This is a genomic window from Sporolactobacillus sp. KGMB 08714 (assembly GCF_036598985.1).
Classification (GTDB): Bacteria; Bacillota; Bacilli; order Bacillales; family Sporolactobacillaceae; genus Sporolactobacillus.
Map to the genome: position 1 here is coordinate 1 of NZ_JAUUBW010000010.1, position 56,695 is coordinate 56,695.

A 56,695-nucleotide genomic window follows, 5' to 3' on the forward strand; every position below is an offset into this window, starting at 1 on the left:
CAGCTTGAACTAATTTACTTGTGGAAAACGTAGAACCGGCAAGGTGTTAGGGCACTTTTTTAACTTTCAAGTTTTAGCTATTAAGTATAAAATCTTTTAAGATGATAGTATATATAAAAATGGCCGGGCCTCGGCATAATCGGTGTAAAGCCGTCCCGGCTGAGGTTTAGTCTGAGCAAAGGTCTGGCGCAGCCGATTTTTATCAGTTTAATTCTACCATATCCGTTCGCGTTTTTTGATTTTCAGCCGTCCCGTCCGCTTATTGACGGCAACCCGAAGAGGGCATACACTGACTTTATATTATGAAAAATCAGCCGGGATCGTACCATCCGCTGCATTACCGTTTTAGATATCGAACGAAATGGACGATCCCGATCGTTAAAAAAGAGGCATGAAAGTATGGACAATGCACGGCAGGCAGCACATTTACGAAGATATCCGCAGCTCATCAAGCCGCTGGCTGTTTCACGGGCGTTCCGTGCTTTGTGGATCGGCAATTCGCTGTCTGTCTTCGGTTCATCGATTACGAGCGTGATCGTGCCCGTCATTGTTTACTCACTGACTCATTCAACGCTGACAATGGGGCTGGTTATGACGGCTTATATGCTTCCCAATGTCGTCATTCTGCCTTTTGCCGGCCTGATCGTCGATCGGATCAATCGGGCCTCATTAATGAGAACGGCCGACCTGATCCGCTGCCTGATCGCCTTTGCCGTCATGTTCTGCGGATTTGCCGGCCTGCTCGATGTGCACATATTGCTGGTTGTCGCCGCTTTTCTCGGACTTATGGACGGTTTATTCCAGCCGGCTTTCTCGGCCATCCGCGCAACGGTTTTTGTCCCTGAAATACGTACCTCGGCCAACGCGCTCACCCAGCTCACCGTGCAGGGCATGCGCCTTTTCGGGCCGGCAGCCGGCGGATTGATCATCAGTATTTCGTCGGCCCCCGTCGGTTTCGGCGTCGACGGACTGACTTTTCTCATCTCATTTATTTGTCTCCGCTTTTTGGGCAAAGAAGGACAGGTCCAAAGAAACGGGGCAGCAGCTGAAAGGCCTTCTTTCTTTCGGGAATGTTTCGCGGGAATTTACGTTATCAAGAAAAATACCTGGCTCTGGGTAACCATCCTTGCCTTCAGTTTTATTAATATATGTACGACGGGAATCGTTGTCATACTGGTTCCCTGGCTGATCAATGTCCATCTGCATCTTCCGTCATATGTATACGGACTGGTTATGTCCGGAGAGGCAGCCGGAGCCGCTTTGACCGCTTTGCTCTTCGGAATGCGGAAAACATGGCATTATCGCGGACCGATCGCCTACGGCTGTGTCGGTGCCGGCGGACTGGCCCTGTTTTTCATGCCGCTGACGCATGCTGCCTATCTGCTGACGGGGTTTATGATATTGGAAGGTGCCGGCATGATGATGTTCGGGCTGATCTGGGAAACAAGCCTTCAGGAGCTGGTCTCTCCGGCAGCATTCGGCCGTGTCGCCAGCCTGGACATGCTCGGATCCTTTGCCCTTCTCCCGGCCGGCTACTTATTTACCGGATGGTTCGCCGGCAGCATCGGCGGCTCTGCCGCCATGATCATCCTCGGCGCTGCTGTCGTTTTTTTAACGGCTCTCGTCCTTTTTATTCCCGGCATCCGCCGATTCGATTAAATTCATTTGAAGACGGGATTCATCCGTGCCCGATTTCTTCTAAAATCTGCCGGTAGCAGAAACACCCGGTTTCATGATCATTGACCATTCCGACCGCCTGCATAAAAGCATAACAGATTGTTTCTCCGACAAACTTAAATCCGCGTTTTTTAAGATCCTTGCTCATTAGCCGTGATTCCTCACTTGCGGCGGGAATTGTGTCATGAGCCGAATAATGATGGACAATCGGACGGCCGCCGACAAAATGCCAGAGATACTGACTGAAAGGCTGTTCTTTTTCGATTTCCAGGCAGCTCTTCGCGTTGGCAATAATAGCCTCTATTTTTCTGCGGTTGCGAATAATGCCGGGATCCTCCATTAATTGCGCCACGTTCTCTTCTGAATAGTCTGCGATGATCCGCGGATCAAATCCTGCAAAAACTGCCCTGTAATGATCGCGGCGTTTCAGAATCGTGATCCAGCTCAGCCCCGCCTGCATTCCTTCTAGGCAGAGCATTTCAAACAGCAGGCGCGAATCGTACCGGGGCCTTCCCCACTCCCGGTCATGATAAGCCAGATAAACCGGATCCGACGTATTCCAGCTGCACCTCTTAATCGGTTCACTCTTCATTCGTCCGTCCCCCTTTTTTATTATAATAGCACATATGTTCCCTTTTATGCAATTAAAAAACCCGGTTGCCCGGGAAAGTCATTGCATCACTTGAGCGATCAGTTCAAACGAGCGCAGCTTTGCTTCAAAGTCATGAATATTTGTGATGATCATGACTTCGTCAGTCTGATAGGCCGCCGCAAGGTTTTCCAGTTCACGTTTCACTTTTTGCGGGCTGCCGACAATCATCCGGCCGCGATTTTCTTCTATTATCTTCCGTTCCTGTTCCGACGGATCAAACTGTTCGGCGTGTTTGATCGTCGGGATGGGTGCCGACCGGCCCTGAGCGGTTTCAATCATCCAGTAGCGGAGTGTCGAAGCCTGTCTTTCCGCTTCCCCGTCGGTCTCTGCACAGACCGCAAAGATGCAGACGGCCGGCTTTGGCACTTTATACAGGGCCGAGCTTTGAAAATGGCTTCGATAAGAACGGACGACTTCAATGCCGCCGTACGGGTTTATAAAATGGGCAAACATGAACGGCGTTCCCAGTTGCGCCGCAATGCCCGCACTTCCGTCCGACGATCCGAGCAGGAAAATTTCGGGTATCTTATCGGATTGCGGCGTCGCCCTGACCGTTCGGAGCGGATGATCCGGAGGCAGATGATCCGTCAGGAAACCGATCAGATCGCGTACTTTTCGCGGAAAATCGCTCAGATCACGCCGCCCTCTGTCATTTAAAGCCCACGTGGCCCCCGGCATGCCGCCCGGAGCACGTCCGATGCCTAGGTCAATCCTGCCGGGGTGCAGATTCTCAAGCAGATGAAAGTTCTCGGCAACCTTATAAGGGCTGTAATGCGGAAGGAGCACGCCGCCTGATCCGACGTGAATCCGCGACGTCTGTGCGGCAACGTGGGCGATCATGATTTCAGGCGAAACGCTTGCCAGTCCTTTAGAATCGTGATGCTCCGCGAACCAGATGCGCCGATAGCCCCATCCTTCGGCAGCCTTAGCAAGCCGTGTACTGTTTTCCAGTGCCTGCCGCGGTGTCGATCCCTCGGAAATCGGCGACTGTTCCAATATACTCAGTTTTAGCATACTCTCATTCATCTCCCGATCACTGATATTGAGCGCCTCAGGCCATCGCCTGCGGCACTCTGAATGGAACCGGCATTTTCTGCCGATCAAAATTTCTTGAAATTTCTATGACAGACGGCGCATTCTCTCCCGGCCGCGAACCGGCGCCCGCCTGATGCGGCGGTCCGCCGAACGGAAGTTTCATTTTCCTTCTGTCCTTTTAATTTATCATGTACGGCAATGAAGGCAAAGAAATAGATCCCGGCCGTGCACGTGCAAAAAAGTTGGCACGGATCATCCGATTTGATAGAATAATGACAATCTGGAAAACTGAATTCGGAAGAGGGAGTCTCGTAAATGAAAGCTATTGAATCAGCAGAGGAATTTAAAGAAGTAATCGGCGGGCCGAAAACGGTGATCGTCAAATTTGAGACAACCTGGTGCCCGGATTGTAAAAGACTGAATATGTATGTTGATGACATTGTGAAAGATTTTGACTTTGAGTGGTTCTCCGCCGATCGTGATAAATTCCCGGATCTTGGCGAGAAATACCAGGTGCTCGGCATTCCGAGTCTGCTGGCTTTCAGAAACGGTAAAAAAACAGCGCATTTGCGGGCAGATGACAAATCGCCGGATGAAATAAAAAACTATTTAAAAACGATTGAGGCATGAAAATTTATCCGGCCGGCTTAGTTTAATATATCTTTTTTGAACCAGAAACTCTTAAAGATTCCGCCTGCCGATCATTTTACTGAGAGACCAGACTAAAAAACATCCGCACGGATGTTTTTTTCCTATGCATGCGTCTGCTGCTTCCCGCCGGCGCAGTCTGTATGACAGTCTGAAAAATCCGTTCCTTCGATCTGGATCGTCGAATGGCCCAGGTTGTACGATTCCAGGACCCGCTCGACTTTTCTGAGCATTTCATCCCGATCCGCTCGTTTATCGACTGTCAGATGGCAGCTCAGCGACAAAAAACCGGAAGTAATCGTCCAGACGTGCAGATCGTGAATCCCGCGTATTCCGTCGACTTCCATGATCCGGCTGCGGATTTCTTCGACGTTCAGGTTATCCGGCCTGCTCTCCATCAGTATGTTGATTGAAGCCCGGGTTACCTGCCAGCCGCTCCTGACAATAATCAGCGACACGACGACACTTGCGATCGGATCGGCAATTTCCCAGCCGAAAAAGCCGATCAGCAGCGCCGCCGCGATGGCGCCGACCGATCCGAATAAATCGCCGAGCACATGCACAAACGCGCTTTTTACATTCAGATTTTCTTCCGTTTCCCCATGCATCAGTATCCGAGCAACGGCAAGATTGACGACCAGTCCGGCAAAAGCAACAATCAGCATGCCGGAGCCGGCCACTTCCACCGGATGCCTCAGTCGCAAAATAGCTTCATAAATGATCCACACCGATATAATCAGCAGCAGGATCCCGTTAAAAAGAGCGGTGAGAATCTCAAATCTCCGATAACCGAACGTTTTATTATTGTCGGCCGGCACTTGCGATCCGACAATGAGAGCGATCAGACTGAGGCCGAGTGAGATGGAATCGCTCAGCATATGGCCTGCATCCGATAATAGGGCAAGGCTGTGGCTGAGCAGGCCGCCGATTATTTCAATAACCATAAACCCGGTAATCAACAGAAAACCAGCCAAAAGCGCCTTTTTATTTGCCGAATGGTCATGAGCATGCAAAATTTCATGATTATGCGCAACCGAATCCTCAGTATGAGCGGTTTTCACCAGGGTCCCCCTCCAAGCTTAAAAATCGGCTTCACCCGTTGCCGACGGTGCCGCCGTGATTGACACATATGAATGAGTATTCATATGTTTAATATGACCGATTCTCTCTTAAATGTCAACAGATCGGTTGAAATTCGTAAGAACGTTTCTATTTTCTCAATCAATTATCCGTTTCTGATATACTATTCTTAAGTTTTTCATTTTGACTGGGGGATTATTCATGCAAAGTCTGGGGATTCATCACTGTGCTATTATCTGTTCCGATTATCGGAAATCGAAACATTTTTACGTGGATCTGCTTGGTTTTAGAATTATCCATGAGGCTTATCGCGCCGACCGGCACTCCTATAAGCTTGATCTGCAGATCGGCGACGATTCATGCGGACAGATCGAATTGTTCTCCTTCCCGGAACCGCCGGAAAGGCCGACACGTCCCGAAGCACGGGGGCTGCGGCACCTCGCATTCAGCGTCGGCGATGTCGGGAAAGCTGTGCGTGAACTGGAGGAACAGGGAATCGAAACTGAACCGGTCCGAATGGACGAATTTACGGGAAAGCCGTTTACATTTTTCAGGGATCCCGATAATCTGCCGCTTGAGCTCTATCAAAAATAACGGATAAAGCCCCGTTCATGTTCCGGTATGGTAGACTGAAAGAGATCGGGCCATCATCACAATCCGAGGAGGAATAAAATGAGTATCCATATCGAAGCAAAACCGGGAGAAATCGCCGACACCGTCCTGCTCCCCGGCGATCCGCTCAGGGCAAAATATATCGCGGAAACCTATCTTGAAGACACGCTCTGCTATAACAACGTACGCGGCATGCTCGGATATACCGGCACCTACCGGGGGAAACGCCTATCCGTCCAGGGGACAGGCATGGGTATTCCTTCGATTTCCATTTATGTCAATGAACTGATTCGCGATTACGGTGTCGGAACGCTGATCCGTGTCGGCACATGCGGAGGCATCCAGACGGATATACACGTCCGCGACGTCGTTCTGGCCATGTCCGCCGCAACAGATTCGGCAGTGAATCACGCTGTTTTCCCCGGCATCGACTATGCGCCAACGGCAAACTTCGAATTGCTGAAGAAAGCATTTGATATCGGGACGGAGCTGGGCGCCTCTCTCCGTGTCGGGAGCGTCCTTTCCGCCGACGTGTTTTACAGAGACAGTATGGACATTATGAAAAAACTGGCCGATTACGGCGTCCTGGCCGTCGAGATGGAAACAAGCGCGCTTTATACACTCGCGGCCAAGTACGGTGCGCGCGCATTAACCGTTCTTACGGTCAGCGACCATGTTTTCAGCGGAGAAGAAACGACGGCTCAGGAACGGCAGACAACATTTAACGATATGATAAAAATAGCTCTGGGCGCCTCGATCGGCTGACCCGCCGTTAAACGGCCGTAAAAAAGGACCCGTTGTGATAAAACCGGGTCCTTTTTTCTATGCAGACTTTCACCATGACGGTATTTTCAGGCAAACAAGACTCAAATCGTCGCCCGGCGCCTCATTCATTTATGAAAGTAGTCATCCAGAATATATCGATGGCTTTTTAATATCCTGTTCGGAAGATCTTCCGGTGCCCGAAATTCAAATTTGATCGATTCATCAGCATCTACAACTAAATCTCCTCGAAAAATGCCGGCCGAATAGGCAACCGTAACAGCATAAAATTGATCGCCGTTTTTAGCGGTCACATAATTCTGCGGGCCGGAATAGACATTGATCAGCCGAAGCCGGTCAACGGACAATCCGGCCTCTTCGAATACTTCCCGTTTGACGGTTTCTTCGGCTGATTCTCCAAGTTCCATCAGTCCTCCCGGAATTCCCCACATGCCGACTGGAAATTTGCGTTTCTGCATCAGGATCCGGCCGCTTTGATCAGCAATAACGGCCACCGCGCCGACAAGAATCAAAGGCTTGTGCCCGACCAGCGGCCTTAACTCTTCAATATAACCCACATCTTTCTCTCCCTTCACCCATCAAAGTATAGCATAAAACAGCGTACCGGCCTGGCAATTTGATTGCCGGGCCGCCTGATCTGTGAAGGAGCGTATCGCCGCCTTCTCTTTTGCAAAGAAAAAGCCCGTCCGAGACGGAAGGGTCTGAAAGAATAAAAAGGAAAGAAACAAGCCGCCCGTATCCTGCAACGGTTAGTCTCTTCCTTAAATCTCCATGAATCAAAACGGCTGCGGATTCCCCGTATAGATCTGTTCCGGGCCTCATCAGGCCGCAGCCGTCCAAGCTCTGAGGCTGACTGCTTACTTAATTAACATTGATCCGGCCTCTTCTGACGGGCCTGTTCTGGCGGCGGCGCGCCTGCAATGCTTTCCATGCATTAGCGGTCAGCAGTCCGACAAGCAGGTAGGACAGCTTGCTTAAATATAAAAATGCCGCTCCGCTGACAACGGCGGCCAAGAATCCGAAAAACACCTGCTCCGAGTATTTCGCAGGGGAAGTCGGAGGATCCGTCAGCATAAAGAAGGCAAGGAACAAAGCGGAATTAATATAAGGCATCCGCAGCGCGTCGCCCGCACCCGTTACCCCGAGAATGCCGAGCACGAGGAAAAAAAGTATATAAACGGCCAGAAATGAAAAGACAAGCGGAAATTTATTGATCCGGTCGGCTATGATGAAGCCGGCAACGATTAAAAGGACCGTGGTCCATGGCGAAAGCATGGACAACCCGCTCCACCAGCTGTCGCCGGCTGCAAAGACGGTCGCACTGAAAAGCAGTCCGATGGCTGCGGGGTTAAAAATCGGTTTTCGTTTATCCTTGAAGATATGTTTGAACCCCAGCGCAACAACCGTTGTCAGCATGACAAGATACCAGGACGTCGCCGGGCTGAGTATGCCGCCGATGATCAGCCCGGTGACCAGCGCTCCGTCCGAAAACCGCACCGGCCTCTCCATCAGATAGGCCACGACATAATCCATAAACAAGCCGGTGACGACGGCCAGAATGATATTCCTGATGCCGCCCGAGCTGTTCGGATAATCAAGCCCGATCAGTGAGAGGATCGTTAAGAGTGAGAAAACGATCCCTTTAGGCGATTTGATGAATTTTTTGAATGAGAAACCGGCGCGCTTTTTACTTTTTACCGGATGCATTCGTTCCATTCTCGAATCGCGGACCTTTCGCAGGCCGCGCTGCATGTCCGTTTCTATTCGTTCCATGACCACTTCTCCTTAAATTTATTTGTCGCACGCACGTCTTGCGATCGCGTCACCATCACACAATCCAGGTGCATTTCTTCCATTTTTTTCAGGCCTCTGTTGCTGCCCATGATGAACGAAGCGGTAGAAAAGGCATCCGCCAGCATGGCGAATGGGGCGATAACGGAACAGCTGGCTATGTTTCCCGGAGAACGGTCCTTGTGCGGATCGAGCAGATGATTCTGACCGGGCAGTACCTTGCTGGGCCGCTCATAGTCTCCCGACGTACAGATTGCCGCATCGGACAAGCGAATCGATCCGATCTGTTCCGATCGTCTGACAGGATTCCTGATCCCGATTTTCCACGGCCTTTCCTGTTCATCCAGTCCCGCTGCATAAACGTCGCCGCCGGCATTAATGATAAAATGAACAAAACCTTTATTACGGACGGCTTTTGCCGCTACATCGACGGCCATCCCTTTCACTACGGCGTTCAGATCGATGACCATCGGTTTTTTTAATAAAATTTTTCTGCGCTTTCCATCCAATAAAAGATCCTTATAACTCGTTTTTTCGCTGTCGGCAAAAGTCGACCGGACTGTTTTTCCCGATAGATAATTTCGATCAAACCCGCGCTGTTCCATAGATCTTCCTATAGAGGGATCGAACGCGCCGTCTGTCTCGCGCGCCGTTTCCACGGCAAATTTAACGGCCTGATATAAAAGCGGCGACACGCTCACGCTCTCGCCTGTACGGCGCGACAGCCGCATCAATTCACTATCCGGATCAAAGCGGCTGCACGTCCGTTCAATTTTGTAAAAAAAACGCGCCGCCTCGTCTATCGCCTGATCGACTTTATCTGTTTTTTGCTGTGAAAGAATTTTAATCAATACCGTCGTGTCCATACAGATAAACTTCTTTTCGTCAGAAAACATCCGAAAAAAGGACCGCCTCCCCAGTTAGATTACGCCTGCGCCTGAGAAAGCGCCTGCTGAACCGCCGTTATAAAATCGTCTGTGCTCTCGGTCGCACCCGATACGTTGTCGACATTCGAATTTTGACGGGAAACCACCTGAGCCGGCAGCGGATCAATGGCGCTTTGAGGGAAGGATGTCGTGCAGTCTGTAATCTGAACATTCGCAATTTTCCCTTGCTTTATCGTCACACTCACGGCGACCGATCCGATCCGGTTCTGCCCCTGACCGGTATAAGTTCCGTCTTTATAGCCTGATTGAGATTGCGCCGTACTGCTCCCCTGGCTGCTTTGATTGTTTTGATTGCTTTGACCGCTTGACGCATCCGAAGCGGCTGAACTGCTGCTGCCTCCCTGACTGCCCTGTACACCTTGACTCTGCGAGCCGCCCGTTCCCGTCTGTACATTCTGTTGCGGTACGGAAACCGCAACGGCTTTCGGTTCAGTGACTACATAACCGGCTGTGTAGGCCAGACCAATGGCTGCCGTGCACAAAGTAATCCATTTTGGACTAAGCTTGCTCATCCAGCAAACCTCCTAGAGTATAAATGTTTCATCAACTGCCTGTTTCTTGTTTCAATTTTGAATTCTAACAGGCAAGTCTGAAAAATTACTGAAAAAGATTTTTGATTAGAGGCATTCAGGAGGAAAAAACGCCTTTCAGATTATTTTTTTCGGAGCTGCAAGAGTTGATAAGTGCGCGTGACAATGACTTTGCAAACCGCATAGACGGGGATAGCCAGGAGCATGCCGATGATTCCGGCCAGATTGCCGGCAGCAAGCAAAAGACAGATGATCGTCAGAGGGTGGACATCCAGTTTTCTTCCCATGACCATAGGAGAAATCACATTTCCTTCAATCTGCTGAACAACGACAACTCCGATAATCACGTAAACCGCCAGGATAGGATTTTGAATAAAAGCGACAATAACTGCCGGTACGGTGGCAATGAAGGAGCCTATAAAGGGAATTACATTGGTAAAAATGATGACTAATGCCAGTATCAGGGAATAGTTTAAGCCGATAATCGAGTACCAGATAAATATGAATACAAAATCAAACAGGAGAACGATCATCTGGCCCTGTATGTAGCCGCTCAGTGCCTGATCCATATCGGCAAGAATTTCCACGGCCTTCTCGCGATGTTCTTCGGGAATTAATTTAATGATCCCCTGCGGCATTTTTTCCCCGTCTTTTAAGAGGTAGAACAGGATGAAAGGAACGGTGACGATAATGAGGAGCGTTCCCGTGACCGACTGGATGATCGACAGGACATTGTTTCCTACGGATGTCGTTAAAGACGACAGATATTTTGAAATTTTGCTCGTGTTGACCAGGGAAATATCATTTAGATGAAGCTTAATAAAAAACTTGTTGTGCTGCAGCGTGTCCAGCTGATAGCCGAGCTGCTGGACAAGATGCGGCATGCCGGTAACGAGAGAAAGAAATTGCGCGTAAAGCAGCGGACCGATCCATAAAATCAGAAGCGTAATCGCTCCGGCGGCCAGCAGATAAATCATCAGTATGGCGACAACCTTCGGAATTTTCAATGCCATCAGCCCCTGAACGAGCGGACGCAAAATATAGTATAAAAGTCCGGAAATAATCAGCGGAGCTGCAAGTGAGGTAATCAAAGTGCCGATCGGCTGAAGAATAAAGGTCAGTTGCGAACCTACCAATAAAATTAGTAGAATCAAAAGCAACCAGACAGCGAAACGAAAATATTTTGACTGTGGCATAATGGCTCCCCTATCCGTCGAATTTGCCCGTGTTGACGATTTAATACGGCGTTATCTGTTCGGAATCATTTGAACAAAGGACCGGCTTTTTAGATATACGTGACACGGTTCTTTGACTGCCGGCAATTGCGATAAGCGAATGGACGGTAAAAATTTATTCCGTTTATTGCCCGGCTTTGCATGTTCTCTTACAATATTGTAACCTATTTTTGTCTAAAATAATCCATTGAATTCAATCGCTTCTTTTCACTAGAACAGGGCGGCTCCAAATCGGTACAATTGGAACCGCCCTGTTTCTCTGAATGATCGTTTCATTGTTCAAGGATTTATGTTTGCCGCCATCGCCATTGTTATAAGTCTTTCTCTCCGCAAAACATGATTGATAGCTAGAGGACAAGCTTAAGCGGAGCTTCAAGATTCGCCTTGACGGCCGCAAGGAACTCCGCGGCGGGTGCACCGTCAATTGCCCGGTGATCGAAAGTCAGGCTGAGCGGCAAAAAGTTTCTTTTTTCAATATCGGCTCCCCTATACGCCGGCTGTTCGCTGATCGTTCCGACACCGAGTATGCCTATCTCCGGCGGATTAAGCACGGGAGTAAAAAAGCCGATTCCGTAAGTCCCCAAAGAAGTGATCGAAAATGTCGAGCCTGTTAATTGCAACGCCTCCAGGCGGCCTTCCTTGGCGGCCCTAGCCGCCTGGCGGATCTCCCTGGAAAGAGTGCTCAGCGATTTCTTTTCCGCATCCCGGATGACGGGGACAACCAGCCCTTCTTTCAATGCCACGGCAACGCCGAGGCTGACTTCATCATAAGTTGTGATCGTATCATCCGCGCAGGTGCTGTTCATCTCCTGATGCACCAGCAGGGCATTGATCACGGCCTTTGCTACAAAATCCGTGACCGTCAGCCGCACTTCATCGTCAACCGGATAAGCTTGCCTGGCTGTTTTTTGAAAAGCAAGCAGGTCGGTGACATCGGCAGTTGCCTGCAGTGTGAGCTGTGCGGTCTGCTGAAGGCTGTCGTACATACGCTGAGCGATCACTTTCCTCATGCCGGCGACTTTTCTGACCTGCCCTTTTCCCTGCACAGCCTGTTTTTCCTTTAGTGGAGACGCGGTCCGTGCGGGCAGTCGGTTGTTTTGCCGGGCGGCCGCCGCCGCCGCGACATCACTCTTGGTTATTCGTCCCAGCGGGCCGGTCCCTTTAACCGTGCTCAGATCGATTTTCTCAGTTTTGGCAAGCTTTCTGGCGGCCGGAGAGACGCGCAGCCTGGGCTGCACTTCGCCTTTATCCGTCCCGGCCGTATCGCCGTCCCGTTCCCCGTCTGTCTCCGCGATCCGGACAGACGGCGTCTTGCTTTCTTTGAAAATGACATCCTTCTGCACGAATGCTTCCCCTTCTCTGCCGATATAGCCGAGCGGCCGTCCGATCGGTACGACTGCATCCGCTTCAGCTTCAATGCCGATCAGCACGCCGTCTTCGGGTGCTTCAATATCTTTTTCAATTTTATCCGAGCTGATCGATACAACCGATTCCCCCTTTTTCACCGGGTCTCCTTTATGCTTCAGCCATTCAACAACAGTTCCTTCTTCCATCCCCATACCCATTTTAGGCATAATGATTTCCGTCGCCATTTTGTCCACCCCTTTTTGATCGAAAAATGAGAGAGGAACACCAGCGGGCATTCAGGAAACGGCCCATGCCGTCTCACCCCGCGAAACTGCCGCCTTTCTTTACACGCCTGTGAAAACGCGGTCGCCGACCATCGCAGCGAAAGCATCAATGACCTTTTCAGGGGAAGGCAGATACAGTTTTTCAAGCGGCGGAGAGAAAGGAACCGGACTGTGCGGCGCCGTCACCCTCTTAATAGGCGCATCCAGATAGTCAAAAGCTTTATCTCCTACGATAGCAGCTATATCCGTAGCGGCGCTGCAGCGAGGATAGGCCTCATCGACAATGATCAGCCGGCCGGTTTTTTGCACCGAGCGGATGATTGTTGCTTCATCCAGCGGCGAAAGCGTGCGCGGGTCAATGACTTCCGCTTCAAAGCCCTTTTGTGCCAGTTGATCGGCCGCTTTCAACGCGGTATGCACCTGCTTGCCGATCCCGACAATCGTCAGATCTTTTCCGGGCCTCTTAATTTCTGCTTTACCGAACGGAACGGTGTAAAAACCTTCGTCCACCTCGCCTTTCATGCCGTAAAGTGTCTTGTCCTCGAACACAATCACCGGATCGTCGTCAAAGATCGCCGTCAGCAGCAGCCCTTTGATATCGTACGGATTGCTCGGCACAACGACTTTCAGCCCCGGGATATGGGTAAATAGAGCATACAGACTTTGCGAGTGCTGAGCGGCCGCATTAAAGCCCGCACCGTCGATCGTCCGAATGGTCAGCGGCACTTTGGCCTTTCCGCCGAACATATAATGAAATTTTGCCGCCTGATTCATCACTTCATCCAGGCAGCTTCCGATAAAATCATTAAACATCAGTTCGGAGACAGGCCGCAGACCTGTTGCGGCTGCCGAAACGGCAGCGCCCATATACCCTGCTTCCGCGATCGGAGTATCAAGTACCCGGGTGCGTCCGAATTCTTCAACGATTCCCTTGGTTACTCCGAAGACGCCTCCCCATGCGCCTTCATCCTGCAAGTGATCGACCTCGGCACCGCCTGCGACGTCTTCCCCGATTAAGATAACGTTTTCGTCTTTGCGCATGGCAAGCCGGATTGCATCATTAATTGCTTCCGAGTAGGTCATTTTTTTGGCCATTATGAATCACCTCCGGATACTATTGACTCGCATTTAATAGGAGACATAAACATCGGTTGTCAGTTGTGAAGCATCGGGGAACGGGCTTTCTTCGGCAAATTTGACCGCATGTTCGATTTCGGAATGAACGTCGGCATCAATTTTTTTCACTTCTTCTGCGCTGAGCAGTTCATGCGATTCGGCATAATTACGGAATCGTAAGATCGGATCATCTTCATGCAGCGCGCGTTCCTGAACCTCCTTATCTTTATAAGTCTGCGTGTCCCCTTCGAAATGTCCGTAATCGCGGTAAGTCAGGCATTCGATAATAGTAGGACCTTCCCCTTTCCTGGCACGGCCGACGGCTCTTTCGGCGGCTTCATAGACGTCCGGCAGATTGCGGCCGTCGACGGTTTCACCGGCAATTTTATACGTCTTTGCAAAATCGTAAACACGGTCGCAGGCCGCGGCATAATCGAAGGGCGATGCCTCGCCGAACCCGTTATTTTCACAGACAAAAATAACCGGCAGCTTCCAGATCGCAGCCATGTTGACCGATTCATGGAATGTCCCGTGATTGCTCGCTCCGTCTCCGAAAAAACAAACGGCTACATGATCCGTCTGCTTCACCTTAGCCGTCAGGCCTGCGCCGATCGACAAAGGCAGTCCCGCGCCGACAATGCCGTTGGCTCCCAGCATTCCCTTGGAAACATCGGCAATGTGCATCGAACCTCCCTTTCCCTTGCAGAGGCCGGTTGCCCGGCCGTAAATTTCCGCCATCATGCCATCGATATCGCATCCCTTGGCAATACAATGTCCGTGTCCCCGATGTGTACTCGTAATACTGTCACTTTCAGTCAGATGGGCGCAGACGCCGACAGCAACGGCTTCTTCGCCGGCGTAGAGGTGTACAAATCCTGGAATTTTGCCTTTTTCGAAAATTCCGTGGACAGCATTTTCGAATTGGCGGATTTCCTGCATCTTTTTATAGATCCACTTCGCCTTCTCAACGGTCATGTCTCCTGCAGATGCTTTCGTTCCGGCTTGCATTCTGTCTCCTCCCGTCTATTCATGAATATTGCTACACCGAGCCATAACGGCATCTGATGTAAGCGTTTTCTTGCTATTCAATAATAAACGATCCGGCTTGTTTTTGCAAAACATACGGAATATTGCAACGGCCATTATTTCATTCTAAACCAGCGGCCGCCGATTTTTTCGACAGGCACGGGGAATAACTGATAAATTTTTGCAGCGAGGCCCATATACCAAGGCAGACTGATCTCTCGTTTTTTCTTTTCAACGGCCTGTACAATCCGGCGGGCGACGGTTTTCGGATCCAGCATAAACGGACCGACCCTGGCCGCATACGTGCCGGCCGGGTCGGCCGTCTCAAAAAAAGCTGTACGAATCGGACCCGGATTAACGGCTGTGACCCGGATCCCCTTATCTTCCACTTCCATTCTCAGCCCGTTTGAAAAACCGAGGACGGCATGTTTTGTTGCCGCGTAAACGGTTGATTTCGGCGTAGCCAATTTTCCGGCGATTGAAGCGACATTGACAATCTGCCCGCTTTTTTGCCGGATCATCAGAGGCAGCACCGCTTTTGTGCAGGCCATCAGGCCGATCACATTGACGGAGAACATCTTTTTCACGTCTTCCATATCGGTTGAAACAAGAGGCGCAAATTGACCGATACCCGCACAATTCACCAAAACGTCTATTCGGCCGTACTTGCCGGCTATCTCTCCGAAAACCTTTTCAACCTGGCCGCAATTCCTAACATCAAGCGTAAAACTGCCGGCGCTGTCTCCGCGTTCTCTGATTTTGCGTTCGGCATTTTTTAATTTTTCGGAATTCCGCGCAATAAGCACGGTTTCTGCTCCCTTCTCAGCACACAGAAGGGCTGTCTCCCGGCCGACTCCGCTTGAAGCTCCGGTGATCACAACCACTTTTTTATCAAGCATTTCTTCACTTTCCTTCATTTGGACACTGTCATTGAATTGTTGAAAGTTCATGCCGACGCTGCAGACAGCCGAAGATCGCTGATCCGATCCCTTTGTTCATCTTCCGGGCAGTCTGTCTTCTTACAGCCCGGCAGCATCACCGTACCGCTATTGTCATAGTCTTAAAAAGATGATTCAATAGAAAGGCGGTCTGGACAGCTCACTAGAGTTCCGCCCACCCCCAATGGACAAAAGGAGATGCTAAGATGGCTAAAAAAAGGACACTGATCATTATTTCAATTTTAATCATTGCACTTGCAGCGATATCCTGGCAAGTTTTCCGTCATTTTTCACTATCCGCAAAGCCGCAGCCGGTCGATAAAATGATCGCGTCAATGAATTGGCAGAATAACGGCCAGAACAATGAATATGTAACACAGCTTTATAAAGGCAGCCCTGTCACAAAAACGATAAAAGGAACGGTCAAAACGGATACCGACTGCAAGCCCGATCAACGGGGGATCAGCAGGTGCCACAACCAGATTCAGCTGCAGAATAACAGCAAGATAACGGTCATTACCATTCACAATATGCAACACTTCAAATGTTTCTCTCCCGGCAACAAAGTAAGCGTCGGATCTCTTAATGACAAATGGGTGAAAATCTCAAAACTAAAATAAAAAAGAACCGCTCATCCGAATAGATGATTCAGTCCATGTGAGGCGGAAGCAGAGCTGAATCGTTTAAAGAACCAAATGATTCAGCACCTTGCTTAGATCTTCCAGCATTTTTCCTTCGTCGCCGCGATGCAGGGCATCCGTCATACAGTCCTGCAAATGATCCTGAAGCATTAATTTTTCGACTTCATTCAGCGCCTCTTTGATCGCTGCGATTTGCAGAAGAATTTCCGGGCAATCCCGCTCCTTTTCTGTCATTGATTTTACGCCGCGCACCTGTCCCTCGATCCTGGCTAAGCGGTTGATAATTTGTTTGTAATGGTGATACTTGGGCTGTTCATGTTGGGTTTCCATTTTTTCTTCCGTCCAACTATCTTTTTTACAAAACTTTTAATCTACTGAAAAGAGCTGTTTATTGAATATAATTCATCGGATTAACAGAACCATTGTGCGGAGCCGGAGTCCACGGACCTATGTACAATTCAAAGTGCAGATGCGATCCGGTTGATTCGCCTGTACTGCCCATTTTGCCGATCAGCTGTCCCTGTGAGACGCTCTGGCCCGCAGACACATTATAAGAAGATAAGTGAGCATAGACCGTTGTATACAATTTCCCGCCGGCTCTGTGGGAAATCATCACCGTATTTCCGTAGCTTGATGATTGATAGGACCTGAAGACGACGCCGTCCGCTGCCGCTTTGACAGGTGTTCCGATACTGTTGGCGATATCAACCCCGGGATGCAAACGGTTATCAAAGGATCGGAAGCCGAAACCGGATGTAATATAGCCTTCCGCTGGCCTGATAAAGCCTGCAGAACGCGTATCGGCAGAATCTTTTTGCACCGCAGGAATCGCGGGAGAATCAGCCTGAGAGCGGATCATGTCGGACTGTACCTTCGCATTATCCGTTTCTTCACTCTTTGCCATCATTTCTACTTTGATTTTGGAAGCCCTGTCTCTCAGCAGGGCCAGTTCGCTCTGCTGTTCTTTCTGCTCCTGATCAAGATTTACTTTCAGTTTCTCTAAATCAGACAAGTTCGCCTGCATTTTTTTCAATTCCCGCCTGAGCCTATCCTGCTTTGAAACCTGCTCTTTCTGATCCCGTTTCTGATCTGCCATCACTTGATTATCGTGATCGGTGATCATTTTCAGGGCAATCACGCGATCCAGAAAATTACCGAAGCTTTTTGCTCCAAAAAGAACATCCAGATAACTGACTGCACCGCCGTTTATGTAGACGGATCGTATACGTTCTTTTAATAATTTGTTTCTCTCGTCAATCCGTTTTGCGAGCAGATTGATCCGGCCTGTCAGAAGAACCCGGGCAGCCTCGCTGCGGCCGATCTCAGTTCTTTTGCCGGTTATTTGGCTGTTAATCGTCTGAATATGTTTATCAGATGATTTAATACTGGCAATTACGGAATCCTGCTGATGAACATTCTCTGAGAGCCGGTTATTAACCGTGCCGCTCTGAGATTCAATTTGTTTCTTTTTTACTTCGTTGAATTGGGAAGCCGCCAGAGCGCCGTTTTCACCATAGCCCGCTGTGATCAGCATGGCAAGTCCGAAAGCAATCGTTTTTGTCATGTTATTTCTTTTCAAAATCACCGTTCCCCTCTGCACGTTGTGTATTCGTGTTGATCATTGGGTCATAAAGCGGCCGTTCAGAATTGATAAATTGAATAGAGCGGCTGCTGTGAATAGTTTTAAGATAGCAATTGAATGTGACAAATTCCGACAGGAAAAGGTAACATTTTTATTTCATTTGATGTATTCCGCGGTTCGGGAAAATTTTATGTTGATTCTTCATCCCCTTTCGTTCTGCTCTATGAAAATCGCAACCCATGAATATGCAGAATCCATGTCGAAAGCCGATGAAATCAGTTATTTTGCTGGAAATTAAAAAATTGCGGACCAAAAATCATCCTGTAGATGAAGGTAATTTATTTAACAAACCGTTCTTGAAGCGGGAAGGGATTTGATCGATCCGGTATGCCCGGAGAATCGGCGCTTACCGGTACATTCGCAAGAATGAAAAAAAAACGGCCTCCCGCTGAAATCAGGAGGCTTTTCATAATCGATCAAGTTTAATATAAAACGATGGCTTAAAACAGAGGCGATCCAAAGCGGCATCGACGTCAGCGAATCGGCAAAGTTATCCATGGTGTCTGCCAGCAGTACCGTGCTTTCGGTCACTGAACAATGACTGCCTGAAAAACGGCTGCCGCTATCAGTGCATTGGGAGAAAGAAGCAATATCCGGGTCGCCTCTTGGTTCTGCAGGATACCGCCGTCAGCACGCCCATGACTGTGCGGGTGAATCTTTTCCATCGCCAATCGCCTCCAAGGGTAAAGTTTGGTTGATACAATCAACCGCCTTGTCCGGCAAAAATGCAACATGAGGAACTCGCAAATTCAGATTCGTAAAAGCTGATCTTTCATTTGTGAACTTAAGAAACTCATGATACTGCTTTGAAGCCGCGTTACAAAAGGCTCTCAAAATAGCAAACAAAGCAGTTACAGGTACCCGTCATTAAAAATCCTTTTTCTTCGGAGAATGTTTTCGCTCATATTCCGGTTCAGCGTGAATGAGAATTTGGGCCCGGGGAATTTCGCGTTTAATACTCTCCTCGATCTGATCGGATAATTCTTCCACAGCGTCGATTTCAAGGTGGGAAGGAACAACAAGGTGAAATTCAATGTACTCCTCCGGACCTGATCGTCTTGTACGAAAGTTATGAAATTCGATGTACTCTTTTTTATAGGTTTCAATAATACTCATAATTTTATTTTCTTCCTGATCCGAAAGATGTGCATCTAATAACGGAGGGAAAGAGGCCCTCATCAGTTTTGTTGCTTCAAACATGATAAAACATGCCAGCACAATGCCGATCATCGGATCCAGGACAGACCATCCGGTTAATGCAGCCAGCAGCAGGCTGACGGCGACACCAAGCGACGTATATACGTCTGTCAGCAAATGAAAGGCATTAGACTTCATCGCCACGGAATGGCTTCGCTCGGCCGTCCGGTCAATTAAACGTGATACAAAAAAGTTGACCGCCGCACCGGCCAGCATAACCATCACACCCAGAGCGGGAAGTTGTATGGGTTCAGGCTGAATCAATTTTTTTACAGATTCATAAATGATCCAGATACCCGCCGCATAGATAAGCAGCGTCTCAACAGTGCCCGATATATTTTCGACTTTACCATGTCCGTAAGGATGGATTTTATCAGCCGGTCTTCCCGATATGCGTACCGAGAAAAAAGCAATGAGCGACGCTGCCAGATCAAGTGTCGTGTGGATAGCTTCAGACAGCACGGCTACAGAACCGGTAATAATCGCTACAATGATTTTTAAGGCCACCACGAGTGTATTGCTCAGTACAGACAGAAATGCAACTCTTGATGGTTCCATCGTTTTTCCCCCTCGTATTTATTTACGTAGATTCATGTTAACAAATGGCCGGCAGGTGGGTCTACAACAATCTTTTTTCAGTTAAGAATGTAATTTACCACAATCAAAATGTGTTTTGCCTGAGCAACTTAATCAGTTGCATAAGAGCCCGCTTTATGGCCCTTTTCTCGCTCACCCATTCATCACTAATGATCATCAGGCATTTCCAATAAGCTTTGCATCTAAACCCATCGTACAAAGAACATCAGGTCTGTTCATTTCAAATTTATAAACTCAGTGTCACTTTGTGACCATAACGTCTGTCAATGAAAAGGAATAACAAGTAATAACATATGAATAATGTGCTATAATTCATATAATAACGATTATCCCATATTCGAGAGGAGACGACTTTTATGCCGTTGAAAACTTTTAAGGCTACTGTAAAAAGAAAAAAAGGATTGGCCGTTGAAGCGGAATCAAGAGGGTTTAAGATTATCGGTGACGAACCGGAAGACCTGGGCGGGACCAATACCGGAATGAACCCGGTCGAACTTTTGCTGAGCAGTCTCGGTTCCTGCCAAACCATAGCGGTCGCAACCTTTGCACAGAGACAGGGAATTATTCTGAAAGATTTTTGGGTGGAGCTGGAAGGCGATCTGGATACCGATGGATTCTTAGGATTATCCGATGTAAGGCCCGGCTATCAGAATATAAGAGTCAATATGCATATAAAAACCGACGCATCGAAAGAACAAGTTGAGAAATTTATTCAATTTGTTGAAAAACATTGCCCGGTCGGCGACAGTATCGGAAACGGAGTAAAAATTGATCCGGCAAAAATAACAATAGAACCGTAAGCTATATAAATCTCCCGAATAAAAATCCGGGGGATTTATATATGATCCGAAATATTGGCAGAACCTATTCGCGGTTGTTTCAGCCCGCCCTGCCTCCGGAAAAACAGAGCTTGATCCGGAAAGCTGTCGGTCGCTTTTTATTTATTGACTGTTCACCGTTCTATTATAACTCATGGCCTGTTTTCTCATTTGTTCCCAGGCTTTTTCAAAATCATTTCGATTGACTTCCTCATTGCTGCCTCCAAGCGGATTATTAATAAATATTGAGTCGTCGGTAAACCCGGCAACCAGGACGGCATGTTCTTCATAAGTTACTTTCCCCCCTTTTTGTCTCCGCGTGGCTCATTGGCTTTTCAGATTGAAGAAGCGGCCATATGATTTAACTATTTTGAATCTCTTGTACAGTTTGCCGTAATCTCTTTTTCCTTCCAATACATCAAAAACCAGGTTCAACAATTTAGGAAAACGAGAAACCATTTTTTGCATGAATTTCGGGTCTTCATAGAATTCCTGACTGAACTGATACAATGCTCGGAGTTCGGGCATGATCGTCTGATCGACATCTTTTTGATAGGCCGAGAAAGCCTCTTTATTACCTTCCTTAAACGTTTCTATTAAATGGCCGACAAGCAATTCAGCGCTCCATAAAGCATAGTAGATGCCCTCGCCGGCAAATGGATCAACCAGTCCGGCAGCGTCCCCGATCAATGCCGTCCGTTGTGTCATGATTGGCTGGCGGATCCCGCCGACAGACAAAAAAGCTCCCTTCGCGCTCAGCAAATCTCCGTTTAAATTCCGGCTGTCCAGAAATGAATGCAGATAGCGGTCCATCTGTTTCTGATTTAACGAGTAAGAACCGATGCCTGTCGACAGAATTCCATTTTTCGGAAAAATCCAGGCATATCCGCCAGGCACACTTGTATAATCAATGACGATCCTGTTTTTATAATTTACCGCTGTCGTCCGGTCGCATCTGAATTCATACTCTAATGCCAGAGTCTTTCTTCGTTCCGACATTAACCCGGCCTGTTTCGCAACAAGACTGTTTACGCCGTCGGCCCCGACCAAATACCTGCCCGAGTAGTGTTCATTTCTTGTGAATACATCCACCCGATCACGGTGCTCGACGACTTTTTTAACAAACGAATCTTCCTTCAGCTCTGCACCGCAGTCAGCGGCATGTTCCGCCAGCAATTGATCCAATTCGGTTCGCAAGACCATAAAAACAAAAGGTGTTTTGTGTCTAAACACCTGAAAATCATGATTTCCTTCCACGGTGACAAACGAAGTAACCCGATCGCGAATAACCTGTGTAATATCGACCGGCATTTTCAGAAAAGCCCTCTTGGTTACCCCGCCGCCGCAGACTTTATCGCGCGGAAAGCTCTGCTTCTCCAGCATCAAAACATGAAGTCCCGCTTCGGCCAGTTTCGCCGCAAGCGAACTGCCGCCGGGACCCGCACCGGCAATGATCACATCATAAATCTTTGCATCCATTTTGTTGCCCCCCGATTCTGCGCCCTTTCATCCTTTACAGATCTGATGTAGATGACGATATCTGCATCATCGTAATGGCAGAAAAGCATCCCATGCTTTCTTTCTGTCTGTTATAGATGATTTTACCGCTGTTTATTTAATATCACCATGATGGTTATGTGTGTTTACGGGGTCTGAGGTCTGTATTCTCCATGCCCGAAGGAGGCTGAATGATCGCGCCGACGGTCTGAGATACGGTGGAAAAGACGATCGTGATCGAAAGAAACGAAGAAGTCACATACACCGATGCGACGGATCGTTCATGCTTCCGTTTGCATTTCGCTGTGAACAGAAAACGGATTGAAATGGCCGGGGAAATGAGCAGCAGAATGATTTTTAAAACGGGAGGGCCTATTAAATAGAACCGCCCCGATCGACGTCAGGCCGACGGTAATCAACAATATATGCAGTCAGTGGCGAGACGTGGCAATGATAGCGAACAGAACGGATCCTGCAGACTTCAGCCACGTTTTTTTCCGACCTGATTTTTTCATTTCCGAGATTGATCCTGATTCTCTTTTTCCCATATCGTCTCTCTCTAATTTTCCCGGCTCCGCAGCTTTCTGCGATGTCCTTTTGTCTGCCTATAGCACCCGATCATAAAACCAATGGCTATTAAAATCGTGGCCAGAGCGGTCAGCTGGGCGACTTTCAAATTCAGAACGGTCCTGAGACTGTCGCCTCGCCAGAATTCCAGCACGAATCTTAAAACCGAGTATAGTTCAAGCATCAGAAGAAACAGAAAACCTTGGAATGGTTTCTTGTATTTAATCAGAAGCAGCATGCCTAAAATAATCAGGTCGCCGATCGCTTCAAATAAAGTCATCGGCAATACCGGCGTACTGCCGAATACATTGTAGACAAACGTTCCCGGAGGATACTGGACAGCGAGAAATGAACGGCTTGGAATACCATAGGCATCGCCGGTCAGAAAATCCGAAATGCGGCCAATGGCCATCCCGAGTATGAGCGGCGGAGCCACGATGTCCGCGACCTGCCAAACCGGCAGCCTGTGCTTTTTTGCGAGCCGGATTCCTGTTAAAATTCCGCCGAGAATGCCGCCCTGTATTGCCAGTCCCCCCATCCAGATCATAAAAATCTCTGCAGGATGAGCGGCGTAATAGGACCACATGAAAAGTACAAACCATAACCTTGCCCCTGCAACTCCTCCGAGTACACAATAAACAGCAAATTCGGTCAAGTAATCGGCATGGATGCCCTGCCTGCCGGCCTCACGATTGACGATCCATAAACCAAGAAGCGTAGCCAGAGCGACCGCCGCTCCCAAAGTATTTATCGGTATCGATCCGATTCTGAATAAAACGGGTCCCGGAAACCACATGAACTTTGATCCATCCTTCTCTATCCATAGCATTTGATAACCTGTATCCTAAAGCAAACATGTGTGGAAACAATGTGGAAGTGATAAATTTAACCATTAAAAATAAATTAAGGCTTCAGAGATCGGCCGAAAGAATAAAAAAAGTCATTATTATTTTTCTGCAGTTAACGACCGGACAATTGTTAGGCCGGACTCACAGAAAAACATTCAAATTTCCTTTTGAATAAAAGAAATAACGATGTATAATATAATCAAATAGCTGTTTGAATGATAGCGGGGTCGACAAAATGGTCGAAAAAGATGTATGTGAAATTTATTGCTATGACGAAGACAAGGTTCAGCGGGTCCGGGGCATTTTACAAAATAAGCGCGATGACTTGTCCCGTATCGTTCAAGTGTTCAAAGCACTGTCTGATGAAAACAGAGCTAAAGTTATCTATTCCCTGTGTCAGGAGAAAGAACTGTGCGTCTGTGATGTGGCAAACATTATTGGCTCATCAGTTGCAACAGCGTCCCATCACCTGCGCGTGCTTCGGAAACAGGGACTGGTTAAATACCGGAAAGTTGGGAAAATGGCATTCTATTCGCTTGATGATGAGCACATCAGGCAGATCATCTCCATTGCATTAACACATAGAAAAGAGAGGAATGTACATGTCTGAACAGCCAGTCAAGTCTTACCGCGTTCAGGGGTTTGATTGTGTAGCATGCGCCAATACGTTCGAAAAAAACGTCAAACGGCTGGAAGGTGTCGCCGACGCCAAGGTCAATTTTGCTGCGGCCAAAATTGCAGTGACCGGAAACACAACGATTGAAGCGTTGGAGAAAGCAGGGGCATTCGAGCATTTAAAGGTGCGCGATGAATCGGAACCAGCCGTTGAACAGATTCCGTTCTGGAAGCAAAAAGAAAATATTAAAGTGTATCTTTCGGCTGTTTTACTGCTCATTAGCCTGATTATAGGGATTCGATACGGAGAACGGAGCCTTGTTCCGACAATCGGTTTTATCGCCGCGATTGTAATCGGCGGTTATGCTTTGTTTATAGCAGGATTCAAAAACTTAATCCATCTCGACTTTGATATGGAAACCCTGATGACGATTGCCATCCTGGGGGCCGCCGCGCTCGGAAAGTTTGAGGAAGGAGCAACGGTTGTGATACTCTTTGCAATCAGCGAAGCATTAGAGAGCTACTCCGGAGATAAAGCAAGAGAATCGATCCGATCTCTGATGAAAATTGCCCCTAAGGAGACGCTGGTCCGCCGGGACGGCCGTGAGTTCACTGTCCCGGTAGAAGACGTCCGGATCGGCGACATCATGATCGTGAAGCCGGGCCTGAAGCTGGCGATGGACGGTGTGGTAACGAAGGGAACCTCGACATTAAACCAGTCAGCGATCACCGGCGAGTCGGTTCCGGTAACAAAAACGATTGACGATCCAGTATTTGCGGGGACACTGAATGAAGAAGGGCTGCTGGAAGTCAGAGTCACCAAAAAAGTTGAAGATACCACCCTTTCGAAGATTATCCATTTAGTGGAAGAATCACAGGCGGAGAAAGCTCCTGCTCAAACTTTTGTTGACCGTTTTGCGAAAGTCTATACACCGGCAGTTATTATTTTTGCCGTACTTTTAGCAATAGTTCCTCCATTAGCTACGGGAGCTTCCTGGGGCTATTGGATTTACCTTGGGCTGGCTCTGCTTGTCGTCGGCTGTCCGTGTGCGCTCGTTATTTCGACACCGGTCGCTATTGTGACGGCAATAGGAAACGCCGCCAAGAACGGTGTCATCATCAAAGGCGGGATTCATCTGGAAGAAGCCGGTTCCCTCAAGGTCATTGCTTTTGATAAAACCGGTACGTTAACGAGAGGAGTTCCGGAGGTTACAGACGTGGTGGCCTTCAAAGATAATGAAAAAGATATGATAACCCTGGCGGCCGCTCTTGAAAAAGGCTCTCAGCATCCGCTCGGATCGGCTATTGTTAGAAGAGCCGAGGAAGAACGTCTAAAATTTAATGATATTGCGATTGAAAATTTTCAATCGATTACAGGTAAAGGTGTCAGCGCCAAAGTTAAGCAGACCGTATACTATATCGGCAGCCCGAACCTTTTTGAAGAAATTCTGACGAACGGTATTGAAAAAACGGTCCATCATCAAGTGATCGGCCTGCAGATGCAGGGAAAAACGGTGATGGTTTTGGGAACGGACAAAAGTGTTCTTGCTGTTATTGCTGTGGCTGATCAGCTGAGAGATTCAGCGAGAAATGTTATCCAAAAGCTCCGCCAGTCCGGCATTGAACAAACCGTGATGCTGACCGGCGACAACAAAAGAACAGCCGGGACAATCGGGAAAGAAGCCGGTGTTTCTGATATTAAAGCGGAATTGCTGCCTGAAGAAAAACTGGCCTATATTAAGTCCTACCGCGGGAAACAAAAGGTTGCAATGGTCGGCGATGGGGTGAACGATGCCCCGGCACTGGCAGAAGCCACTGTGGGTATTGCTATGGGGGGCGCCGGAACAGACACCGCTTTGGAGACGGCCGACATTGCTCTCATGTCCGATGACTTAACAAAACTGCCCTATACGATAAAACTGAGTCGCAAAGCGCTGGCCGTTATTAAGCAAAATGTAACGTTCTCGCTGACTATTAAGGCTTTGTCTATCCTGCTTATTTTCCCCGGCCTGTTGACCCTTTGGATTGCTATTTTAGCCGATGTGGGAGCGACAATAGTGGTCACGTTGAACAGTTTACGGCTCACGAAAGTTAAAGAGTAAAGTTATAGAAAAGTAACCTCCTGTATAAACGTGACCCCCTGAAGCCGGACAATTAAACTCCGATTCAGGGGGTTTGAGCTTGATTATGAAAGATGACAGACGTATAAGTGAACAGGGCCGGTTATGATGGAGCAGTACCGTTTTACTCTTATCATTACAAATAAGATCCATTTTTTCAGGTTCATCACAGAACGATTCAGGGAGTGCGTATCAATATCATACATAGCAATAACTATTTAAAAAATCATGCAGGAAAACATAAAGACAGGATCATCCGTCAGCTTCCTTTAGTCTGTTCTCTCTTAGTGAAGCCGGGAAAATGAATTCTGGGAACAAATCCGGGCACTTTTTTCATATACTCCAGATAGTCTCCGCCGAACTCATGAATCATGATTTGCTCTTCCCTTTTTGCCAGTCTCCTGTACATAATCAATAACGTGGGAGTGGGAGCCATGATCAGAGTAATCAATGTCGGCCATTGAATCAGGAAACCGATGATGGCCACTCCTGTGCCCTTAATTGATGATCGACTTTTCCTGAGACTATCTATCTCTCAAAAGACGGAGAGCGTTTCCACAATAAACTGCCGTCACGGTTGACGAACCGGGTTTACCATCTGCTGAAGACCGATTAAGCGCCGGCGACGGCCGATAATCCGAGTATAACGACCGATAAACTGTTAAACTGCCTGCCGCGGTCGATCTCACGTTTGATTCAATCAATCGGGTACAGGTACGACTTACTGTTCCGATTATGGGAGTCGACGCTTTGTCCGCCCTGTTTTTCGGAGTACAGGTACGACTTACTGTTCCGATTATCCGCGCTTATTGATTCCGGTCCGTTTACGATTTACCACGATTTACAGGACTACGCAGCAGCGGACCGAAAAAAAGGTCAGAAGTTTCCGCCATGTAACGCCTGTCCGCGCAGGATATACTCCTTTTCCAATAAATCGCCGCTCGTGCAAACGATCGTTTTTCGGAATCGATGCCTTCACGACGGGGATACATGAATTGAGGTTCATGTATATTTATTCAGTCTTTCACAATAATCTTTCCTCTGAACATGCCCATCTGGCAGCTAAAGTCATAGGATCCCGTCTTCATCGGAGGAAGATCGACAATGACTTTTTCTCCTTCCGGCAGCGTCGCACTTTTCTCAAAATCGGGAAAGACGACCATTCCGTCACAGGCTCCCGTTTCAACACGGGTAAATTCAAATCGGACCGGCTTCCCGCTTTTGACAACGATACGGGATGGATTATATCCATTCTTGACTAAAATCTTCGCTTCCTGATAGCCGGAAGCGTTTGTTTCTGCTAGGCTTCCTCCCTTTTTCAGCCCCCAGAAAAACCAGGCGATCAAACCAATTAATAACAGTCCGGCCACTGTAACGATCCAATTCATGCAGATCATCTCCCCTTTTTAATTGAACTTGAACTTCAGTCTTTTCAAACGGTTGGCGTTCAGGACAACGGTTAAGGAACTGAATGCCATGGCTGCCGCGGCAACAAGCGGCGATAACAGAATGCCTGTAAAGGGATAGAGGATACCAAGAGCAATGGGAATGCCGATCGCGTTGTAAATAAAGGCGCCAAACAAGCCTTCATAAATGTTTTTCATCGTCGCTCTGCTGACCTTGACGGCGCTGACGACTCCCTTCAGGCTCCCGGAAATAAGGGTAATATCACTGGCTTCGATGGCGACATCCGTTCCGGTTCCGATGGCAATGCCGACATCAGCCTGCGTGAGTGCCGGCGCATCGTTAATTCCGTCGCCGACCATCGCCACTTTCTTCCCTTCTTCCTGAAGCTTGCGGACATTTTCCGCCTTATGCTGAGGAAGCACCTCCGCCAGGACCCGATCAATCCCAACCTGCCTGGCGATCGCGCGGGCCGTTCGCTCGTTGTCCCCGGTAATCATCACGACCTCTAAGCCCATGGATTGCAATTCACGAATGACGGAAAACGAGTCCTCCTTGACAGTGTCCGCTACTGCGATGATCCCGCCGGCTTCCCCGTTAACTGCCAGAAACATCGGCGTCTTTCCTTGATCGGACATCGTAGCGGCATAACGGTTAAAGCCGTCCAGTGGAATGCCCTTTTCTTCCATCAGTTTTAAATTACCGAAATAGATTTTTTTCCCATCAACCGTTCCTTCGACTCCATGTCCCGGAATCGCATGGAAGCCCTCACTTTTAACCGTCGCCAACCCTTCTTCTCTGGCCTTTTCCACAATAGCGGAGGCCAGCGGATGTTCGGATCCCTGCTCGATCGAAGCGCTGATGAGGAGAAGTTCTTCCTCGGTAAATTTTCCAAGGGGAACGATATCCGTCAGTGAAGGCTTTCCTTCCGTGATCGTGCCGGTTTTGTCCATGACGATCGTTTTCAGTTTCTGTGCAATTTGCAGCGCTTCTCCGGAGCGGATTAAGATCCCGTTCTCCGCCCCTTTTCCGATGCCGGTGGTCAGGGACATCGGCGTTGCCATGCCCAGCGCGCACGGGCAGGCAATGATTAAGGTCGTCACCGCGACAATCAATGCGTAGACCCATCCCGGCTGCGGCCCGAAATCATACCAGACGATATAGCCGAGTATGGCCGCAATAATGACACCCGGAGTAAAGAATGACGAAACCTGATCGACAACTTTTTGCACGGGAATACGCGATCCCTGGGCCTGCCTGACCATTTCCACAATATTGGCTAATGCCGAGTCCTTTTGCTCTTTGGTGACTTTGAACGTAAAACTTCCTGTTTTATTCAGCGTCCCTCCGAAAACATCATTGCCTTCATTCTTTTCCACAGGTATCGATTCCCCGGTCAGCATCGACTCATCAATAGCTGAACTTCCGGAGACAACGGTTCCGTCTATGGCAATCTTTTCACCGGGACGGACAACAATCTGATCGCCGATTTTTATTTCCTCTAACGGCACTTTGACTTCTTTTCCATCCCTGACAACGTTGGCTGTCTGCGGCTGAAGGGCGACCAGTTTATTAATCGCTTCGGATGAACGCCCTTTAGCTCTCACTTCCAGTGCCGATCCGAGAACGACGAGCGCTGTGACAACGGTGGTGACATCGTAGTAGACATCGGCCATTTCCGGTCTCGGAAAAATCTGCGGCCAGAACAGGGCGACCAGCGAATAAAGCCACGCCGCCGAGACGCCGGTCGCGATCAGCGTGTTCATATTGGCGGAACGCTGTTTCAAGCCTTCCCAAGTGCCGATAAAGAATTGACTGCCGCTTCGGATCACAACATACAGGGCAAGCAGTCCCATGATCAGCCGTGCCCACCACAGTTGTCCGCTTCCCATCGGGAATAGATTTCCCAATCCAAATAAATTGGGATAAGACACTAAAATAACAGGAACGGATATAATTGCTGCCCGCCACCATTTCTTCATTAAAGAGCGATATTCCCGTTCTTCAGAAGAATCCTCCGGCCGGTTTTGATCCTGCATCGTTTGATGGCTCATCACCTCATGTCCATGCATCCGGTGTTCATGCCCGTAAATGTGCTGTGTACTGTCTGCTTCCATCGTGCATTCTCCCCCTCGCATAAATTGATAAAAGATAACGTCCCGGATTGCTGTTTCCAGACAAATGTTTATAAAAAGATTGCTGTATATATTCGGAGCGGGGTATGACCTTTACAAAGATTTTCCTCTTTCATGGATAACACTAGCCGGTAATCGTGTAGAACCTGAGTGGAAAGCATGTAGAATCTGTTAAAATCAAAAAGGAATATCACTGGGTTACAAAACTCTTCTGTTTTTTCCCCTGAATTCATTTTTTTGATGTACGCATCCGCTTTTCAATTTTGAATGGTTGTGAAAATGGGATTCTCCTTCAGTTGACGCACGCGGATCCGGTTCCTTCGGGAGAACATGATGCTGACACAGGTTTCCTAAAACGTCTGAAATGAGTTCACCGGCTGCGGGAGGTTCCTGCTGAATTTCACAGAAACGCTTTCTTTACTTACAGCTCAAAACATTGAAAAAAATACGTTTCCCTTATATCTGCCTGTCTTCAGAATTCAACTTTTTATCTGTGCATAACATTCCGGAAACAACAGTTTGTAATGATATAAAAAATAATGAGCTTTTTACTTTTCAGGACGTCGCTTTCTCGCCATCACCGTCGGGTGCTATATATTCTCCCCTTTCATACAATGCCTTGATTTGTCCGGCCTCCAGTGTCTCAACTTTCAGCAGGGTTTTGGCGATCAGCTCCAGCCGGTCACGGTGTTCTGACAGCAGCTTCTTACAGCGTGCATACTGTTCTTTTATTATGCCCTGAACTTCGGCATCAATCTCATAAGCCAGCCGATCACTGATACTTTGTTCACCTTGCATAAGACCGAGCAGCGTCTGTCTGCCGTTTGGACTGCCGAACTGTATCGGCCCGAGTTTCTCGCTCATTCCCCATTCTGTCACCATCCGCCTGGCAATGTTTGTTGCATACTGAAAATCATTGCTTGCTCCCGTCGACGCTTCACCGAACACGATTTCTTCCGCCGCCCGCCCGCCGAGCAATCCGGCAATTTTATCCAATAGTTCCGGTTTCGTCATCAAATGCCGCTCTTCTCTAGGCAGAGATATCGTATAGCCGCCGGCCTGTCCGCGGGGAATGATGGTTACTTTGTGTATCTGATCGGCACCTTCCAGGGCCAGACCGATAATCGTATGACCGGACTCATGATAGGCAACAATATTTTGCTCTTTTTTAGAAATGACGCGTGATTTTTTAGCAACGCCGGCAATGACTCGTTCAACGGCTTCATTAATGTCTTCCATGTCAATGAGAATTTTGCCGGCACGTGCCGCGATCAGCGCCGCTTCATTTAACAGATTTTCTAAATCGGCTCCCGAGAATCCGGGCGTCATCCGGGCTACCGTCCGTAAATCGATCGTTTTCGACAGCAATTTATTTCTCGCGTGAACCCGAAGTATGGCTTCACGCCCGTTCAAATCCGGCCTGCCGACAGGAATCCGGCGATCAAAACGGCCGGGCCTCATTAGAGCGGGATCAAGAATATCCGGCCGGTTCGTCGCTGCTATGACGATGATCCCTTCATCAACGGCAAAACCGTCCATTTCAACAAGCAGCTGGTTCAAGGTCTGCTCCCGTTCATCGTTGCTGCCGCCGAGACCCGCGCCGCGCCGGCGGCCGACCGCGTCAATTTCATCAATAAAAATAATGCACGGTGAATGCTTCTTGGCCTGTTCAAACAGATCACGGACACGCGATGCGCCGACCCCGACAAACATTTCCACAAAGTCGGATCCGCTGATTGAATAGAAAGGAACGCCCGCCTCTCCGGCCACGGCTCGGGCCAGCAAGGTTTTGCCGGTACCCGGAGGACCTTCCAGTAAGACGCCTTTCGGTATTCTTGCGCCAAGAAGCGCAAACTTTCTGGAATCTTTAAGAAAATCGACAATTTCGGCCAGTTCCTGTTTTTCTTCATCCGCACCGGCGACATCGCTGAATGTAACTCTATGCTTATCCTCGCTATAAAGCCTGGCCTTGCTTTTCCCGAGGTTCGTCATCTGTCCCCCGCCGTTCCGCATGCGATTCATAAAAAAGAAAATCAATAACCCCATCAGAACAAACGGAATCAGCGAAGTGAAAAATATAATCCAGCCGGGCGTTGTTTCTTCGGGACTCACTGTTAAGCTGAACTGTTTGTCCCTTGAAGTAATCTGATTCATCGCCTGTTCACTTGCCGGAACGTAGGTCTTGAACGTTGTATTTGTCTTGTCATTCTTTAACCGGCCCGTGGCGACATAGGTGCTGCCTTCCGGTTGAAGTGTCAATTTACCGATGTCTCCCCCGACGAGGTGGCGCTGGAATGTACTGTAAGACATCGGCCTGATCACGTTATTTGAACCGGATAGCCATTTAGCGGTTCCGAATGCTATCAGAATTATAAAAATATAGATCATTGTATTTCTATATACTCGTTTCATTTGTATCCTCTCCGGACAAGAAACCATCATTTTAAAATGACGCTCGGTTTCCACTGTTTATCATACCCTGAATCAGAAATTCAAAAGCCTTATGTACGGCCGCAGAAGGGCCATCCGCGATCACAGATATTATTATAAATAAGCTTATGGCATGAAAGACATTGCTAAACCTCTGTTCCGACATGTCCTTTTTTATAAAGATTTCTTCTAAAAATCCTCCGCCTTCTTGTTGCTGCCAATTCTTCTTCTTTTTCTAAAATCGGGTATACATATTCTTCTCTGATTTTTTGTTTCTGCCAGGCTAGAGTGCCCGGCTGTGCTTTATTTATTGATCTTGTCATTTCCTGTTTCAGCTCACTTTACTTTTAATTTCTTTGAGTATTCCTTTAGCTCATGCCCACACCGTGCAGTGAACGTATGATCGGCTCTTCCCGGGGTTATCCTCTTCTCTCGGAAGATGACATCATTTCCGGGGATCGGTAAAATTCCGAAAACGACTGATATAATGCGGCAACAGCCGATAAATTACGGAGACAGCTGCTGTTTTTACCTGATTGCCGCTTATTCATATGAACCGCAGTTTATCCTGAACCGGCGGGATCATCTGTTTGATTCTGCGGGTAGAGTAATAAAGACGAAAAACCCCGAGCGATTTTTCGTCCCCTCATTGAAAGCTCTCGTTGAAATCGTTCATTCAGCAGATCAATGGTGATGACCATTGCCTTTCTTCATCATGCTCGGCATCATGAACAGATGCATTAATGGGCAAATCAGAACCGCAGCCAGTATGAGCAGGTTGCCCGAACCTGAAACACCGCCCGTGAAGAATAAACCTGCGATGACAGCAATCGGAATGAGAAAACAAATGGCCATCATCAAGTTATGGCTGTGCTGATGTGTTCCGTGACTGTCGTGGTTTTCATGATTCTGGGCATGATTTTCATGTCCCTGATCGTTATGATCGTGGTTTCCGCAACAAAGCATGTTGATCCCTCCCTGACTTTTCAGCTTTTTTCATTTTTAAGCTGACGAAGTTCTTTTCTCAGCTGTTCATTCTGTTCTTTGACTGCGTTCAACTTGTTCTGCTGATCCTGTAGGTGTTGATGTGTTCCGTGCTGATGGTCCCCGCTCTGATGACTCTCATGATGATGATTGCCGCAGCAAGACATATAGCATTCCTCCATTATTATTCCTTATTTTTTAACTGCTGAAGTTCTTCCCGCAGAAGGTCGTTCTGCTCTTTCAAAGCATTCAGTTCATTTGCATCTTTAGCCTCTTTATGGTGTTCAGAGTGATCCGTGTCTGAATGATGTCCCTTCATCATAAACATCATCGGGAGCATCATCAGGGGACAGGCAAGTAATAGCAGCCAGCTCAGGTCCATGGTCCTTCCCTCCTCTCTACACTTAGTAGTGTAGAAAAGAATTGTGTGGAATCTGTGTGGAAAACATGTAGAATCGGAGTATTAACAAAAAATGTTGATTGCTGATGATCGATCTATTGTCCGACCGCAGCCATTATGGGCCGTTTATCAGCCATAGCAGCTGGTTGATCAGCCGTTACAGAGAGGTAATCGACATTACGTCTGATTGACTCATCGTTGCCGGGGAATATTGATCGAGAAATGGGGACGCTCTTTAAGGGAGTCGATTGCTTCGAAAAGAACCCTTTATAAATTCGCGGCACAGTGCGGCCGTGAACGAAAGAGGCAATCATCATCCAAAAAGTAAAAGCGTTATCTCTTCTTCCTGAAATGAAACCATATATAAAAGCCGACAAAAAGAAGCACCGGGCAGGCCAGCCACATGCAAACCCGGACAAGAGTCTTTCCAAAGGAAAGTAAATTTTCATGGCCGAATGCATTTGCAGAAAAAAGAAGACAGGTCAGCCCCATAATGATCAGAAGGAGCGAAAAAAACCAATCAATTTTTTTCATGACTTTATCCTGCCTTTCCCTTGCTTTTCTTCATAAGGCAAAATCAATCGGAATGTAGTGCCGCTACCCGGTTCGCTGTCAACCTGAACCGTGCCGCCCTGCATTTCAACATATTTCTTGACAATAGACAATCCTAAGCCGGTTCCGCCGAATTTCCGGGCCCGCGACTTCTCGACCCGGTAAAAGCGCTCAAAAATATAAGGCAGCTCATCTTTTGGAATACCGACGCCGGTGTCCGAAACGGAGAGAACGGCTGCTTCCTTTTGCCCGCTCAGTCGGACAAGAATACTTCCCTTTTCCGTATAACGGATCGCATTTTCCAGAAGATTTAACAGGACCTGTTCCATCCTTTGGCGATCCCCGCGGACGAAAGGCACCCGATCGTGCAGATCCATCTGCAGACTCAAATGTTTCTTTTCTGCCCTGAGTTTCACTTTCTGGACGGCTGTCCGGATGATTTCCCTCAGATCCAGCGGCTCCGGCTTCAGTTTGATCTGCCCCTCCTCCATCTTGGAAAGGGTGAACAGATCATTAATTAAATGTTCGAGACGCAGCGATTCCTGATAAATAATCGACAAATATTGTTTTTTTTCCTTGTCGGATTCAACCAGTCCGTCAGTCAGAACTTTGGCATACCCCTGCAGATACGTGACGGGTGTCCGCAGCTCATGCGAAATATTGGAGAAAAAAGCCTGCCGCGTGTCCCGGTATCTTTGCAGACTGGCTGCCAGATCATTAATCGAGTGTCCGAGCATCCCGATCTCATCGCGGCTTCCGACCCGGAGCCGTGTATCCCAATTCCCGTTCGCCATTTTCTCGGTCATTTGCTGCATTTGAAGCAGCGGCCGGGACAGCAGTTTGCTCATGATCAGAATCATACCCAGCGCAAGAAGAAAGGCACCTAAACCGGACAGCATCAGTAAATTTCTGAGCCGTCCCAGAGAGTTGTCAATTTCTGTCATAGAAGAGACAATATAGATCGCCGGCCGGGCCGATGAATCCGTCCTGATCGGTCTGCCCACCACATAAAAGCGCCGGCCGCTTGTATTGCCGGACATATATTCTACCGGGTATCCGGACAGGAGCCGCTTGGTATCACGTGCCCTGACGAAAGACGGATCCGCCAGTTTTGTTCCTGAAAGCGTCAGGACCTTTCCGTCATCACTGAGCCAGTAGACTTTCACATTGGAAAATTCGGCAAAATTGCGGATCAGGGACTGTACAGAAGAATCGCCGGACTCCGCCATCGTCGTAAAATGATCGGCTATTCCCTGTGCGTTATCTCTCATTTGCGCATCATAAAAATTAGTGAACAGCCGATCGACGGCAAAGCCGGCGGACGCCAGGATCACAATCATGAGTACAATGATCGCCGCACCCAATTTCAGTCCGATTCGATTGATATTCATGGCCTTCTGACCTCGGCCTCGAATTTATAACCGACTCCCCATGTCGTTTGGATGGGGTTATATGCTAAGCCGGATTTTTTTAATTTTTCTCTTATATTTTTAATATGAATATCAACGACCCGGGCATCGCCTTCGAAATCATAGCCCCAGATTTGTTCAATTAACTGCTCGCGCGACAGAACCCGTCCGCTGTTCTGAGCCAGTACGGCAAAGAGATCGAATTCTTTGTGTGTCATCTCGATGGGCTGTTCATGGACAAGAACCCGGCGCCCGTCCCGGTCAATCGTCAATGCCGGGAAATTCAGGACGTTGTCTGCCGTCTGTTTCGTTGAAACGGAAGATGCCCGGCGAATCAATGCATGAACCCGGGCAATCAATTCATCCGGATCAAAGGGTTTTGTTAAATAATCGTCGGCTCCGATTTCCAGTCCCTGTACTTTCTCCTTGGTCTCGCCTAAAGCGGTCAGCATCAGAATGGGAACGGATTGTGTCTGACGAATCGACCTGCAGACTTCCCAGCCGTCCATATTGGGCATCATGACATCCAGTATGACCAGGTCAAAGGACAGATTGCGAACCTTCGTCATCGCTTCGCGGCCGTCTGATGCCTCAACGGTATCAAATCCTTCTTTAGACAGATAAATGCGCAGCAAATTGCGCAGTTTCCAGTCATCATCCACCAGCAGGACTTTTAATTTCTTCATGCTCATCACCTTCTCCCATCATACAACAGATTTTTCTTCTTCGGATGACATTTTTTAACAGAAAACAGCCGATGGCAAACCTCTCCTCTGAAAGGCGGCCTACTCATAAAATAGCTGGAAAACTTGAACAAGCAGATGGATTTATTTACCCATTTTTCTTAACAGCTTCTTATGGCATACGCTTAGTATGATAATAGCAAGAACAATCAATGCTAAAATGAATAAAGCGGCATGCAGGAAAAAGGTTTCCGGAAGTATGTTTATGACCGGGTTGGCAACGGGATCAAATAACCAGTCATTATTTCTAAAAAAGAGCAGATGGAACACTGTGAATGATGCATCAAAGTTCACAACGAACGCTGCCAGTACCGCAATGATAAAAGACAAAAGAATAAGAGACGCTGTTTTCAGAAAAACGACCTTCCCCTGTTTCATGCTGCGGTACAGGCCGGATCAGGCCAGTTATAATTAAGAGTATTTCAATAGAAGTAATAATCTTCCTTACATCCGCAAAGTGAATTTGTCCGCGCTCTGAATAGGGCAGGGACGGAAGCCTGAAAGACTGGGATAGCGGATTGGACAACTAGTGAATCATGTAATGATAGTTTTCAATAATTCCGGTTCTGCTGATTCCGGCCAGCCTGTCAATCCCCAGATAGCCGATATCGAAGTAGTAAAGCGGCTTAAATAACAGAGCAATTACTATGGCAAGGCTGACGACAAAAAGAGCAGGATTTTTCGAAAGCAGGAGCTGAAATCGTCTGGATTTTTCTTTATGCATCGGCGGCACCCAACCTGTATGAAATAATATTTTTAAACGTGATCAGAGAATCGGGAAATAAAATTCTGCCAGTCATCTGCTTATGCTTTGTTCGTTTAAAATCCGCAGTATTCTCTTTCCGATCTATTGTTGACAGAGCCGATCAGCGTTTTATCTGCTTCTTTTTAAGATCCTCCCAAAACTTCTTGTATTGATTTTAGGCGGCGAATTATTATTTGGAACTTTTATCCTTTGATTTTTAGGATAAACATTATTGGACCCTTGACCGCTGTTTGACTTGAAAATCTTCCCACTGTTTTTCTCCGCTGAATGAATCGCCTGTCCGACATCTTTTGTGACGTTGTCTTTTATTTTTGAGAAGGTACTTGAAAATGTGTTCCCGTTACTGCCGGAGCGGCTCCGTTTAATGATCGAGCCGGTCGTCTGCTTCGTTATAGGAGGAATAATTTTCTTCTCAGCGGCTGTCGCCGCCTGATACTTTGCCTTCGACCGGATCGTATTCCCGTTTGCGTATCCGCGATAACTGCCCGGAGAACGGCCTAATTGATACAACTTGTCAAGAAGGACTCCGGAAAGAAATCCCTGGAGAAATGACGAACTGTAGTTGCTGCGGACAAATTCTTTATTACTCACTTCAATCAGAATATTTTCAGGATTCTTCTTGTCTCTCTGAAGGTTGTATAATTCGTCCGTATAAACAAGAAACATCTGCTGATTGCTGTTTTTGGATATCTGATCCGGTTTTTTCTGGCTGCTCAGTTCCCTGGCCACTTCGGGAACGGACTTTTTGTCAGCCTGATAGATATAGGATTGCTGATTTCCGTTTTTGGACACGGAGATCAGCGGATAGCCCCCTTTTACGGCCTGCTGCCCGGACCCGGAACATCCGGCTAAGAGGGATGCCCCGATAACTAAAGCCAGAACAATCTTTAGGATGTTCGACCATCGTTTGAACATATTCAACGCTCCTCCCGCTCACGACTGAATGACTTTGACATCTGCCGGCAGAACCTCTTCTCCTTCGTAAAGCATGATCCGGCCCGCCTGCCATTCGATGCGAAGCAATTTCCAGTTATCCGATTGGAAGTCCCAGAGGTAGCGCTCATCGGAAGATGGAAACGGGGTATTGCCCGATGAATGAGCCGGGCCGATCGCCTGATCCTCCATGTGATAGATTGTTCCGTCCATTTCAATCGTTGTCGGTATTTCATCAATGTTTTCCAGGCGCCCGTCAATCGCCTCATATAGGGACAGCTCCAGTTTTTCTCGTTTGGCAACCCGTAAATATCGAATCGTGCTGCCGTCTTTTATCGTAAAAAAAACTTCCTGACGCTGCGGGAAAAGCGTTTTGCCGGCAACAGTATAACTAGTGAGAGAAATATCAACAACATCGTTTAGTGACAGCGTATAAGCTGTTTTTTCTTCAATTGGGGGTTCGGGTTTTTTCACCAAATTGACGATTTGCTGAAAGATTGACATTCTTTTCTCCCTTCCGCAAAAATAACGCCGACAGCCGGCTTGGAATACCGCTCGGCATGTCGGCTGACTATTTTTGCCTGTCGTTCTTTTATTTTTTATGCTGTTCGATCAGTCTTGCCAGTTCGTCCTCGACTTTTTTGTCCTTCCCCAGGTTCTCAAATTCTTCATCGATCGACTTCTCTTTTTTATAGACTTCTCCGCTTGCTTCGGCCTCTGCCTCCATCTGCAGTGTCTTTTCTTCCATCCGTTTCAGGCCTGCCATGGCCGTGCTGGAATCAAAGCCGGACATCGTGTCATTAATTTTTTTCTGCGCCTCGGCGGCATTGACCCTTGCGACCAGCGTCTCTCTCCTGTCTTTCAGTTCGGCAACCTGCTTGCGCATCTCTTCCAGTTTCTGACGAAGATTTTCAGCTGCGGCTTGATTTTGCTCGTAGCGTTCCTTGTATTCGCTCATTTTCTGTTCGGCGTTTTGTTTGTCCTCAATGACTCTTCGCGCCAGATCTGTATCTCCGTTTTCAACAGCCAGGTGCGCCTGTTCTTCCCGTTTGGCCACCAGCGCTTTTTGTTCCTCATAAAGCGTCTTGAATTTTTTTTCAAGGGCAATTTGCGAAGCGACGCCCCGTTCAGCCTCACTCAGATCTTCCTGCATGTCGCGCAGATACTGGTCGGTCATTTTAACCGGGTCTTCCGCCTTTTCAATTAACGCATAGATATTGGAAGCTGTCAGATCACGCAATCTCTTAAATAATGACATTCTATAGAACCTCCTGACTGTTTTTCGGATTGTTTTTGCTGCGTGCAGAGGATGCCGGCAAAACGAACCCGGTGCTTATCCAAGCGATAAGGATTCGCCCGTTTGACTTTTATCAGCAGCCATGCTCCCCCCTTCTCCGTTATAAACAGATTACATGATAATTATGTAGAAACCATGTAAAAGGAACACTATTTTTCGTGAAAGCAATGCTTATTTTAACGATCAGGGCTTATTTGATGGTGCTGTTCCTTTTATTGATCAAAAAAAGTGCCCCTCCCCTCTCAGGCGGGACACTTTCCGGATTAATGCTGCCCGACGACATCGTAGCCCTGTTCTTCGACTGCGTCTTTCATGTTGCTGAACTGCACTTTAGCTTCATCATAATGAACATTGACTTTACCGGTATCGAGATTAACGTCGACTTCGGAAACACCATCAAGATCCCTTAAAGCATTTCTCACGGAAGCTTTACAGTGCCCGCAGTGCATGCCTTTAACATCCAGAGTCGTATGTGTCATCATTTACATCTCCTTATTTTTAATTTGTCGCTGCAGGCCGTCGAAAGCTTTCAAAAAATAATTGGCTGCCTTTTTAATCACTGCTGTCCGACGACATCGTAGCCTTTTTCTTCGACCGCTTCTTTCATGTTGCTGAACTGCACCTTGGACTCGTCATATTCGACTGCTGCTTTTCCTGCCTTCAGATCGACGTCAACGGCCGACACCCCGTCAAGATCTTTCAGCGTCTTCGTGACTAGGTGTTTGCAGTGATCCGACATCATACCCTTAACTTCAAGTGTTGTTTTTGCCATAAGTATTCGATCTCCTTTTTTTATTCTTTCTTTATTTCGAACCTCGCTCACAGTCCAATGGTCCGCACAAAATCAGACTTTAACCCGTTTCAGACGCAAACTGTTTGTCACAACGGAAACGGAACTGAAGGCCATCGCGGCACCGGCTACCCATGGGGCAAGCAGGCCGAGAGCGGCCACCGGGATGCCGACCGTGTTATAAAACAGCGCCCAGAACAAGTTCTGGCGAATATTCCGCATCGTTTTCCGGCTGAGATCAATCGCCTTCGGAATATGCATCAGATCGCCGCCGACCAGCGTGATATCGGCTGCTTCAATCGCAACGTCCGTACCCGTGCCGATCGCCATGCCGATGTCTGCTGTAGCTAACGCCGGGGCGTCATTGATGCCGTCGCCGACCATGGCTACCTTCAGCCCTTCATTCTGTAAAACTTTAACTTTTGCCGCTTTCTCCTCGGGAAGAACCTCGGCAAAAACATGGTCGATACCGGCCTGCCGGGCGATCGCCCGGGCCGTGCGTTCATTGTCGCCCGTAATCATGTAAACGGAGAGACCGCGCGCTTTCAATTTTTCAATCGCCTGTTTCGAAGAGTTCTTAATCGTGTCCGCTACGGCAATGATTCCCTGAAGCTTGCCGTCATAGGCGACAAGCATCGCCGTTTTCCCATCGGATTCAAGCCGATGCATCTGTTCTTCCGTGTCCAGATAAGGAATACCCTCTTCTTTCATGAGCCGGCGCGTGCCGATCGCCAGTTCTTTACCGGAAACAGCTGCCTTGATCCCATAGCCGGCGAGCGCATGAAATTGATTCGGAACAGCGATATCCGTACTGCCCGTCTTTCCGTAGGCAACGATCGCCTGGGCGAGCGGATGTTCACTCGCAGATTCGGCAGAAGCGGCAAGGGCCACTAATTGCTTACGGTCAGCGCCATTGAGCGGGATGACGTCGGTGACTTCCGGTTTCCCGTTAGTGACGGTCCCCGTCTTATCGAAGAGAATCGCCTGCAGATTTTGCGTCGTTTCCAGATACTCACCTCCTTTAAAGAGAATACCGTTCTCCGCTCCTTTGCCCGTGCCGACCATAATCGATGTCGGTGTCGCAAGGCCGAGCGCACACGGGCAGGCGATGACCAGTACGCTGATCGCCGCGATGAGAGCCGGGGCAAACTGGCCGGGCGTGACTAAGAAAATCCAGGTCAGAAAAGCAAGGACAGAGATGCCGATAACAATCGGGACAAAAATACCCGAGATGCTGTCGGCCAGACGCTGGATCGGCGCCTTCGATCCCTGTGCTTCCTCGACAATTTTAACGATGCCGGCCAAGGCCGTCTCTTTGCCGACTTTTTCAGCCTTCATCGCCAACATGCCGTTGGCGTTCACAGTCGCACCGATCAGTTTGTCACCTTTCTGTTTCTCGACGGGAATCGATTCTCCCGTAATCATCGATTCATCGACCGATGAATGGCCATCTACAACCTTGCCGTCCACCGGTATTTTTTCGCCGGGCTTCACTCTTAACAAATCACCGACGGCCACCTGATCAATCGGCACCTTGCGCTCCTTCCCGTCTTCTATAAGGGTCGCTTCCTTTGCCTGAAGGCCCATGAGCTGGGTAATCGCCGCAGTGGTCTGCCGCTTTGCCCGGGTTTCAAGATATTTGCCCAAGAGGACGAGCGTAATTAAGATCGCACTGGTTTCAAAATAAAGATCAGGGCTGGCCAGTCCGCCGAACTGATAACGGAACGTCTCAAACGCACTGTAAAAATAGGCGGCGCTCGTTCCCAATGCGACCAGCACATCCATATTGGCGCTCTTGTTTACTAACGCTTTTGTCCCGCCGACATAAAATTGCCCGCCGATGTAGAATTGAACGATGCCGGCCAGCACGAGCTGGAACCACGGATTCATCAGCAGCTGCGGAATCGGCAGCCCCGTATTAAAAGGAAGATGAGCAATCATTGTGTAAAGAAGGGGCAAAGAGAGAATAACGGACGCGATCAATTTTTGCCGCTTTCTCCTCAGTTCCTTGTCCTTTTCATCTTCCGCCTCTGTCCGTTTCGGAACGGCTTTATAGCCGAGCTTCTTGACTCGATCGTAAATTGCCTCCGGTTCTGTGATCCCCGGCTGGAAAATCACGGTACCCGATTCAGTCGCCAGATTAACCTGTGCGGACACGACGCCGGCCATCCGCTTCAGCCCTTTTTCGATACGCGCGGCGCAGGAAGCGCAGGTCATCCCGAGAATATCGGCGTCCAGTCGCTGCGTCCGTACCCCGTACCCCAACTTCTCAATCTTCTGCACAATATCCGTGGGTTTTGCCTTTTCTTCGTCTATCGTTACTTTCGCTTTCTCCAGAGCGAGATTGACGTTTGCTTGGACGCCGTCCATCCTATTCAGAGATTTTTCTATTCTTGTCGAGCAGGAAGCACAGGTCATTCCTGTAATCCCGATCTGCAAGGCCTTTGCATTCATAAGCCTCATCCCCCTATATCAAACTCACATGGAAAACATGTGAACGATAAGAAAAGTAGTCGGACTTGCCGTCCGCAAATCCAGTTGCTGCCCAGAAGCCCGTGTGGAAGTTACCATCTCCCTTCTTCAGCTTTGATTATACCCACAGGGGGTATAATTGTCAAATTTAAAATCGCACTATTTGCTTTAAGAAATGATTGCCGCGCTTTTCGCTCTTTATTCTAATAAGGAAATGTGTTGTTTCTATGTTGAAAATGAAAAAGGTCATATCTTTCTTGAAAACATTTTCAGACAGGCTTAAATAAAACAGGACAAAGATTGATCCGTTCTGTCCCTGCATGTTTTTGGAGTTAAAGTATTCTTCATTCATTTCACGTTGGTCCGGCGTTTGCTTACTTTTGAATTGTCCATTCATTAACCATGATCTCTTTTTCCCATCCGGTTATTCTTCACAGTTTCTTCACATTTGTCTTATACACTTGTGAAAATCAGATAAGGAGAGTGCTTAAATGAAAAGAGTCTTTTTTGCCGCAATGGCTGTTTCGGCATTATTGCTGATCACAGCATGTTCTGCAGCAACAAAAAGTAACAGCCGTTCAGGAGACAACACGGCGGCGGGCAGTGAATCTGCCGTATCATCATCTGCCGGGATATTAAGGGGACCCAATATTACACTCGTTGCTGAAAAAGGTACCCAAAAGCTCGGTAACGGGACAACCGTCCCGGTCTGGACATTTAACAGCTCGGTTCCGGGGCCTGAGATCCGTGTGAGCAAGGGGCAAAAAATCCGTGTCACACTGAAAAACAATCTATCGGCTCCGGTATCGATCCACTGGCACGGCTATCCCGTTCCCAATAAAGTTGACGGCGCCCCCGGGGTGACACAAAATGCCGTTGCACCGGGAAAGAGCTATACGTATGAATTTGTTGCCGATAAACCGGGAACTTATTGGTATCATTCCCATCAGGATTCTGTGAATCAGGTGGATCGCGGATTATACGGTGCGTTTATTGTCGAAGACCCGGCAGAAAAATATGATAGGGATTATACTCTGATGCTGGATGAATGGGTAACGGATAAGAATCAGATCACAAATCAGATAAAAACGATGACTTCCGGCGTGCAAAATAATACGAACAGCGGAATGGGAAGCATGTCCGGCATGAATATGGGCGGTTCAGGCAGCGGCAGCAGTATGAATATGGACGGCACGAACCTGCCTGGAAATATGATGAAAGATAACATGAGCATGTACGACCTGTTTACCATCAATGGAAAAAGCGGCAGTTCAGTGAAATCCTTAACGGTCAAAAAGGGCGATAAAGTCCGTCTCCGTTTCATTAACAGCGGCTATCTTGTGCACAATATTCATATCCATGGCCACAGTATTAAGGTCATCGCCGCCGACGGACAGCCCGTCAACAACCCACAGGCCGTTAAGAACCGGGTGATTTCCATTGCTCCCGGAGAGCGGTATGATGTTTCCTTCACTGCCGATAATCCGGGAAAATGGTATATCGAGGATCATGGGACGGTAAAAGGTACGGACGGGATGAGGGCGCTGATTGACTACGAAGGCAGTACGGCCGCAGCCGATCGGTCCGATGCCGGAACGGCGCTGCCTGCGATTGATCTTGCCGATTACGGAACTCAGACCAAACCTGAATTCACGTTAAATCAAAAGTACGATGTCTCCTATACCATGAATCTCAACGCAGGAATGGATCAGAACGGGATGATTTATACAATCAACGGAAAAACCTTTCCTAATACGGATCCAATCCAGGTAAAGACCGGGGATCGGGTGAAAATCAAGATCGTCAATCGCGACCGGGCAAATAATCATCCGATGCATTTGCACGGCCACTTTTTCCAGGTTCTGAGCCGGAACGGAAAGCCTTTTACCGGTTCGCCCATCTATAAAGATACACTGAATGTCAAACCCGGAGAAACATACGAAATTGCTTTTCTGGCAAACAATCCCGGAATCTGGCTGTTTCATTGCCACGATCTTCATCATGCGAACGCCGGCATGGTAACGGAAGTAGAATACACGGACTATCATTCGAACTACGTGCCGAGCAGAACAGAAATAAATAAGCCCGAGTAAATCGGGCGATTGCCAAGAGTTAAGGGGGGATAAGCCGTTCCGGCTTATCCCCCCTTGCTTTATAATGGATCCGATCAGTTACCCGTGCTCCGATTCCATTCATTCGTTTGTGAAAACATGTCCATGAAACCGGAAATTGACGGTTCCCCCTCCCCAACTGAGAGAACATTTTTGTTTGAACGGCCGGAAATTATTTTTTCAGGATTTCTTTCATTTTTTTGTACTCTTCCGCTGTTATCTCACCTTGGGCAAACCGTTCCCTTAAAATTTCTTCACTGTGATTTTCTCTTCCCGATCCCGGTGCATGATGCAGCCGCCGAATCAGAACAAACGCCAGATAGATAATCGCGATAAAGAAGAGAAGCTGAATCAGCCATCCCGCGACACCCAGTCCGATACTCCAGCCGCCCATCATTCCGTCATTCCATCCCATCATTGCCGTCACGATCCTTTCTTTTTTTATTATAAAGGCCTGCAGCATGCCTCACCGGCCGGCAGACGGAGTGTGTTTTTCCGTCGTCCTCTTCTAAGCATACTCAGCGATTATGAAGAAACTGTTTAGAAAAGCGTTCAAAAATTGGTGCCCGTTCGGATCATAAGCTGCTCTTATTTAACTGGCCGTCGCATCGCGGTGAATCATCCGGGCTTTTTCGAAAGCAGTTTTTTTAAACGTTTGCTGCCGCCGTTCTGACCGCCTCCCTTTATGCTATTTAGGTTATATGCGTATCTCTTTAGTTTTTTTTCCTGCTGTGCCGTCAAATGATGACCGACTTTTCCTGAGACCGTCAATCTCTCGAAAGACGAAGAGTATGCCTGCGATCTCTGAACTTCCGCGGCGGGCGATAAAAAGAACGATCGATAAAACAGGCGAGATGACCGATAATTCACGTATAATGACCGATAAACTCCCGACGATGGTCGATAAATTCGGCACGACGACCGATAAACTCCCGGTGAAGATCGATAAACCCGGCACGACGACCGATAAACTCCCAGTGAAGATCGATAAACCCGGCATAATGACCGATAAACTCCCGGTGAAGATCGATAAACCCGGCATAACGACCGATAAACTCCCAGTGAAGATCGATAAACCCGGCATAACGACCGATAAACTCCCGGTGAAGATCGATAAACTCCCGGACGCGGTTGGTCGATCAGTCAGAAATGATACCCATGTTCTGATTATTCGTACTTATTGATTCCAGTCTGTTTACTGGCGATTCTTTGGTCGTTACTGACGACTTTCTGCCTGTTACTTTTGATATTTTGCACTTTGCTGATGATACGCCAGTGTTTCCCGGCGATTTTAGCCGCGATTCACAGGAATTCGCGGCGGGCCGAAGAAAAAGACCGCACGTTTCCGTCATGCAGCGCCCGCGCAGAATATTTCTTTTTTTCAGCGGGATCAAGCACCGTTCGCCTGAACATTCGAATCGACTGCCGCCCGTGTCAGGCGATCGCTTTTCGCAAGAATCCCGTGCTGTGTCCCTACTGGATACATGGTTTGAGGAGATACCCGTTTAAGTTATAATAAGGGCAAGCCTATTTTTCCGGAGGTAGCGGCCATTTGGACATATCAAGGGTAAACACCATTATAGAGCAATACAGGAAAGACGAAGAATCCGTTTATCACACATGGTTTATCAATAATAATGAACGGCTTAAAGCTTTTCGTACGATAAAAAAAGGAGTCGGGAAGGTCGTTTCCGAAATAGAAAACAGAACGTTCGGGAATGACTTTAAAGGATCCAGTCTTGAAACCGTCGTCACTGCCATATCCGAACAGAAACAAATTTTCGAAGGCGCGGCTCACGCGTTTTTCTGGAAACCCAAGCTCCGCATTCCGGATATCTATGAAAATGCGGAAAATCAGCTGGCTTTCGGTCGATTTTTAAATGCCTGCCTGCAGGCAAAGAACGGGGAACAGATAGAGAATGCAATGATCAGACTCGATCAATTGCATATCAAGGGGCTGGGACCGGCTGTCGCTAATATCATTTATTTCCTGCACCCGACCTTATTCCCTCCGTTCAATACAGCAATTGTCAGGGGATTCAATGCTTTATTCCACAGCAAAACAAAACTCGGTTCCTGGACTGCCTATTTGGAAATGAGAGCTGCCGTCCTTGCGGCAAATAAACAATTTGCTTTGTCGAAAGATCTCGGAGCCGTTGCCGGACTGTTTTTTGAAATCGGCTCGGGTCGGCTTATTATACCGGAAAATGCCGGCAGATTTCTGGAAGATGAAGGAAAAAGAAGAATGAGAGATTTTAACAAAAGGCATCGGCAAGTCCTGGACGATCTGTCCGAGGAGACTACCCACAGCGAAATGCAATATTATCTGGCCAAGCTCGGAAAGGCATTGGGATATTCGATATGGATCGCTCAGAATGATCATCAGCGGGAATGGCGCGGGAAAAAACTGGGCGAGTACTCTCTGCCGAGATTGCCGCTATCGGGCCTTCCCAAAAAAACATTCGATACGATTTCATTAATCGATGTGATCTGGCTCAATCAGGACAGAGAGATCGTCAGCGGATTTGAGGTGGAAAAAAGTACTTCGATTTACTCGGGGATACTCAGACTTTATGATCTTTCATTATCTTTGAGCAATAAATCGTGCAGACTGTTTCTTGTTGCACCGGATAAACGTGAGCAGGAGATCCGGGCACAGTTGCTGCGCCCTTCTTTTCAAGGAACGACGTCGGCCATGAACTATATTTTATTTTCTGATTTAAAATGTGATTGTGATTCGATGTGCAAGTTCGGCACGGATCTCACGGTCCTTGATCCCGTTTCAAAAACGGTGTGATATTTTCTTACTTGTCCCTATTCCGTTGAAAGCTGCCCGTCGCAAGGGCGGCTCTTTTTTATTAGATCGGCAGCGTGCGGACCGTTCCGGTTTTCCCGGGGGAAAGCGCGGCAAATCAATACAAAGATCCCTTTACTTTCTAGTAAATGCACTGTTTTCTTCGCTTTTCCCCTATCCTAAGTAACCGTTCATTCATCGTATATACTTTAAAAAGTGAACCGATCGTCTTGATTGTAAGCCCTTTCAAAAATAAATGAATATTTTTAATATTTAGTTGTAACTTTTACTTACATTATATGTTATAATATCTTCATAATATACGAGAGGAGCATTGGTGCATGAATGTGGTCAATCCTTATGAATTATGGGTATTTATTGCAGCAATCTTAGTTCTTTTAATGCAGGCCGGTTTTGCTTTTCTGGAAGCGGGGTCGTTGCGCAGCAAGAACGCCGGCCATATCACCGGCAAACAAATCATCACTTTAGCCGTTGCCTCCCTTGCTTTTTGGGCCTTCGGTTACGGAATCGCTTTTGGAAACGGGAACGGCTTCATCGGTTTTACTAATTTCTTTCTGAGCGGTCTGCCGACCGGGACCAATTCCATATCCTTCCTTTTCCAGCTCGCTTTTGCCGCCGTATCTCTCGCTATCGTCTGGGGCGGCTTTGCGGAACGGGCGAAACTTTCGGTTTATTTCATTTTCGGTCTCATATTTGTGGCCTTTATTTATCCGGTGGTCGGGCACTGGGTATGGAATTCCGGCGGCTGGCTTGCTCATCTCGGCATGCAGGATTTTGCCGGATCGACCGTCGTCCACCTGCAGGGCGCGACGGCGGCCCTGATCGGCACGCTGCTTCTCGGGCCGAGAATCGGGAAGTTTACAAACAAAAAGCCGAACGCCATTCCGGCGCACAGTATTCCTTTCGTTTATCTCGGTACGTTCATTCTCTGGATCGGCTGGTTTGGTTTTAACCCCGGGAGCATTGCTTCCACTGTCGGGCAGCCGGAATTCTACGGATATGTTGCCCTGACGACGAACCTTGCCGCAGCAGCCGGTGCTTTGGGTGCTTTGTTTACGGCTATGATTCTTTCAAAAAAAGCGGATATCGGCGCCATGTGCAACGGTGTGCTGGCAGCGCTGGTCGCCATTACTGCTTCCTGTGCTTTCGTTGAACCGTGGGCAGCCATTGTTATCGGGGCGGTTGCCGGATCCTTTACTTACTGGACTTCGCAGTTCTTTGAAAGCAAAGGATTGGACGATCCGATTTATGCCTTTTCAGTACACGGCATCTCCGGCATGATCGGGACGATCTCGACCGGTTTCTTTGCTGCTCCGCAGCTTGTAAAAATCGTCGGTGTCGGCCGTCCGGGGCTCTTCTACGGCGGCGGTTTCTACCAGCTCGGCGTTCAGATTTTGGGCGTCGCCAGTGCCTTCGTTTTCGTCGGTATCGTTTCCCTTATCGTTCTGAGCATTATCAAGGCGACGATCGGCATCCGTGTGACGGCTGATCAGGAAACGGCCGGAATCGATATCAGCGAACACGGGGCATACGGTTACGGTGAAACGAACGGCGAATACAGCTATGCGGAAAATGCAGAAAGAGAAGCGAAATGATCGGCATCCGATCTTTATCTCTCAAATAATTTATTAAACGAAACGCAAAAAGAGCCTCCAGCTGAGAGGCTCTTTTTCATATACATATAATAGGTGTACTTGAAAAGCGGCAGAATCAGAATCATTCGGAAACCGCAGTATCCCTCAGCGAGGCCGGCGCTGAAGATGGAAGGTCCACAGATCGGAGGCCAGCAGCGTGTTCGGAAAAATGCTTTTTGCTTCCGAAAGGAGAGACGATTGTTCCTCTTTCTGATATCTGGAGCTGAGATGGGTCAGAATCAGCGTCCCGGCAGATGCCTTTCTGGCAATCGTTGCTGCCTGAACAGAAGTTGAATGATGATAATCATGGGCCATGCTTGCCGCCTCATGGCGGAACGTTGCTTCATGGATCAGAACATCGACACGGTCGGAAAGTTCGACCGTCTGCGCACAGGGGCGCGTATCGCCGATAATAGCGATGCGCCGCCCTTTTCTTTTCTCTCCGACAAAAGGCGCCGTAAGAATCCGTCTGCCATCAGGCAGCACCACTTCCGGTTTCTCTTTAAATTCTCTGTAAATCGGCCCGGGTTCGATTCCCAATTGTCCCAGCTTATCGGCCAGCAGTTCCCCCGGCTGATCTTTTTCCGTAATACGATAACCGTAGCTCATGATCCCATGATCCAGTTCTTTTGCTTTGACGACAAAATGCTCATTCTCGTAAACGATACCCGCACGCTTGATTTCGTGCACGATGACCGGATAATGCAAATGGGTTCCTGAAACGCGCAAAGACGTTTCAATGAACTGGCCGAGTCCTGTCGGGCCGATGATCAGCAGCGGCCCTTCGGCTCCCTGAAACGATCGGCTGCCGAGAATGCCGGGAAGCCCGAACAGATGATCGCCATGGAGATGCGTGATAAAGATAACCGTCAGCCTCGTCAGTTTGACCGAAGAATAAAGAATCTGACGCTGAGTGCCTTCCCCGCAGTCGAAAAGCCAAAGATCGCCGTCATACTCCGGAAAACTTAAAGCGAGCGACGTCACATTCCTTTCTTTTGCGGGCATCCCGGCCCCGGTTCCCAGAAATGTAAAATCCATTGAATTCACCCTTTTTTTCTTGAAAAAATAAACGGAAACAGCCGTCAAGCAGACAGACAGTAAAAGAAGCTGCAAAAAATACATTCTTCCCGTTCAATCATCAGCCGGCAGGCTGTTTTTCCCCTGATCAATCAGGCTGCCAGCCTGACGGATTGCCCCGTCTCCGAACTTTTCGTTAATTCTGTCCATCAGATTGATCAACGTCTCATTTCTGGCGTCGTCCTCGTAAGAAAATAAATCCAGCTGTTTCGTCGAAAGACTGATCGGCTGAAAAGATGAAAGCGTCACGCCAAGGAGGCGCACGGCACCGCCGTTCCAGTTTGCGTGAAAAAGCTCAAGCGCACCGTCCATGATGGCTCTTTTGGAACGGATTGGCTGGATCGACGACCCGTGCCGCGTTACCGTTTTCCAGTCTGAATAACGGATCATTATCGTTAGCTCATAGCAGACGACATGTTCTTTTTTTATCTGACGCTCAAGTTTTTCCGAAAGTTGATCCAATGTCTGACGGATAACGGTGCCTGATTGCGTGTCACGGGCCAATGTGACTGAGTGTCCGATGCTCTTGAACCGATCCCATGCCTCCGGATCGACAGCGCGGTCATCGATACCGTTAGCTCGCTCCTGCAGCCGTTTTCCCGGTATGCCGAACCGTTCGGCGATTTCTCCGGATTCACGTTTGGCCAGATCGCCAATCGTCCGAATGCCCGATTTTCGAAAACGTTCTTCTGATTTCGGTCCGACACCATGCATTTCCCCGATCGGAAGCGGCCATAGTTTTTCAGCCAGCTCCCGTTTCCTCAAAACGGTCAGGCCCATTGGTTTTTTCATATTGGAAGCCGTTTTGGCCAGAAACTTATTCGGTGCAATGCCGATACTGCACGGTAAATGAAGACTGGAATATATTCTTTGCTGTAATTGTCCGGCAAGTTGCAAAGGATCCGTTTGCGGGATCAGCCGGCTGACATCCATATACCCTTCGTCAATCGAAGCCTTCTCAACAAGAGGCGTATAGGTTTTCAGCATGTCGAAAAGCTGCTCGGATACCGCCCTGTAAAGCTCAAAATCCGGATGCTTCACAATCAGTTCCGGGCATTTCATGCGGGCTTCCCGGACCGTCATGGTTGTCCGGACGCCCATTTTTCTCGCCTCGTAGCTGCTCGTCACGATGATGCCGTGACGTTCTTCCGCTTTTCCCGCAATGGCCAGCGGCATGCGTTCCCATTCGGGATGGCGGGCAATTTCAACGGACGCATAAAAACTGTTCATATCGACGTGGAAGATGACGCGCGTTTTTTTCGCGGTGCTCATTTGCATTCCTCTCCCTGTCAAAGATTTGATCACCGGTCAAACGGGCGGCCGGTCACCTGTCGAATGAGCGAAAGAACCAGTTCGCCGGTCTTCTCGAGTTCGGTCACAGGTATCCGTTCCTCGGTTGTATGGATCTTTTCATAGCCGACACCCAGGTTTACGGTCGGGATCCCCTTTTCACAGATCACATTCGCGTCGCTTCCGCCTCCGCTGCTCAGCAGATGCGGTGTCCGGCCGATTGCTGCGGCCGCTTTTGCGGCAATCTGAACAATCGCGTCATTTTCGCCGAAGCGATAGCCGGGATAGATAAGATTGGCCTGCACCACGGCTTTCCCGTTCATTTCCTCCGCCGTTTTTACAAAGGCACCGGTCATCTTTTTCACCTGCGTCTCCATTTTGGCCCGGGTCAGGGAACGCGCTTCCGCAAGGACACGGACATAGTCGCAGACAACATGGGACGCTCTTCCTCCCTTAAAACGGCCGATATTGGCGGTCGTCTCGCTATCGATCCGGCCGAGGGGCATTCTTGCAATCGCTTTTGCCGCCATCGTAATGGCAGAAATCCCTTTTTCCGGGGCAATCCCTGCATGAGAGGTTCTCCCGAACAGACTGACTGCAAGTTTCGTCAGGTAGGGGGCCTCAGTAATAATATCGCCGACCGGACCGTCGCTGTCGAGTACAAATCCGTATTCTGCTTTCACAAGCGATGTGTCCAGCGCTTTGGCTCCGAGCAGCCCCGCCTCCTCGCCGACGGTCACGACGGCCTGCACATCCGGATGGAAAAGCTTTTTCTCCCGAATGACCTTCAGCGCTTCGAGAACGGCGGACAGTCCCGCTTTATCATCCGCACCGAGAATCGTCCTGCCATCCGAAGCGATCCAACCGTCCGAAACGGAAGGCGTGACGTTTCTCCCGGGAAACACGGTATCCATATGCAAGCCGAAATAAATCGGCGTTCCCGGGGCATTCCCCGGCAGCGTGCAAATCAGATTGTTCGCCGCATGGCCGGTCGCCGCTTTCGCATCGTCTTCTTCAACCGTTAAGCCGAGAGCCGCAAATTTCCGCTTCAGGACTTCGGAAATCATCTTCTCTTCGCCGGTTTCCGAGTCTATCTTCACTAGTTCAAGAAATGTATTGACAAGACGTTCTCTGTTGACCAAAACCATCACCCGTTTCCGTTCGCCGGCCGAATGCATGTGCCCCTTAGTCTTTACTTATTTTATCATACTGCCTCCGGGAAAATCAGTCCAATCGTTGTCAATGGACCGCTGCGCCGTCTATAATGGGTAAGTGTAGATCCTTCCCGGATCGCCCGTTCCAATTAAAGTAAAAAGGAAGTTGCAGATATGCCTAAAAAACTCTTTAAATTTGTCATTTACATTATGGCCGGCGCGCTGGTGCTCTCGACAGTTTCAGCACTGATTTTTGCAATGATCAGCTGAGCGGCACTCGTTTCCGGTCAGACGATAAGCAGCAAGGCTCCGAGAATCGGAACGATAATCATCCCCGCCCTGAGAAAAGGCGGAGGAAGCCTTTTTGTAAATTTAGCCCCGAGATAGGCACCGCTCATTGTTCCGGCAATAACCTCAAAGAGCAGGCCCAGATCAAGGTATCCCAGCCGCAGATCATTGATTCCGGCAGACAGAGCTATGGGAATGATCACAAGCATCGTCGTCCCTGCGGCGCGTCTGAAGGAGAAATTCAGCAAGAACATCAGGCCGAGCTGAATAAACGGAGTAGATCCGATGCCGAATAGTCCGGAGAGGACACCGCTGACAAGCCCGACCGCCGCAGCGCGCAGCCAAAAATGAAAACCGGCCGGCAAGTCGTCCTGGCGCAGATCCTTTTTTCTTCTGCCGATTACAATCATTCTCAGCCAGATCAGCAGCGCGGATAAGAACAGTATACCTGCAGTCATCCATTTCAATTCACCTGCAGGGATCCATGCCGACCAGGCTGAACCGAACCACGCTCCGGCGGCCCCGAACAGCCCGACCGGAATCCCCGCTTTCAGAAGCATATTTCCCTCTTTGTAATGGCTGATCGATCCGGAAACCGATGTAAAAATCATCGCAGCCAGCGCCGTGCCAAGCGACGTATGGATGGAAAAGCCAAAAACAGTCGTTAAAATCGAAATAATGAATCCCGATCCTCCTGCTCCGACAAAACCGAGCAGAAGTCCGACAATAAACATAATCGCAATAATTCCGACAATCATCAATCTTTGAACGCTCCTTTTCCGGACGGCATTTCCATGCTCTTTTCATATCTTTTTTTTACAGACAGACAATTTAATCATAGTACAGCGGTGATCGCCTGTCGACAGTATGAATAATATATATGAAACAAGGATCCCTTTGTCCTTTTTAAAATAATTGCGGAGAAAGCCGGTAATACGGAACGGGGCTATTTTTGCTGCTTTCTTTTATTGCAGGGGGAGCGACCGTTCAAGGACGGGTTGAACAAATTCGGAGTTTTTTTCATCGATTTTAAAAGAATGCGTCGGCAAAGTCTTTCCTGCACTATTGGAAAGCATGAGATTTTTAAAGATTCATAGTAAGCGCCCGAACATCCGGACCGTCTCCTGCGGCCTGTCCGCCATGAATGCCCCCGCACTGCTCTTTTTCAGTGTTATCGGTTCAACCGGATCTGTGCGTTGAATATTTGATTTCCAGAGAAAGGAAACCGATTTTCGGACAAATGAGCGAAAGTTTTATTGGCAGAAAAAAAGAAACAAGGCCCGAAATGTTTCAAAGCATCACGCGGCCGAGTGAAACAGGAGTCACGGCAAAAATTTGATTTTCCTCTTCGTTCTGCAACCGTCCGTTTAAGGAAGTGCGCCAAATATGAAAAGAATCAGTCAGACAAAGATCAATGTCCTGTTTATTACAGGGAGCATCGCTCTGCTATTATTTACTCTCGAAAGCGTCACAATTGCCCAGAACGTTCAAAGAATCGGCCGTTTTGACATTTATCTGATCTACTTTGTTCAGCACCCTATCACTTCTCTGAACACAAGGCTGATGATCGGCGTCACAAGGCTCGCCGGTCCGGCGGTCATGATATCCCTGACACTACTCATCGTCATTCTGCTTGCGATCAGGCGTTATTTTGTTGCCGCTCTTTGGTTCGGCACAACACTGCTCCTCAGTGCCGCCATATTAAATCCGTTATTAAAACAACTGATCGGGCGCCCCAGGCCGACTATTGATCGGCTAATCAATGAATCGGGCTATAGTTTTCCGAGCGGGCACGCAATTGCTGCGACGGTATTTTACGGAATGATCGCCACCCTTTCTTCCATTTACTTGCGAAAGCTCTATCAGAAAGTACTGATCGAACTGGCGGCGATGAGTCTTATTTTTATGATTATGCTTTCGAGAGTCTATCTCGGGGTCCATTATCCGACGGATGTTATCGGCGGCTTTTTGCTGGGGACGGCTACGGTCTGCTTCTCAGTCGGCTTCTTTGTTCTGTACGGTCCGGTGCTCCACCGGCTTCTTAATGCAAAAGGCTGGTCCGACCGAAGCATGAGGTCAGCCGAGGATCAAGGGCGTCTGGACGCATAGAGCCCATCCGGCCGGAAAAAATTTTTCGAATGAAAAGGCGCCCTCTGCAAACGAATCGGTGCCCTCTCAGGACTGAACCCGTATGGACTCGGCCCGGACGTCTGTTTAAAAGAGATACGGAATGCAGTTAATCATAACGCCGGGCCCCCGCCCGGCGTTGATCATGATGTTTATGCTTCTGTCTCAATCCATAAAGAAAGCCGCACTTAATAAATCGGTGTGTTTTCGGCCGAGATGTTTTCAAGCAGTTCTTTGACACGGGCAAGAAAACGCCCCGTAATCAATCCGTCGAGCACGCGGTGATCGATCGAGATACAAAGATTGACCCTATCCCGGATCGCAATCATGTTGTTGACAACAACAGGCCGCCTGACGATCGATTCCACGGACAGAATGGCTGCCTGAGGATAGTTGATAATCGGCTGCGACTCGATAGAGCCAAAGGAACCGGTATTGTTGACCGTAAAAGTCCCTCCTTGCATATCGTCCGGAGTCAGCCGGTTATGGCGCACTTTCGAGGCCAGATTTTCAACAGCAAGCGCCAGACCTTTAATACTTTTTTCGTCAGCGTTTTTGATCACCGGAACGTAAAGCGCATCCTCCGCCGCGACAGCGAGCGAGATGCCGACGGCTTTTTTCTCAATAATTTTATTTCCGGCCCATGTACTGTTCATCCGCGGATATTCCTTCAATGCTGTTACAATCGCTTTAATAAAGAAGGGCAGATAGGTTAATTTATGCCCTTCTTTTTTCAGAAATGCATCCTTGATCCGATTCCTGTAATTGACCAGGTTTGTAACGTCGACTTCAATCATCATCCAGCCGTGAGGAATCTCGTGCTTGCTGCGCACCATGTTTTTGGCGATCGTCCGCCGCACGCCGGTCAGCGGAACATCAATATCGCCGGCCTCTGTCTGAGAAGGCTGTGCGGGTATTTGAATCGGTGCCGCCTGACGTGCCGCTTCAGAGAAAGATACGGCCCCCGTCGGCACCGTCTGAAGGCGGTCGTTTCTTTCTTCCGAAACACCGGCGCCGATTGTCTCTAAACCCGAGGCCGATGCTATAAAACGCTCAACGTCTTTGCGGGTAATCCGGCCTCTTCTTCCCGTTCCCGTCAGTTGATCGAGATCAATATGATGCTCCCGGGCCAGACGGCGGACAGACGGCGAATAGCGTTTTTTCATCGGCGTATTCTGCTCTTCCGCTGCTGAAACAGCTGCCGCCTGATGCTGCTGTTTCTGAGGAGCGCGCTCCCGATCGACGGCGTTTGCCACTTCGATTGCACAGATCGGCCGGCCGACAGGAAGCGTTTCCCCTTCTTCTGCAAGCAATGCGGTTATTTTCCCTGAAAAACTTGACGGAACTTCGGCGTTTACTTTGTCGGTTGTGACCTCGGCAATCGGATCATATTTATTAACGGTATCGCCGGCAGACACAAGCCACTGGCTGATCGTTCCCTCAGTGACACTTTCTCCTAATTGCGGCATCGCCATTTTTTCAATGCTCATTTATTCCGCCTCTTCCCTTAAAATTCCGCCAGATCACGGATTGCCTGTTCCAATTTTTCCGAATCAAGCACAAACTTTTTTTCCAATGGAGCCGCATAAGGCATGGCCGGTGCATCCGGCGCCGCCAGTCTTCGGACCGGTGCATCCAGAT

General features: G+C 48.5%; 57 protein-coding genes and 1 pseudogene (1 of these 58 cut by a window edge). 14 read left to right on the forward strand and 44 right to left on the reverse strand.

Features of this window, described 5'->3' with window-relative positions; all coding sequences use genetic code 11:
* Positions 1 to 399: 399 nt before the first annotated feature.
* A complete protein-coding gene (locus tag Q6A92_RS05225) occupies positions 400 to 1,659 on the forward strand; it encodes an MFS transporter (RefSeq protein WP_332237303.1) in 1,260 nt (419 codons plus the stop codon).
* 19 nt (positions 1,660 to 1,678) lie between these two features.
* On the opposite strand, the gene Q6A92_RS05230 is transcribed toward Q6A92_RS05225, so the two are convergent.
* The 3 genes from Q6A92_RS05230 to Q6A92_RS05240 all read right to left on the reverse strand — a co-directional run bounded on the left by Q6A92_RS05230 (position 1,679) and on the right by Q6A92_RS05240 (position 3,527).
* The gene (locus Q6A92_RS05230) at positions 1,679 to 2,269 is read right to left on the reverse strand and encodes a DNA-3-methyladenine glycosylase I (protein WP_274399330.1); all 591 of its coding nucleotides are present in this window, start codon (positions 2,267 to 2,269) and stop codon (positions 1,679 to 1,681) included.
* Between the two features lie 78 nt (positions 2,270 to 2,347).
* A complete protein-coding gene (locus tag Q6A92_RS05235; protein WP_332237304.1) occupies positions 2,348 to 3,343 on the reverse strand; it encodes an LLM class flavin-dependent oxidoreductase in 996 nt (331 codons plus the stop codon).
* A gap of 37 nt (positions 3,344 to 3,380) precedes the next feature.
* Positions 3,381 to 3,527 carry a hypothetical protein gene (locus Q6A92_RS05240; protein WP_274399328.1) on the reverse strand — a complete coding sequence of 49 codons (147 nt, stop codon included), beginning with the start codon at positions 3,525 to 3,527 and terminating at the stop codon, positions 3,381 to 3,383.
* A gap of 152 nt (positions 3,528 to 3,679) precedes the next feature.
* On the opposite strand from Q6A92_RS05240, the gene Q6A92_RS05245 reads away from it, so the two are divergent.
* A complete protein-coding gene (locus Q6A92_RS05245) occupies positions 3,680 to 3,994 on the forward strand; it encodes a thioredoxin family protein (protein WP_332237305.1) in 315 nt (104 codons plus the stop codon).
* 122 nt (positions 3,995 to 4,116) lie between these two features.
* Here the strand turns inward: Q6A92_RS05245 and Q6A92_RS05250 are convergent, their stop codons facing one another.
* On the reverse strand, positions 4,117 to 5,073 hold the full coding sequence (locus Q6A92_RS05250) for a cation diffusion facilitator family transporter (RefSeq protein ID WP_332237306.1): 957 nt from the start codon (positions 5,071 to 5,073) through the stop codon (positions 4,117 to 4,119).
* A 220-nt stretch (positions 5,074 to 5,293) separates the two neighbouring features.
* On the opposite strand from Q6A92_RS05250, the gene gloA2 reads away from it, so the two are divergent.
* A complete protein-coding gene (gene gloA2 / locus Q6A92_RS05255; RefSeq protein WP_274399325.1) occupies positions 5,294 to 5,686 on the forward strand; it encodes an SMU1112c/YaeR family gloxylase I-like metalloprotein in 393 nt (130 codons plus the stop codon).
* 78 nt (positions 5,687 to 5,764) lie between these two features.
* Complete coding sequence (gene deoD, locus Q6A92_RS05260) at positions 5,765 to 6,469, forward strand: purine-nucleoside phosphorylase (protein WP_332237307.1); 705 nt, start codon at positions 5,765 to 5,767, stop codon at positions 6,467 to 6,469.
* A gap of 125 nt (positions 6,470 to 6,594) precedes the next feature.
* On the opposite strand, the gene Q6A92_RS05265 is transcribed toward deoD, so the two are convergent.
* From Q6A92_RS05265 to Q6A92_RS05305, 9 genes are all read right to left on the reverse strand, one after another.
* Entirely contained in the window at positions 6,595 to 7,044 is a 450-nt protein-coding gene (locus Q6A92_RS05265; RefSeq protein WP_332237308.1) for an NUDIX hydrolase, read from the reverse strand.
* 304 nt (positions 7,045 to 7,348) lie between these two features.
* Positions 7,349 to 8,260 carry an RnfABCDGE type electron transport complex subunit D gene (locus Q6A92_RS05270; protein WP_332237309.1) on the reverse strand — a complete coding sequence of 304 codons (912 nt, stop codon included), beginning with the start codon at positions 8,258 to 8,260 and terminating at the stop codon, positions 7,349 to 7,351.
* Entirely contained in the window at positions 8,248 to 9,144 is an 897-nt protein-coding gene (locus Q6A92_RS05275; RefSeq protein ID WP_332237310.1) for an FAD:protein FMN transferase, read from the reverse strand. Before Q6A92_RS05275 ends, Q6A92_RS05270 begins: the two co-directional genes overlap by 13 nt.
* Before the next feature lie 59 nt (positions 9,145 to 9,203).
* Positions 9,204 to 9,737, reverse strand: a complete 534-nt coding sequence (locus Q6A92_RS05280; RefSeq protein ID WP_332237311.1) for an FMN-binding protein — start codon at positions 9,735 to 9,737, stop codon at positions 9,204 to 9,206.
* A 140-nt stretch (positions 9,738 to 9,877) separates the two neighbouring features.
* A complete protein-coding gene (locus Q6A92_RS05285) occupies positions 9,878 to 10,951 on the reverse strand; it encodes an AI-2E family transporter (protein WP_332237312.1) in 1,074 nt (357 codons plus the stop codon).
* A gap of 386 nt (positions 10,952 to 11,337) precedes the next feature.
* Positions 11,338 to 12,582 (reverse strand): dihydrolipoamide acetyltransferase family protein, encoded by a 1,245-nt coding sequence (locus Q6A92_RS05290; RefSeq protein ID WP_332237313.1) that lies wholly within the window; start codon positions 12,580 to 12,582, stop codon positions 11,338 to 11,340.
* 99 nt (positions 12,583 to 12,681) lie between these two features.
* Positions 12,682 to 13,716 carry an alpha-ketoacid dehydrogenase subunit beta gene (locus Q6A92_RS05295; RefSeq protein WP_274399314.1) on the reverse strand — a complete coding sequence of 345 codons (1,035 nt, stop codon included), beginning with the start codon at positions 13,714 to 13,716 and terminating at the stop codon, positions 12,682 to 12,684.
* A 33-nt stretch (positions 13,717 to 13,749) separates the two neighbouring features.
* Positions 13,750 to 14,745 (reverse strand): thiamine pyrophosphate-dependent dehydrogenase E1 component subunit alpha, encoded by a 996-nt coding sequence (locus Q6A92_RS05300; protein ID WP_332237314.1) that lies wholly within the window; start codon positions 14,743 to 14,745, stop codon positions 13,750 to 13,752.
* A gap of 134 nt (positions 14,746 to 14,879) precedes the next feature.
* A complete protein-coding gene (locus Q6A92_RS05305) occupies positions 14,880 to 15,662 on the reverse strand; it encodes an SDR family NAD(P)-dependent oxidoreductase (protein WP_274399633.1) in 783 nt (260 codons plus the stop codon).
* 245 nt (positions 15,663 to 15,907) lie between these two features.
* Here Q6A92_RS05305 and Q6A92_RS05310 point away from each other — a divergent pair, with 245 nt between their 5' ends.
* On the forward strand, positions 15,908 to 16,321 hold the full coding sequence (locus tag Q6A92_RS05310; protein ID WP_332237315.1) for a hypothetical protein: 414 nt from the start codon (positions 15,908 to 15,910) through the stop codon (positions 16,319 to 16,321).
* Between the two features lie 63 nt (positions 16,322 to 16,384).
* Here the strand turns inward: Q6A92_RS05310 and Q6A92_RS05315 are convergent, their stop codons facing one another.
* The 4 genes from Q6A92_RS05315 to Q6A92_RS05330 form a co-directional block, all read right to left on the reverse strand.
* Entirely contained in the window at positions 16,385 to 16,672 is a 288-nt protein-coding gene (locus Q6A92_RS05315; protein ID WP_274399310.1) for a metal-sensing transcriptional repressor, read from the reverse strand.
* A 58-nt stretch (positions 16,673 to 16,730) separates the two neighbouring features.
* Entirely contained in the window at positions 16,731 to 17,921 is a 1,191-nt protein-coding gene (locus Q6A92_RS05320) for a murein hydrolase activator EnvC family protein (RefSeq protein WP_332237316.1), read from the reverse strand.
* Between the two features lie 590 nt (positions 17,922 to 18,511).
* Complete coding sequence (locus Q6A92_RS05325; protein ID WP_332237317.1) at positions 18,512 to 18,649, reverse strand: hypothetical protein; 138 nt, start codon at positions 18,647 to 18,649, stop codon at positions 18,512 to 18,514.
* Between the two features lie 202 nt (positions 18,650 to 18,851).
* Positions 18,852 to 19,739 carry a cation diffusion facilitator family transporter gene (locus Q6A92_RS05330; RefSeq protein WP_274399305.1) on the reverse strand — a complete coding sequence of 296 codons (888 nt, stop codon included), beginning with the start codon at positions 19,737 to 19,739 and terminating at the stop codon, positions 18,852 to 18,854.
* A 395-nt stretch (positions 19,740 to 20,134) separates the two neighbouring features.
* Between Q6A92_RS05330 and Q6A92_RS05335 the strand changes: the two genes are divergently transcribed.
* Complete coding sequence (locus Q6A92_RS05335) at positions 20,135 to 20,578, forward strand: OsmC family protein (protein WP_332237318.1); 444 nt, start codon at positions 20,135 to 20,137, stop codon at positions 20,576 to 20,578.
* A gap of 342 nt (positions 20,579 to 20,920) precedes the next feature.
* Here Q6A92_RS05335 and Q6A92_RS05340 read toward each other — a convergent pair whose 3' ends face one another.
* Both Q6A92_RS05340 and lgt read right to left on the reverse strand, forming a co-directional pair.
* On the reverse strand, positions 20,921 to 22,075 hold the full coding sequence (locus Q6A92_RS05340; protein WP_332237319.1) for a geranylgeranyl reductase family protein: 1,155 nt from the start codon (positions 22,073 to 22,075) through the stop codon (positions 20,921 to 20,923).
* Between the two features lie 577 nt (positions 22,076 to 22,652).
* The gene (lgt, locus tag Q6A92_RS05345) at positions 22,653 to 23,489 is read right to left on the reverse strand and encodes a prolipoprotein diacylglyceryl transferase (RefSeq protein ID WP_332237320.1); all 837 of its coding nucleotides are present in this window, start codon (positions 23,487 to 23,489) and stop codon (positions 22,653 to 22,655) included.
* A gap of 254 nt (positions 23,490 to 23,743) precedes the next feature.
* On the opposite strand from lgt, the gene Q6A92_RS05350 reads away from it, so the two are divergent.
* Both Q6A92_RS05350 and Q6A92_RS05355 read left to right on the forward strand, forming a co-directional pair.
* Positions 23,744 to 24,118 carry an ArsR/SmtB family transcription factor gene (locus tag Q6A92_RS05350; protein WP_274399298.1) on the forward strand — a complete coding sequence of 125 codons (375 nt, stop codon included), beginning with the start codon at positions 23,744 to 23,746 and terminating at the stop codon, positions 24,116 to 24,118.
* Entirely contained in the window at positions 24,111 to 26,225 is a 2,115-nt protein-coding gene (locus Q6A92_RS05355) for a heavy metal translocating P-type ATPase (protein ID WP_332237321.1), read from the forward strand. Before Q6A92_RS05350 ends, Q6A92_RS05355 begins: the two co-directional genes overlap by 8 nt.
* A 277-nt stretch (positions 26,226 to 26,502) precedes the next feature.
* On the opposite strand, the gene Q6A92_RS05360 is transcribed toward Q6A92_RS05355, so the two are convergent.
* The 18 genes and pseudogenes from Q6A92_RS05360 to Q6A92_RS05445 all read right to left on the reverse strand — a co-directional run bounded on the left by Q6A92_RS05360 (position 26,503) and on the right by Q6A92_RS05445 (position 42,540).
* Positions 26,503 to 26,730, reverse strand: coding sequence for a methyltransferase family protein (locus Q6A92_RS05360; RefSeq protein WP_332237322.1), 228 nt, complete (start codon positions 26,728 to 26,730; stop codon positions 26,503 to 26,505).
* Between the two features lie 529 nt (positions 26,731 to 27,259).
* Positions 27,260 to 27,631, reverse strand: a complete 372-nt coding sequence (locus Q6A92_RS05365; protein ID WP_332237323.1) for a cupredoxin domain-containing protein — start codon at positions 27,629 to 27,631, stop codon at positions 27,260 to 27,262.
* An 18-nt stretch (positions 27,632 to 27,649) separates the two neighbouring features.
* Positions 27,650 to 29,764, reverse strand: a complete 2,115-nt coding sequence (locus Q6A92_RS05370; RefSeq protein ID WP_332237324.1) for a copper-translocating P-type ATPase — start codon at positions 29,762 to 29,764, stop codon at positions 27,650 to 27,652.
* Positions 29,765 to 30,337: 573 nt separating this feature from the next.
* The gene (ftsH, locus tag Q6A92_RS05375) at positions 30,338 to 32,194 is read right to left on the reverse strand and encodes an ATP-dependent zinc metalloprotease FtsH (RefSeq protein WP_332237325.1); all 1,857 of its coding nucleotides are present in this window, start codon (positions 32,192 to 32,194) and stop codon (positions 30,338 to 30,340) included.
* A gap of 164 nt (positions 32,195 to 32,358) precedes the next feature.
* On the reverse strand, positions 32,359 to 32,535 hold the full coding sequence (locus Q6A92_RS05380) for a hypothetical protein (RefSeq protein WP_332237326.1): 177 nt from the start codon (positions 32,533 to 32,535) through the stop codon (positions 32,359 to 32,361).
* A gap of 361 nt (positions 32,536 to 32,896) precedes the next feature.
* Positions 32,897 to 33,178 (reverse strand): DUF2933 domain-containing protein, encoded by a 282-nt coding sequence (locus Q6A92_RS05385; RefSeq protein WP_274399290.1) that lies wholly within the window; start codon positions 33,176 to 33,178, stop codon positions 32,897 to 32,899.
* A 202-nt stretch (positions 33,179 to 33,380) separates the two neighbouring features.
* Entirely contained in the window at positions 33,381 to 33,578 is a 198-nt protein-coding gene (locus tag Q6A92_RS05390) for a DUF2933 domain-containing protein (protein ID WP_274399288.1), read from the reverse strand.
* 351 nt (positions 33,579 to 33,929) lie between these two features.
* Positions 33,930 to 34,130 carry a hypothetical protein gene (locus tag Q6A92_RS05395; protein ID WP_274399287.1) on the reverse strand — a complete coding sequence of 67 codons (201 nt, stop codon included), beginning with the start codon at positions 34,128 to 34,130 and terminating at the stop codon, positions 33,930 to 33,932.
* A complete protein-coding gene (locus Q6A92_RS05400) occupies positions 34,127 to 35,539 on the reverse strand; it encodes a HAMP domain-containing sensor histidine kinase (RefSeq protein WP_332237327.1) in 1,413 nt (470 codons plus the stop codon). Before Q6A92_RS05400 ends, Q6A92_RS05395 begins: the two co-directional genes overlap by 4 nt.
* Positions 35,536 to 36,249, reverse strand: a complete 714-nt coding sequence (locus tag Q6A92_RS05405) for a response regulator transcription factor (protein ID WP_274399285.1) — start codon at positions 36,247 to 36,249, stop codon at positions 35,536 to 35,538. Before Q6A92_RS05405 ends, Q6A92_RS05400 begins: the two co-directional genes overlap by 4 nt.
* A 135-nt stretch (positions 36,250 to 36,384) precedes the next feature.
* Complete coding sequence (locus tag Q6A92_RS05410; protein WP_332237328.1) at positions 36,385 to 36,678, reverse strand: TIGR01906 family membrane protein; 294 nt, start codon at positions 36,676 to 36,678, stop codon at positions 36,385 to 36,387.
* Positions 36,584 to 37,024, reverse strand: a pseudogene (locus Q6A92_RS20250) (lipoprotein intramolecular transacylase Lit). The gene Q6A92_RS05410 and the pseudogene Q6A92_RS20250 overlap by 95 nt, the downstream one beginning before the upstream one ends.
* Before the next feature lie 150 nt (positions 37,025 to 37,174).
* Positions 37,175 to 37,981, reverse strand: coding sequence for a DUF4247 domain-containing protein (locus tag Q6A92_RS05420; RefSeq protein WP_332237330.1), 807 nt, complete (start codon positions 37,979 to 37,981; stop codon positions 37,175 to 37,177).
* 18 nt (positions 37,982 to 37,999) lie between these two features.
* Complete coding sequence (locus Q6A92_RS05425; protein ID WP_332237331.1) at positions 38,000 to 38,503, reverse strand: DUF4178 domain-containing protein; 504 nt, start codon at positions 38,501 to 38,503, stop codon at positions 38,000 to 38,002.
* An 88-nt stretch (positions 38,504 to 38,591) separates the two neighbouring features.
* On the reverse strand, positions 38,592 to 39,257 hold the full coding sequence (locus Q6A92_RS05430; protein WP_274399279.1) for a PspA/IM30 family protein: 666 nt from the start codon (positions 39,255 to 39,257) through the stop codon (positions 38,592 to 38,594).
* 302 nt (positions 39,258 to 39,559) lie between these two features.
* Positions 39,560 to 39,775, reverse strand: a complete 216-nt coding sequence (gene copZ, locus Q6A92_RS05435; protein WP_274399277.1) for a copper chaperone CopZ — start codon at positions 39,773 to 39,775, stop codon at positions 39,560 to 39,562.
* 77 nt (positions 39,776 to 39,852) lie between these two features.
* Entirely contained in the window at positions 39,853 to 40,068 is a 216-nt protein-coding gene (locus Q6A92_RS05440; protein WP_274399276.1) for a copper ion binding protein, read from the reverse strand.
* A 72-nt stretch (positions 40,069 to 40,140) separates the two neighbouring features.
* Positions 40,141 to 42,540 (reverse strand): heavy metal translocating P-type ATPase, encoded by a 2,400-nt coding sequence (locus tag Q6A92_RS05445; RefSeq protein WP_274399275.1) that lies wholly within the window; start codon positions 42,538 to 42,540, stop codon positions 40,141 to 40,143.
* 509 nt (positions 42,541 to 43,049) lie between these two features.
* Between Q6A92_RS05445 and Q6A92_RS05450 the strand changes: the two genes are divergently transcribed.
* Positions 43,050 to 44,651, forward strand: coding sequence for a multicopper oxidase family protein (locus Q6A92_RS05450; protein ID WP_332237332.1), 1,602 nt, complete (start codon positions 43,050 to 43,052; stop codon positions 44,649 to 44,651).
* A gap of 190 nt (positions 44,652 to 44,841) precedes the next feature.
* On the opposite strand, the gene Q6A92_RS05455 is transcribed toward Q6A92_RS05450, so the two are convergent.
* Entirely contained in the window at positions 44,842 to 45,087 is a 246-nt protein-coding gene (locus Q6A92_RS05455; protein ID WP_274399632.1) for an SHOCT domain-containing protein, read from the reverse strand.
* A gap of 373 nt (positions 45,088 to 45,460) precedes the next feature.
* Between Q6A92_RS05455 and Q6A92_RS05460 the strand changes: the two genes are divergently transcribed.
* The 3 genes from Q6A92_RS05460 to Q6A92_RS05470 all read left to right on the forward strand — a co-directional run bounded on the left by Q6A92_RS05460 (position 45,461) and on the right by Q6A92_RS05470 (position 49,079).
* Entirely contained in the window at positions 45,461 to 45,853 is a 393-nt protein-coding gene (locus Q6A92_RS05460) for a hypothetical protein (protein WP_332237333.1), read from the forward strand.
* A 368-nt stretch (positions 45,854 to 46,221) separates the two neighbouring features.
* On the forward strand, positions 46,222 to 47,466 hold the full coding sequence (locus Q6A92_RS05465) for a hypothetical protein (RefSeq protein ID WP_274399271.1): 1,245 nt from the start codon (positions 46,222 to 46,224) through the stop codon (positions 47,464 to 47,466).
* A 338-nt stretch (positions 47,467 to 47,804) separates the two neighbouring features.
* A complete protein-coding gene (locus Q6A92_RS05470) occupies positions 47,805 to 49,079 on the forward strand; it encodes an ammonium transporter (RefSeq protein ID WP_332237334.1) in 1,275 nt (424 codons plus the stop codon).
* A 144-nt stretch (positions 49,080 to 49,223) separates the two neighbouring features.
* Here the strand turns inward: Q6A92_RS05470 and rnz are convergent, their stop codons facing one another.
* The 3 genes from rnz to Q6A92_RS05485 form a co-directional block, all read right to left on the reverse strand.
* A complete protein-coding gene (gene rnz, locus Q6A92_RS05475) occupies positions 49,224 to 50,156 on the reverse strand; it encodes a ribonuclease Z (protein WP_274399267.1) in 933 nt (310 codons plus the stop codon).
* A gap of 93 nt (positions 50,157 to 50,249) precedes the next feature.
* On the reverse strand, positions 50,250 to 51,467 hold the full coding sequence (locus tag Q6A92_RS05480) for a DNA polymerase IV (protein WP_332237335.1): 1,218 nt from the start codon (positions 51,465 to 51,467) through the stop codon (positions 50,250 to 50,252).
* A 29-nt stretch (positions 51,468 to 51,496) separates the two neighbouring features.
* Positions 51,497 to 52,627, reverse strand: coding sequence for a M20/M25/M40 family metallo-hydrolase (locus tag Q6A92_RS05485; protein WP_274399631.1), 1,131 nt, complete (start codon positions 52,625 to 52,627; stop codon positions 51,497 to 51,499).
* A gap of 186 nt (positions 52,628 to 52,813) precedes the next feature.
* On the opposite strand from Q6A92_RS05485, the gene prli42 reads away from it, so the two are divergent.
* Entirely contained in the window at positions 52,814 to 52,909 is a 96-nt protein-coding gene (prli42, locus tag Q6A92_RS05490) for a stressosome-associated protein Prli42 (protein WP_332237336.1), read from the forward strand.
* A 17-nt stretch (positions 52,910 to 52,926) separates the two neighbouring features.
* On the opposite strand, the gene Q6A92_RS05495 is transcribed toward prli42, so the two are convergent.
* Positions 52,927 to 53,685, reverse strand: coding sequence for a sulfite exporter TauE/SafE family protein (locus Q6A92_RS05495; protein ID WP_274399629.1), 759 nt, complete (start codon positions 53,683 to 53,685; stop codon positions 52,927 to 52,929).
* Positions 53,686 to 54,313: 628 nt separating this feature from the next.
* On the opposite strand from Q6A92_RS05495, the gene Q6A92_RS05500 reads away from it, so the two are divergent.
* On the forward strand, positions 54,314 to 55,036 hold the full coding sequence (locus Q6A92_RS05500; RefSeq protein WP_274399261.1) for a phosphatase PAP2 family protein: 723 nt from the start codon (positions 54,314 to 54,316) through the stop codon (positions 55,034 to 55,036).
* A gap of 206 nt (positions 55,037 to 55,242) precedes the next feature.
* On the opposite strand, the gene Q6A92_RS05505 is transcribed toward Q6A92_RS05500, so the two are convergent.
* Both Q6A92_RS05505 and Q6A92_RS05510 read right to left on the reverse strand, forming a co-directional pair.
* Positions 55,243 to 56,544, reverse strand: a complete 1,302-nt coding sequence (locus Q6A92_RS05505; RefSeq protein WP_332237337.1) for a dihydrolipoamide acetyltransferase family protein — start codon at positions 56,542 to 56,544, stop codon at positions 55,243 to 55,245.
* A 17-nt stretch (positions 56,545 to 56,561) separates the two neighbouring features.
* Positions 56,562 to 56,695: the end of an alpha-ketoacid dehydrogenase subunit beta gene (locus Q6A92_RS05510; protein WP_274399258.1), read on the reverse strand. It continues 850 nt past the right edge of the window; 134 of the gene's 984 nt are visible here — the last part of the coding sequence; its start codon lies off the right edge, out of view; its stop codon occupies positions 56,562 to 56,564.

What these genes read in the sequence shown, in the direction of transcription:
- Q6A92_RS05225 (WP_332237303.1), top strand. Translation starts at nt 400, where the DNA reads ATGGACAATGCACGGCAGGCAGCACATTTACGAAGATATCCGCAGCTC.
- Q6A92_RS05230 (WP_274399330.1), bottom strand. Translation starts at nt 2,269, where the DNA reads ATGAAGAGTGAACCGATTAAGAGGTGCAGCTGGAATACGTCGGATCCG.
- Q6A92_RS05235 (WP_332237304.1), bottom strand. Translation starts at nt 3,343, where the DNA reads ATGCTAAAACTGAGTATATTGGAACAGTCGCCGATTTCCGAGGGATCG.
- Q6A92_RS05240 (WP_274399328.1), bottom strand. Translation starts at nt 3,527, where the DNA reads ATGAAACTTCCGTTCGGCGGACCGCCGCATCAGGCGGGCGCCGGTTCG.
- Q6A92_RS05245 (WP_332237305.1), top strand. Translation starts at nt 3,680, where the DNA reads ATGAAAGCTATTGAATCAGCAGAGGAATTTAAAGAAGTAATCGGCGGG.
- gloA2 (WP_274399325.1), top strand. Translation starts at nt 5,294, where the DNA reads ATGCAAAGTCTGGGGATTCATCACTGTGCTATTATCTGTTCCGATTAT.
- deoD (WP_332237307.1), top strand. Translation starts at nt 5,765, where the DNA reads ATGAGTATCCATATCGAAGCAAAACCGGGAGAAATCGCCGACACCGTC.
- Q6A92_RS05270 (WP_332237309.1), bottom strand. Translation starts at nt 8,260, where the DNA reads ATGGAACGAATAGAAACGGACATGCAGCGCGGCCTGCGAAAGGTCCGC.
- Q6A92_RS05275 (WP_332237310.1), bottom strand. Translation starts at nt 9,144, where the DNA reads ATGGACACGACGGTATTGATTAAAATTCTTTCACAGCAAAAAACAGAT.
- Q6A92_RS05280 (WP_332237311.1), bottom strand. Translation starts at nt 9,737, where the DNA reads ATGAGCAAGCTTAGTCCAAAATGGATTACTTTGTGCACGGCAGCCATT.
- Q6A92_RS05285 (WP_332237312.1), bottom strand. Translation starts at nt 10,951, where the DNA reads ATGCCACAGTCAAAATATTTTCGTTTCGCTGTCTGGTTGCTTTTGATT.
- Q6A92_RS05290 (WP_332237313.1), bottom strand. Translation starts at nt 12,582, where the DNA reads ATGGCGACGGAAATCATTATGCCTAAAATGGGTATGGGGATGGAAGAA.
- Q6A92_RS05295 (WP_274399314.1), bottom strand. Translation starts at nt 13,716, where the DNA reads ATGGCCAAAAAAATGACCTACTCGGAAGCAATTAATGATGCAATCCGG.
- Q6A92_RS05300 (WP_332237314.1), bottom strand. Translation starts at nt 14,745, where the DNA reads ATGCAAGCCGGAACGAAAGCATCTGCAGGAGACATGACCGTTGAGAAG.
- Q6A92_RS05305 (WP_274399633.1), bottom strand. Translation starts at nt 15,662, where the DNA reads ATGCTTGATAAAAAAGTGGTTGTGATCACCGGAGCTTCAAGCGGAGTC.
- Q6A92_RS05310 (WP_332237315.1), top strand. Translation starts at nt 15,908, where the DNA reads ATGGCTAAAAAAAGGACACTGATCATTATTTCAATTTTAATCATTGCA.
- Q6A92_RS05315 (WP_274399310.1), bottom strand. Translation starts at nt 16,672, where the DNA reads ATGGAAACCCAACATGAACAGCCCAAGTATCACCATTACAAACAAATT.
- Q6A92_RS05325 (WP_332237317.1), bottom strand. Translation starts at nt 18,649, where the DNA reads ATGGAAAAGATTCACCCGCACAGTCATGGGCGTGCTGACGGCGGTATC.
- Q6A92_RS05330 (WP_274399305.1), bottom strand. Translation starts at nt 19,739, where the DNA reads ATGGAACCATCAAGAGTTGCATTTCTGTCTGTACTGAGCAATACACTC.
- Q6A92_RS05335 (WP_332237318.1), top strand. Translation starts at nt 20,135, where the DNA reads ATGCCGTTGAAAACTTTTAAGGCTACTGTAAAAAGAAAAAAAGGATTG.
- Q6A92_RS05340 (WP_332237319.1), bottom strand. Translation starts at nt 22,075, where the DNA reads ATGGATGCAAAGATTTATGATGTGATCATTGCCGGTGCGGGTCCCGGC.
- lgt (WP_332237320.1), bottom strand. Translation starts at nt 23,489, where the DNA reads ATGCTATGGATAGAGAAGGATGGATCAAAGTTCATGTGGTTTCCGGGA.
- Q6A92_RS05350 (WP_274399298.1), top strand. Translation starts at nt 23,744, where the DNA reads ATGGTCGAAAAAGATGTATGTGAAATTTATTGCTATGACGAAGACAAG.
- Q6A92_RS05355 (WP_332237321.1), top strand. Translation starts at nt 24,111, where the DNA reads ATGTCTGAACAGCCAGTCAAGTCTTACCGCGTTCAGGGGTTTGATTGT.
- Q6A92_RS05365 (WP_332237323.1), bottom strand. Translation starts at nt 27,631, where the DNA reads ATGAATTGGATCGTTACAGTGGCCGGACTGTTATTAATTGGTTTGATC.
- Q6A92_RS05370 (WP_332237324.1), bottom strand. Translation starts at nt 29,764, where the DNA reads ATGGAAGCAGACAGTACACAGCACATTTACGGGCATGAACACCGGATG.
- ftsH (WP_332237325.1), bottom strand. Translation starts at nt 32,194, where the DNA reads ATGAAACGAGTATATAGAAATACAATGATCTATATTTTTATAATTCTG.
- Q6A92_RS05380 (WP_332237326.1), bottom strand. Translation starts at nt 32,535, where the DNA reads ATGACAAGATCAATAAATAAAGCACAGCCGGGCACTCTAGCCTGGCAG.
- Q6A92_RS05385 (WP_274399290.1), bottom strand. Translation starts at nt 33,178, where the DNA reads ATGCTTTGTTGCGGAAACCACGATCATAACGATCAGGGACATGAAAAT.
- Q6A92_RS05390 (WP_274399288.1), bottom strand. Translation starts at nt 33,578, where the DNA reads ATGGACCTGAGCTGGCTGCTATTACTTGCCTGTCCCCTGATGATGCTC.
- Q6A92_RS05395 (WP_274399287.1), bottom strand. Translation starts at nt 34,130, where the DNA reads ATGAAAAAAATTGATTGGTTTTTTTCGCTCCTTCTGATCATTATGGGG.
- Q6A92_RS05400 (WP_332237327.1), bottom strand. Translation starts at nt 35,539, where the DNA reads ATGAATATCAATCGAATCGGACTGAAATTGGGTGCGGCGATCATTGTA.
- Q6A92_RS05405 (WP_274399285.1), bottom strand. Translation starts at nt 36,249, where the DNA reads ATGAGCATGAAGAAATTAAAAGTCCTGCTGGTGGATGATGACTGGAAA.
- Q6A92_RS05410 (WP_332237328.1), bottom strand. Translation starts at nt 36,678, where the DNA reads ATGAAACAGGGGAAGGTCGTTTTTCTGAAAACAGCGTCTCTTATTCTT.
- Q6A92_RS05420 (WP_332237330.1), bottom strand. Translation starts at nt 37,981, where the DNA reads ATGTTCAAACGATGGTCGAACATCCTAAAGATTGTTCTGGCTTTAGTT.
- Q6A92_RS05425 (WP_332237331.1), bottom strand. Translation starts at nt 38,503, where the DNA reads ATGTCAATCTTTCAGCAAATCGTCAATTTGGTGAAAAAACCCGAACCC.
- Q6A92_RS05430 (WP_274399279.1), bottom strand. Translation starts at nt 39,257, where the DNA reads ATGTCATTATTTAAGAGATTGCGTGATCTGACAGCTTCCAATATCTAT.
- copZ (WP_274399277.1), bottom strand. Translation starts at nt 39,775, where the DNA reads ATGACACATACGACTCTGGATGTTAAAGGCATGCACTGCGGGCACTGT.
- Q6A92_RS05440 (WP_274399276.1), bottom strand. Translation starts at nt 40,068, where the DNA reads ATGGCAAAAACAACACTTGAAGTTAAGGGTATGATGTCGGATCACTGC.
- Q6A92_RS05445 (WP_274399275.1), bottom strand. Translation starts at nt 42,540, where the DNA reads ATGAATGCAAAGGCCTTGCAGATCGGGATTACAGGAATGACCTGTGCT.
- Q6A92_RS05450 (WP_332237332.1), top strand. Translation starts at nt 43,050, where the DNA reads ATGAAAAGAGTCTTTTTTGCCGCAATGGCTGTTTCGGCATTATTGCTG.
- Q6A92_RS05455 (WP_274399632.1), bottom strand. Translation starts at nt 45,087, where the DNA reads ATGATGGGATGGAATGACGGAATGATGGGCGGCTGGAGTATCGGACTG.
- Q6A92_RS05460 (WP_332237333.1), top strand. Translation starts at nt 45,461, where the DNA reads ATGCCTGCGATCTCTGAACTTCCGCGGCGGGCGATAAAAAGAACGATC.
- Q6A92_RS05470 (WP_332237334.1), top strand. Translation starts at nt 47,805, where the DNA reads ATGAATGTGGTCAATCCTTATGAATTATGGGTATTTATTGCAGCAATC.
- rnz (WP_274399267.1), bottom strand. Translation starts at nt 50,156, where the DNA reads ATGGATTTTACATTTCTGGGAACCGGGGCCGGGATGCCCGCAAAAGAA.
- Q6A92_RS05480 (WP_332237335.1), bottom strand. Translation starts at nt 51,467, where the DNA reads ATGAGCACCGCGAAAAAAACGCGCGTCATCTTCCACGTCGATATGAAC.
- prli42 (WP_332237336.1), top strand. Translation starts at nt 52,814, where the DNA reads ATGCCTAAAAAACTCTTTAAATTTGTCATTTACATTATGGCCGGCGCG.
- Q6A92_RS05495 (WP_274399629.1), bottom strand. Translation starts at nt 53,685, where the DNA reads ATGATTGTCGGAATTATTGCGATTATGTTTATTGTCGGACTTCTGCTC.
- Q6A92_RS05500 (WP_274399261.1), top strand. Translation starts at nt 54,314, where the DNA reads ATGAAAAGAATCAGTCAGACAAAGATCAATGTCCTGTTTATTACAGGG.
- Q6A92_RS05505 (WP_332237337.1), bottom strand. Translation starts at nt 56,544, where the DNA reads ATGAGCATTGAAAAAATGGCGATGCCGCAATTAGGAGAAAGTGTCACT.